The sequence below is a fragment of the Bradyrhizobium sp. KB893862 SZCCT0404 genome, from assembly GCF_018130885.1.
Lineage (GTDB): Bacteria > Pseudomonadota > Alphaproteobacteria > Rhizobiales > Xanthobacteraceae > Bradyrhizobium > Bradyrhizobium stylosanthis.
Genome location: NZ_JAFCLT010000011.1, coordinates 1 through 56363 on the forward strand (window position 1 = coordinate 1; position 56363 = coordinate 56363).

A 56363-nucleotide genomic window follows, 5' to 3' on the forward strand; every position below is an offset into this window, starting at 1 on the left:
TTGGCGTTGTTCGGCTCCTGCTCGAACTTCACCAGCTGATTGTCGACGGTGTCCAGGCTCTCGCTGGTCTCCGTCAAAAACTCCCGCAACAGATCATCCATGAAAACAGGCCTTCATACAGGGAGGGCGCGCACGAGACGTGATGCGCCATTTCGGAATGGGGCCAGCTTCACCGCAAAGCGTTTAATAATGGTTGAGTATGTGGAAAAGAACGGAACCAACAAATAGATAAGGCGCTCCGGACAAGCCGAAGCGCCTCGTAAAGATTGGATTAACTTCCGAGTGCGCGCGTCGCGCGTTTACGAAGCGGTAACGATGATGGCTTCGCCTTCGGGCTTGAGCGTCACCGTGAGTCCGCAGGCCTGTGCGAGCAGCCGCGTATAATAAGGCTGGATCGCATGCGCATCGGCGGCAGGTCCGCGTTCGCCGCTGAGGAGCTCGGAGATGTTCTGCGGCAGGCGCGCATTATGTCCGGTCGCGGTGATGCGGAAGCTCATGGTCTCGCCCTCGCCGATCGGATCGATCGTCAGCATGCCGCCGCGCGGGATCGTATGCTGGGCCACGACCAGCATGTTGAGCAGCAGCTTGACGCGATTCTTCGGCAGCAGGAGCCGCGGCAGATTCCACGTGATCGAGCACTTGCCGTCCTCGATATGGCCCTTCGCCATGGTCTGGGCGTCGCCGAGATCGATCTGCGCGCCGGAGGAGCCGGCCGCGCCGAAGGCAAGACGGCAGAACTGGAGGCGGGCGGATGCGGTCTTGGCGCTCTTGCGAATCAGGTCGAGCGCGAACTCGCGGTCTTCCGGCTTGGGATCGTCGTCGAGCACTTCGAGCCCGTTGACGATGGCGCCGACGGGGCTGATGAGATCGTGGCAGACCCGCGAGCACAGCAGCGCGGCGAGTTCGAGCATATCGGGTGCAGTAGCGGTCGCGGGCGACGAGGCGTCAGACATATAATGGGGTCCTGGAGGGTTCCTGGAATTGCACGGCACCGGGCGCCGCGAATCACGCATGCTTGACGGATGCTGCGGGTTCTAACATTCGCCAGCCTGTGGCAGCTAGCTTGCGATAGGCTCGAAGCGGCCATAAGAGCTGCGGGCGAATCAATCGAGAGGGGCGATATTTGCCGATGAATGAGGCATGCAGGTGAGGATCATCGAGGCCGAGGCCGCATCGGGATTGATGGAGCCGCTCACCGCGCTGGTGGTGAAGGCGGGCGAAGCGATCCTTGGCGTCAACCGCGCGGCGATGCGGGTCGACGGCAAGCAGGACGGCTCGCCGGTCACCGAGGCGGACCTTGCCGCCGACCGGATCATCGCGGAGGGTCTCGCGCAGCTCGCGAGCGACGTGCCGACCCTGTCGGAAGAGCGGACCCAGCTCGCCGCACCGCCGTTCCAGGGCAGCTTCTTCCTGATCGACCCGCTCGACGGCACCAAGGAATTCGTCGCCGGACGCGACGAGTTCACCGTCAATCTCGCCCTCATCACGGAGGGTGTCCCCCTGCTCGGCATCGTCAGCGCACCCGCGCTCGGGCTGCTCTGGCGCGGCATCGTCGGACACGGCGCCGAGCGCGTGCGGTTTAACGGCGCCGCCATCGGCGCGGCCGAATCGATCCGCACCCGCAAGCTGCCGGCACAGGGCGAGCCCTGGATCGCGGCGGTGAGCCGCTCGCACGGCGATCCCAGGAGCGAGGCGTTCATCGACAACAGGCCCAATGCGGTGAGAAAGACCTGCGGCTCCGCCGTGAAATTCGGCCGGATCGCGGAGGGCAGCGCCGACATCTATCCCCGGTTCGGGCCGACCTCGGAATGGGACGTCGGTGCCGGCTGCGCGGTCGTGACCGCGGCCGGCGGCCGGGTGACCGACGGCAAGGGGGGCGAGCTCCGCTTCGGCCAGCGGCGGGACACGGGTTTCATCATCCCGGACTTCATTGCCTGGGGCGACCCGCAGGCGGTAGGCCGCTACTGACTGAGCTGCTGCTGCAGCGCCGGCCAGCGCTTGCCGACCTCGTAGAGGAAGCGCTCGGGATCGGCGGCGAAGGCGTCGCGATTGGCTTCCCGGCTGAACAGATAGAGCCGCTGTGCCACGATCGCGAAGAAGCGCGGGTTGCCGGCGACGGTGACGCCGCGGGCGATGTCGGCGGGGTCATAGCCGCCGAACTGGGGGCCATAGACCTCGGGATGAGCCACGAAGGAGGCCCGGTTGCCCTCGTTCCGGAAGCGCCAGACCGCCCCCCAGAGGTTGGCCTCGAACTCGGCCGTGCCCTGCTCGGCGGTGCCGTCGACGAAATAGCCGACGGGGTCGAACCCCTCGATGGCGACGCCCGAGAAGCGGTTGACGACGATCCGCTCGGTGGTGGCGGCCTGGGCCGGCGGCACCGGACAGCCGATCCAAATAACCGCCAGCAGGCACGCCAGACGGCCGATCAAGGCAATTCCGGGGCGCAAAGGGCTATCTTCCTGCCGTTGTGCCGTCATAGTTGCTGCGGATAACATCCGAGTCGAGGGGACATCCGGCGCAACCTAGAGCCGTGCCTGTTGGCGTCAGGTTAAGGAAGCGACCGGTTTCGATACCAGGGGTTCTTTTATGACTTTCGCATCACGCCTTGCTGCGTTCGCGCTTGCCGCGATGGTCGGCTGGATCGTGCCGGCCTCGGCCCAGCAGCCGCCGCCGCCCAATCTGCCGCCGCCGCAGCGGACCCCGACGCCCAGCACCTATGGGCCGGACGAGCTCGTGACCGCCGGCCACCGCTTCTTCGGCAACGTCTCGCGCGGCCTCGCCTCGATCATCGAGAAGGCGGTCAGCCAATGGGGCCTGCCGAACGGCTACATCCTGGGCGAGGAAGGCTCCGGCGCCTTCGTCGCCGGCCTGCGCTACGGCGAAGGCACGCTCTACACCAAGAACGCCGGCGACCTGCGCGTCTACTGGCAGGGTCCCTCGCTCGGCTTCGACTGGGGCGGCGACGGCGCGCGCACCATGACGCTGGTCTACAACCTGCCCGCCACCAACGCGATCTACCAGCGCTTCGCCGGCCTCGACGGCTCGGCCTATATCATCGGCGGCTTCGGCATGACGGCGCTCACCGCCAACAACATCGTGCTGGTGCCGATCCGCTCCGGGCTCGGCCTGCGGCTGGGTGCCAATATCGGCTATCTCAAATATACGCCGCGCGCGACCTGGAACCCGTTCTAGGGCGCCTTCCCATCCTGTGACGGATCAAGGTTAACGACAGGCCGGGGCTGGCTTTTTGCCGGCCCCGCATGCATTGTCGTTGGTGAATTTTTCCTTAAGCTTCGGAGTTCTGGCCCATGGTCGAACCGATCATGTACCTGGCGATCGGTTTCCTGATTGCGATGCTGTGCGGGCTCGCGATCGTGCCGCTGGTGCACAATCGCGCGGTGCGCCTGACCACGCGCCGGCTCGAGGCCGCAACGCCGCTGTCGATGGCCGAGATCCAGGCCGACAAGGACCAGCTCCGCGCCGAATTCGCCATGTCGGCCCGCCGGCTCGAGATGAGCGTCGAGCAGCTCAAGAACAAGACCACGAGCCAGCTCGCCGAGCTCGGCAAGAAGAGCGACGCCATCAACCGCATGAAGATCGAGCTGGGCGAGAAGAACGCCACGATCTTCGCGCTGGAAGCACGCGAGAAGGCGGTGAAGGAACAGCTCCGCGCCACCGAGGAGGAGTTCGCCGCCAAGACCGAAAGCCTCCGCTCCGCCGAGAACGCGCTGACCGACAAGCAGCACGAGCTCGCCAAGATCAACTCCGAGCTGTCCGACCGCTCCTTGATGGCGGAGAGCCGCCAGGTCGAGCTGGTCGCGGTGCGCACGCAGATCGAGGAACTGAAGAACCGCGTCGGCGACGCCGAGAAGGAGTTCGCCGCCACGCAGGCGCGCCTCGCCCATGAGCGCACCGAATCCGAGACCGCCTCGCGCGAGCTCGGCGACGCGCGCGGCCGCGTCGAGAATTTGAGCCAGCGCGTCACCGAGCTCGATCGCCAGCTGCTCGTGCAGGTGAAAGAGGCCGAGATGCTGTCGGGCCGCGTCGCCGACCTCGAGGGGCGCCTAGCGACGCAGGGCAAGCTGCTCGCCGAGCGCGACTACGAGAACAACCAGCTCCGCCAGGCGAGCGAGACCTCCGAGCGCACCGTCAAGGAGCTGCGCGTCGAGATCGCCGCCCTCAGCGGCGGCAAATCGTCGGCTGCATTCGAAGCCATCCGTGCGGAAAAGACCGCGCTGGAGGATCAGCTCCGCACCGCCCGCGACGAGCGCGCCAAGCTGCAGCGCGACATCAACGCGATCCAGCAGCAGGCGGAAAGCTCCTGGGCGACCGAGCGCATGGAGAACGCGCTCTTGCGCGAGCGCATCAACGACATCGCCGCCGAAGTGGCAAAGCTCGCGATGCAGCTCGAAGGCCCGAACTCGCCGATCGAGGCGCTGCTCGCGGCCGAAGCCGGCCAGCCGCCGAAGCCGGCGCCCCGCCCGGCCAACGACGCCGCGAGCAACGGCGCGGCCGCGCCGGCCATGCCCGAGGGCGGTGGAACGCTGGCCGAGCGCATCCGCGCGCTCCAGGCCCACGCCTCCCGCGCCCGCCAGCAGGGCGCGTAAGCGGGCCGAAAAGGCGGCCTTCCCAGGCGAATTACAGGATCCGGCAAGGTTTTCCGGCCTCAAGGCGCCTGGAAACTTGACACCTCAAGCCCGCACTTCTAAATCGCGGGCTCCAATGCGTCGGCCGGCCGAAAGTCCGGCCGCCTGCATGATGGTCCCGGGCGCATAGCTCAGCGGGAGAGCGTTCCCTTCACACGGGAGAGGTCCAAGGTTCGATCCCTTGTGCGCCCACCACGCTTCGCCAAGAGGCTTCGCGTGGCGCCGCCACGCCCAATGTCCGGCGTAGCTCGAAGAGCGTAGACGGACTGGGGCATCCTGCTTCCGCTCCCTCAAAACGTCGAAAACAACCCCATGCACAGTAGCCGGTGTCAGCCGGATCAATGACTTACGACTTTTCCGAACTTTTCTTGCTCCGTCGGGCAAAACAGGGGCATGATGGCATGATCGGGAGAGCCTGCTTGCGGCTCTAATGAGCCATCAGGACCGGCAAATCCGCGTGGTCCATGATGTGGCTGGTCGCGCCGCCGAATATCATTTGCCGCAGCCGGGTGCGGGTGAAAGCGCCCTTGACCAGGAGATCGCAGCCGTCAGCCCTGGCGGCATCGAGGACCGCTTCGCCGGTGTCGCGATCGCCCAGCTCAACCCTGATCGCCTCGGCTGCAATGTCGTTGTAGCGCAGTTGCTGGATGATCCGCCCGGCAGACGGTCCCGGGACTTCCTGGCCGCCGATCACGGTGAGAACCGTTACCCTCTTCGCGAGGCGCAGCAGCGGCATCGCAAATGCGTTTGCCCGCGCCTGCTCGGTACTGCCGTTCCAGTGGATCATGATGTTCGTCGCGACGCTTCTCGGTGCGGTCAACGGCGCCAGCAGGACGGGCCTGCCGCTCTCGAACAGCGCGGATTCAATCGCACGACGGTGAGGGCCGGCAGCATCGACGTCGGACCGTGCCATCACCACCAGATCGAAAGCGCGCCCATAATTTCCGACAAACTCTTCGCCCTCGGGCGCGTTCTCCAGCCAGCCGAAGCACGGCCGACCTGAAGGCGCAGCAGCCCGAGGAATGTCGTGCTTCAGCATGTAGGCTTCGAAGAAGTTGCGCATGTCGTTCAATTCGGCCTCGCTCTTCGCCTCGTAGGAATCCATGAGGATGCCGGTGGCCAATTCCGAGGCCATATAGGGCGGGATCCCGAACCGAAGTGGAAAGCCTTCGATATAGGCGCCGGTGCGTCGCGCGAGATCCACGACGGCATCGAGCGTGGATGTCATCATCGGAATGTTCTGCAGCGGGACCAAGAGCGTCTTCATTTTCAATCTCCCGGTGTTTTCAGTGAACATTGGCGTCGGGTGCCCTGCGACGACTTCGCCTTGCGTCCCCGTTGCGGCCTGTCATCGACCACGAGAATGGCGTGGTCACACGGCCTGCTCAAGCCTCGTGTCTATCTCCTGGCGCAGTGCCGCGAAGTCGATCGGTTTGGTCATCAGGTCGGTCGCCCCGTTCGCCAGCGCCTTGCGCCGGGTCTCGGCGTCGCCATAGGCCGTGATCATGATGACAGGCACATCGGGGCGGACCGAGCGCACGATGGGCAGCATCTCCAGCCCGCTCATGCCGGGCATGTTGATGTCCGACAGGATCAGAATCAGGGTGGCATCCTCCATCGCGACTGCGCGCTCCAGGGCCGCGGGCGCGGACGATGCAAACTCCATGAGAAAGCGGCCGGCGCGCAGATCGCGCCGAAACTGCTGGCGGAACAGCGCCTCGACGTCCGGCTCGTCGTCGACGACCAAGATATAAACGCTCAACTCCTGCCTCCGGTCCGCAATGGTGCCGCCAGCGTACGCGGCAGCGTAATGATGAACTCGGTATAATCGCCAGGCTCGGTATCGACCTCGATGCTGCCGCCGTGCTGCTTCACGATGATGTCGTGACAGATCGAAAGGCCGAGGCCGGTGCCTTCGCCCGCCGGCTTGGTCGTGAAGAACGGATTGAAGATCTTCTCTCTCACGTCGGCGGGGATGCCGGCGCCATTGTCGCGAATCCGGATTTCGACGGAGCCGCCGAGATTCGTCGTCGTCGCGCGCAGCCTCGGCTCGAAGCCGCCGCCGGCGGCGTCCCTTTGCTTGCTCGCCGCGTAGAATCCATTGGACACGAGATTGAGGACGACGCGCGTGATCTCCTGCGGATAGAGCTCGAGCGCCCCCGCGGACGGATCCAGATTCCTCTCAAGCGTGATATCGAAGCCGGCTTTTTCGGCGCGCGCGCCGTGATAGGCCAGGTTGAGACTTTCCTCGACGATGGCGTTGATATCGGCCGAGCGGCGCTCGCCGGCCCCCTCGCGGGAGTGCAGAAGCATATTCTTGACGATGGAATCGGCGCGCGTTCCGTGCTGCACGATCTTGTCCAGATTGCCCTGCAACATGTGGATCAGCGCGTCGATGTCCTGCCTTGCCGCCTCGCCGAGCGCGGCCGAGCCCAGTCCGTCGCGAAGCTCGTCGATCAGCTCGGAGGACAGCGCAGCGAAATTATTGACGAAGTTGAGCGGGTTCTTGATTTCATGCGCAATGCCTGCGGTCAGCTGCCCGAGCGAGGCAAGCTTCTCGGTCTGGACCAGACGATCCTGCGCGTTTCGAAGCTCCTCGAGCGACTGCGACAATTCCATGGTGCGCTCGCGCAGTTCGTTGAGCAGGCGTGCATTCTCGATCGCGATCACGCCCTGGTGCGCGAAATTGGATACGAGCTCGATCTGCTTGTCCGTGAAGGGCTTAACTTCCTGCCGGAAGATCGTGATGGTGCCGATCAGTTCGTCTTCCCTCAGCATCGGCACGATGACGACGGTCCTCGCGCCGGCAAGGTCGGCAAGCGCGCGAACATTCGGGTTGCCGTCGGCGTAGGGCGGCTGGGTCCTGATGTCATCGATGTGGACCGTCTGATGGGTTTTCTCGACGGTGCCGAGCCCGCTCGACGGGTGCGGACGAATGCTCTGGTAGAGCCGGGTATCGACATAGGCTTGCGGCGCGTTATGCAGCGCAACCGTGCGAAAGCCGCCGTCCTCGTAGAGATTCATGGTGCCGAAGCCTGCGCCGCAAATGCGGGTCGCATTCTCCAGCATCTTGTGGAAGACGGGGGTCAAGGCGCCCGATGCGCTGATGATCTCCAGCACCTCCGACGTTGCCGTCTGCCGCTCCAGCGACTCGTTCAGTTGCTCGAACAGACGCACGTTGCCGATGGCGATGACGGCCTGATCCGCGAAGGTCTGAAGCAGGTTGATCTGCTTCTCGCCGAAGGGATGTACCTCGGTACGGCGCAGCACGATCGCACCCAGGCTCTCGCCTTCGCGCAACAGCGGCACGCTCAGAACGGTCCGAACGTTGGAGCGAATCGCATATTCACGCCCCGTCGGGAATTCCTCCCCTTCGGGCCCGAACAGGTCGTGCACGTGAATTGTGCGGCGATCGAGAATCGCCCGGCCGGTGGGCGATTCCGCAGTGATCGGACGCCTGCTCCGCACCACGGGGACCTGTCCATGGTGCGCCTTCGTAACGAGATCGTTGCCTTCCCTCAGAATGACCAAGGCATCATAGGCCTCGCAAAGCCCGCATGCGCTTTCCACGATGGCCTTGAGCACGGGACCGACCTCGGTCGGCGAGGATGCGATGACGCGCAGGATATCGGCGCTGCCGGTCTGGTACATCAGCGCCTCGGACAGATCCCGCGTCCTGGTCTGCAATTGCTCCAGGAGCCGTACATTCTCGATGGCGATCACGGCCTGGTCCGCAAACGTGGTGACGAGCTCGATCTGCTTGTCCGTGAACGGCTGCACACGTCTGCGAGCGATCACGATCGCGCCGATCGGCTCGTTCTCGCGCAGGAGGGGAACACCGAGCGCCGTGCGCTGACCGGCCATGGTCGTGGATTCGCGCAGGCCGTATTCGGGGTCGGCAGCAACATCGAGGATCTGCACTGGCCGGCGCTCCTGCACGGCCCGGCCGGTGACCGTGCTCCGTCCAGGGGTGATGGGATGAGCCCGCAGAAACGCGATGTATTCCTCGGAGAATCCTACCGCTGCTCCGGCCTGATATTCATTGCCCTCGCGGCGCATGATGAACGCCATCTCCGCTTCGCAGAGCCGCGCCGCCGAATCGACCAGCGTGTCGAGCACGGTTTGCAGGTCGAAGGTCGAGCGGCTGATCACCTTCAGCACGTCGGCCGTCGCGGTCTGCTGCTGCAGCGATTCGGCGAGATCGCGCGTCTTCGCCTGGACCTCATCGAACAGCCGGACATTCTCGATCGCGATCACGGCCTGATCGGCGAAAGTGGAGAGCAGGTCGATCTGCTTGTCCGTGAACGAGTTCACGGTCTTGCGGCCCAGGAACAGCACGCCGATCGATTCGCCGGACCGGAGCAAGGGCACGCCCAGGAGGGTGCGATAGCCGCCGGCCCTCTGCTGCTCGGGATAGGCGTATTCGGCATCGAGCACGACATCCTCGATCTGGACGGCCTTGCCGCACAGCAGGACGCGCCCGACGACGCTGCCGCGTCCGGCACTGAGCCGAATGCCCGCCGAGACCTCGGCCCACTCGGGCGAGAAATTGTATCGCGTCGCATGAGTGTAGGCGCCGTCGGCGTCCTGCCGGACGATGGCCGCCATGTCGGCACCGCACAGCCCCGCCGCCGATTCCGTCAGCGTGTCTAGCACCGCTTGCAGATCGAACGCGGAGCGGCTGATGACCTTCAACACATCGGCGGTCGCGGTCTGCTGCTGCAGCGATTCCCGCAAGTCGTCAGTACGGGCCTGCACCTCGTTGAACAGCCGCGTATTCTCGATGGCGATGACGGCCTGATCGGCGAAGGTCTGCAGGAGCTGCACATGATGCGGAGCGAAGGTCCCGGGCTCGGCACGCGTCACGCTGATCATGCCGATCACGACGCCGCCGGCGGTGAGCGGAACGAACAACATGCTGCGAAAGCCGCGGGCGCGAGCGACGAATTTGATTTCATTCGTCAGCGCTTCCGTGTCGGGGGTCGGTACCACCTTACCCGCCTGGACTTCCCCGAAGCTCTCAAACTGGGCAATCGGCCTCGGAAACATGTTCTTCAAGGTCGCGTCGGCGGCGGAATTCGTCGGCGTGAATGCCGCCAAATGGGCCGTGCCGTCGATGAAGCGGAATACGGTCGTCGAGAAGCCGCCGAGCAAGGCATTGGCCTGCCGCGCAATGGCATCGAAGACGGGCGTCACCTCCGATGGCGAACTGGCGATGATCTTGAGAATATCGGCAGTGGCGCTCTCGCGATCTTGTGCGGCGCGCAATTCGGCCTGGAGCCGCGCGTTCTCCTGCTGCAAATCCGCCACCACGTCCTGAGGAAGCGCGGCCATCATGAAATATCCGGGTCGCCGGGCCGGTTCGGGGCCGACGTCAAAATATGATCAAGAATGCGTAGGGAATTATTCCACTCCCGGGTCCGTCCGACCAGACCTATCGTGAGTTGATTTCCCGCCGACTGCCCGTTTCAACGCGGGCCGGAAACGCCTCAGGCCACCCGCTCCGGCCGAAGGGCCGCGTAGAGACCGACGAGGGTGCCGATGGCGACGAGGGCTGCCGCGAGCAGCACCTGCAATTGCCCGTCATCGGTAGGGCCGACGGACGACACCAGCCTGGTCACGATGACGAAGAGGATGCTCACCGCGGCCGCGGCCCCCACGCAGAGATAGGCGAGCTCCGCCGTCAATCTGCGGCCGAGCAGGCCGAGTGCGGTAAAATACATCGCGCAGGCGTTGGGATGAACGAACAGGGCAATGCGCGCGTATGGACCGTAGGCGTCGAACAGGGACTCGCATCGGCTCAGCGCCGCCTTTGAAGCGACCCGCTGCAGGAACGGCCTGAAGAAACGCGCCTGGCCGTAACTGAGAACGGCGCCGACGATGATGGCCAGCCACGCCATGATGAAAACCGAGACATCCGCGGATTTCGGCGTGAGCGCTACCGACATCAGGATCAGAGCGGTTCCGGGAAAGTAGCCGAAATACGGGAAGATCGACTCCAGCAGCACGCAGACGAACATGAAGGCCGGAAACCACGCCGAACCGGTCGCATCCTGGACGATGGTGTTCAGATCGAACAGGCTCGTCCTGTACAGGACGAGGTACATGCACATGGCAAGTGCCGCCAGCGCGTAGAACGGCAACGCTCCCGACAGAAAACGTTTCATGCGGCCATCGGGCTTCGTTTCGCTGACACGGCGAAGGCCATCTTACGCAATCGACACAATCTCGATCTCCTGCGCGCCCGAGCCGACGACGTCGCCGGCCGCCTTGCCCATCAGCGACCGCGCCACCGGCGCGACGAAGGAGATCGAGCCCGCCTTGGGGTCGGCTTCGTCCTCGCCGACGATGCGATAGGTCTGCACGCGGCCGTCGGCGCGGCTAAAGGTCACCGTGCTGCCGAAGGCGACCACATCGGTCGAGTCCGGCTTGGCAACGACCTGCGCCGTGCGCAGCCGTTCGGTCAGATAGCGGACGTCGCGCAAGGGGACCGCCGACTGCCGGCGCTTCTCGTTGACGTCGTCGATGGCCTGCGCGGCCTCATAGGCCTCGCGCGCCTGTTGCAGCTGCGTCTGCAGGGCCTGCAGGCCGGCTTCGGTCACGAGGTTCGGATGGGGCGAGATCGGGCGATCCGGCAGCAGCGTCTCGGACGCGGTCTCCGCACTGTCTTCCTTGGTAAAGGCGACGCTCAATTCAAGTATCCTGTCGAACGGTCCGGGGGCGCGCCGTGCGCCGCCGATGACCCCCACTATATCTCAAGTGCGACGAAACGACGGAGCTTGAAGACGAGATCCGGCATGGCCTGGCGGAACCGGGTCGCGTTCTGGAACGAGGTCGAGAACGGCGCGAAGGTGATCATCGCGTTCCAGTGCCGGTAGCCGTAGACCGTCACCGAGGCGCCGGTCGCGGGAAAATCCTCCATCTTGCGGAGCTCGCCGAGCACGAGATCGGCAATCGCCTCCGCGGGCAGCAATTGCCTGCCATCCGGCGTCGTGGCGATTCTCGCGGGCGGTTCGGCCGGCTTGGCGGGGGGCGGCGCGGTATCGGGCTCAGCCTCGTCCTTGACCGGGGCCGCAGCGGGCGGCGCCGCCTCGGCCGGCTCGGATCCGCTCGTCGGCACGGTCGGCGGAACCTCAGCGAGCGGCGGCGGAGCAACGATGTCTGCGCGCTTGTTGCCTCCGAGGATGCTGCTGATCATGGCCACGAGGCCAGCATCCTTCACGTCGTCGCTCATTCCGTCCCCCGGCACTCCCTTCGGCCCGAGCTTACCTTAGCACCGCTTCGGCAGACCGCCACAAGGGATGTGTCGCAGGCGCGGCGGTGCAGGTGGCGGCGGCGCGACGCCTCGTCGCGCCGCCAAGCGATCACTGCTTCTCGAACGGAATATATTGCTGGTACTGCTTCGGCACCGAGCTGCGGTAGCGCGCGGGCACGGTGCCGCTGTCGACCGAGTGATCGATCTCCTGCTGCCGCGTCATCTTCTTCTTCGCCGGCTTCTTCGACGCGCTCTTCTTGGAGTCGGACGACTGGCTGGTGTCAGTGGTTGCGGCGGGCGTCGTCGTCGCGGCCGGCGCAGTATTTGTCGCCGCAGGCGCCGCGGTCCCGCCGGCGGCCGGTGTGCTCTGCGCCAGCGCGAGCGATGAATGCGCAAGAAGCGCCAGCGCGGCTGTTGCAGCCAGCAAATATGATCTTTGCATCAGAACCTCCAAAAAATGACCTGACCCGAATGAGCAAAGCGTGGCCCGCGGGGACCAACGCGTCCAGATCCGCTCGTAAAACGTCCGCTCAACATAGGCCGGACGCCGGCGGCAAACTGTGGCCGAGATCACATTGCTCGCCGCAGCTTGCCGCATCATACGCCCATGTTGAACGCGCCGCCCACTGCGGACACCAAGACAAGCACGACAATGTGTCGGACACGTCCCGGAACACGCAGAATGAGCTGGTGTTCCTCATTTACAGTCCTCGAAGGAGATTGAAATGCGTCGCACCATCCTCGCCCTCGCCTCGTTCGCCGCGCTGCTCGCCGTAGCATCCCCGGCGGCCCAGGCGCATTCTGCAAACGATCGCTATTGCCTGCAGGGCCGCATCTGGGGCTATCCCGGCAACTGCCAGTTCGCGACCTATCAGCAATGTCAGGCTTCGGCCTCCGGCACGTCGGCCTATTGCGGCGTCAATCCGCGCTACGCCTTCTCACAGCAGCGCTTCTACTGATGTGGTTGCGGCGCGCGCGGCATCACGCGCGCGCCGCCACAATCTTCGCCTGACGACGATCGACCGCGCTGACGGACGGGCGCGTCGACACCGCATCAAGCCGCTCGCGCGCGTCGATGACGAGAATGTTATCCGTCACCATCGCGGGAAAAATTTGCAAAGCGCAGCCGCAGCTTGCTCGCCTCCTCCACGTCGGAACAGCACCACCATCGCGCACAGTGTGAAGCGACGGCTTGTCGCACGCCGGAATCCCTGATCTAGCTTTGCCTGCATATTCTGTTGCGAACAACTTTAGCTTTATTCGTTCCGTCGTGACTTTTTCAGGGAGGAATTTGAAATGAGCAGCCGCCACGCAATTGTTCCGCGCGGATTGAACGCCACCCGCTCCCCGCTTTCGCAAGGCCGCTTCGGCCGCATGTTCCGCAAGCTCTCTCCGGCGACATTCGGTGCAAACGACGCCGCCAACGTCGCCAACCTTTCGGCGCTGGCCGACAAGATGGTCGGCAAGTTCGACGCGCCGAAGGACGGTCCGGACGCGGAAGAGAGCGGCATTCCCTCGCTCTACACTTATTTCGGCCAGTTCATCGACCACGACATCACCTTCGATCCCGTGAGCTCGCTGACCCGGCAGCAGGATCCCGACGGGCTCGTCGACTTCCGCACGCCGTCGTTCGACATGGACAACGTCTACGGCCGTGGGCCGAACGACCAGCCCTACATGTACGACGGCAACAAGTTTCGCCTCGGCGACAAGGTGAGCGGCACCGGCGTTGCCGACACCAGCGACCTGCCGCGCTTCAAGGGCCGCGCGCTGATCGGCGATCCCCGCAACGACGAGAACAGCATCGTCTCGCAGTTCCAGGCCCTGATGCTGCGCTTCCACAACCGCATGGTCGACGACAATGACAGCCTGTCGTTCGAGGACGTGCAGCAGCGCGTCCGCTTCCATTATCAATACGTCGTGCTGAACGACTTCCTGCCGCGCATCGTTCACGCCAGCGTGCTGGACGAGCTGAAGACCGCGGGCCGCTACGACCGCAGCAAGCTCGCCCATTACCACTGGAAGACCTATCCGTTCATGCCGGTCGAGTTCTCGGTCGCCGCCTACCGGCTCGGGCACTCCATGATCCGCCCCGGCTACCGGCTGAACGACGCGGACAACATGCTGCTGCAGATCTTCCCCGATCCGAACAACCCCGACAAGAACGCGCTGACCGGCTTCCGCGCCATGGGCCCGGGGCGGGCCATCGACTGGGGCCGCTTCATCGATCTCGACACGCGCGCCTACGGCGTCGAGGACGACGACACCAATCCCGACAACAAGCGGCGGCTCCAGTTCGCCTATCGCATCGACACGTCGCTGGTCGATCCGCTGCGCAAGCTGCCGCCGGAGGTCGCTTCCAACCCGGCTTCGCTGGCGCTGCGCAATCTCGAGCGCGGCTGGCGGCTCGGCCTGCCCTCGGGCCAGGCCGTCGCGAGAGCAATGAACCTGACGCCGCTGACCGACGATCAGATCATCATCGGCAAGGCCGTCGACGAGCCCGGCCCTGACGATCCGCAGGCGCCGATCGCGACCATCGCGAACGGCGTGTTCGCCGGCAATTGCCCGCTATGGACCTACATCCTGGCCGAGGCGCGGCAATTCCAGACCGCCGTCGCCATCCCCGCCACCGGCGCGCCGGCGGGCGGCATCAACACGCCGCAGCTCGGCCCCGTCGGCGGCCGCATCGTCGCCGAAGTCTTCCTCGGCATGCTGTTCGGCGACAATTCCTCCGTGCTGTCGCAGGACCCGCAATGGACACCGGTGACGGGCCCCGGCTTCGCGCTGAAGGACCTCGTCGCCTACGCGCTCGGCCAGGGCGATCCGCTGCACTGAGGTTGCGAGGATCGATGAGAGGCCGCTCGCGTCACGCGGGCGGCCTTGCACTCACGAGCCGCGTCCGCTTTGCGCCTGGAAGGCGACATTGGAAACGACATGCATGATGTCGGCCTTGGGCCAGAAGCGGACTCTCCGCGACCATTTTTGCGTCCGCGCTTGCCTATTCAGCTAAACGTCTCCCCTAAATGACGGAAGACTGAAGACAAATGGCTGAAACATAAACTCGTCGCGTTCGACAATAAGAGGTCGTTCACCCCCCCAGTCGCTGGACCGATTTCGGACCTCGATGGCATTAACTAAATGCGTCCGGGAAATCCCGAGATAACGAAAGGAGGCTGGCCCGGAGGGCACGAGGGTACGTGGCAGCGACATGCAATATCCAAACCCTCTCGTCGCTCCATTCCGAAAGTCAATACTGGCACCAACGTTTGGGCCCTCGCGAAATAGGTCCTCAGATCTTTGGACGGGATCAGCAGGCCAGGGCAATGCTGACCAACTCGTCATGTCGGGATAGTAAGATGGAGCGACGACCCGATCGCCCTTGCCCCATTTGGCTGGATGACGTCGGGGGAGCCCTTTGTCAGGCACGTCGAACTCAAGATTATATAAAACGCGATTAGACGGCACTGTGACTGCATCTTCGTGATCAGTCTGCATGGGCCGACCGTAAAGCAATGGGTCTATTGCCTCCTGCTCTTCTGCGTTTACGGGTTTCCAAAATTGAGGTCGATCAGCTGGCCAGACCTCATGGACGCGCTCCTTCCTTGCTCCGACCAATCGAAAGCGAGCATAGCCATAACAACCGAGCCCCATCGGAACACGCGCGGGCGACAAACCTTTTTCATTAAGCGCGGCTACGCCGCTGGCCATATGGTAGGATGATCGAGAGACCAGATTATGTTGCTCTCTTCGAAACTGGTCAAAGGCAGCGCGGTCAGCGCGCTCAATTGTAGCTCCTCCAAATTGAAGAACCGACAAAGGGCTCTCATACGCGTCGTCGGACAGGTAAGCCGTCCCAAATGCAAGCGTCTCTGCATCATCGTAGACAACTACCACTGGGAGCAGGTCGGGAGGCACTCCGCCGTTTTCTGTAGTTTCATCCCGGCACGCTCGCGGCGGACGCACGACAAGTCCTCTGCCATCGTCCATTCGACGACCGAATACACTTGGTGTCAGACCGATTTCAACCGTTCGACCCCCGTCCATGTAATTGGTCTGGCGCACGTCGCAGCCGACAACAATGTCGAAATCCTGAGCTTCGCCCCGGTAGGAAAGCTTCACCTTGAGTCGATAATAAGTGCCTGTGTCGCGCGTGGCGGACTTAACGAAATCCCAGTTGCCGCGGAGTGCCTGGAAGACAGGCGAACGCTTCGCAGTGATCAGAGCCGCAACAAAAGCGACCACCGAGGCTAGTGAGATGAGAGCTACTTTGGTCTTCATGCACGATTTCAAATCAGAAGTTTATTGGCGCGACACCGCAGCGCGGTCTAGCTGTATTTCTTAGACACGCATTGAGATAGATAATAGAAACATGCGCAACCAAAGGTTAAAGCGAAGTTTGCTCAAACCGCAAAACCGGTCGAGTTCCGCTTCGGGTCATAAGCAGTCGATGCTAGCGGAGCGAGACGACTTCCGCTCTGTCCCTGAAATCCGACATTGACGAGCACACGCCCTATTGCGCTGCCCCGAGGCCGATCTCATCCAGCCGCTCCGCAAACCAGAGTGACTGCGCCTGATCGACGGCGCCGCTGACATAGATCTCCGACATCGTCACATGCTGCCGGTCCAGCACCAGCAGCACGCCGATCCAGTAGGGAAACCAGACATGCACGTCGGTGAGCGCCCGCAGCTTGTGCTGGTCGTGCTCCAGCGGCGTGTGGTTGCTCGCCTTGCGGATCTCCACGGTGAGCAGATTGTTCGGGATCTCGCGCTGGTGCACGGCGACGTCGGGATAGATCGACTTGCCGAGATGATCGTCGGTCGAGATGATGGTGCCATGCGGCAGGTGCAGCGTGCGCTCGCCGAGCCGGTCGTAATTGCAATCGACCGCCCAGCCGGAAAACTGCCGTTCCAGATAGACGGCGAAGCGATGCGTCACCGCGCGCTCGCCGATGTCCTTCTCGAACAGGAAATCCTCGTGGGCGTAGAAGTCCCGGAGCGCCGCGATCACCTTGTTCAGCTCGGTCTGCATCGTGCCCCCCGACCCCTCACGCGCACTTAGTTCGGTGTCGTCCCGGCCTAGTGCGCAATTGCGCACGGGGGGCCGGGACCCATACCGCGAGGTCTATCGAGTGTACACGGTGCACGTACCGGACTCCGAGTCTTCGCCAAACTTCTCCCTGGGGTTATGGGTCCCGGCTTTCGCCGGGACGACGGCTGGAGGGAGTTTGGCCAACCGGTTACATCTGGACTTCGATCAGCCGCGGCCCCGGCTCGGCGACGGCTTCGGCCAGCGCCTTGTTGAACTCGTCGGCGTTGGTGACGGCGCGGCCCGGCACGCCCATGCCCTTGGCCAGCGCGACGAAATCGAGCGTCGGACGGTCGAGGCGGAGCATGTCGTTGGCGCGCTGGCCGGGCTCGCCGGCGCCGACATTGTCGAACTCGCCGCGCAGGATCTGGTAGATGCGGTTGGCGAACACGATGGTGACGATGTTGAGGTTTTCGCGAGCCTGCGTCCACAACGACTGGATCGTGTACATCGCGCTGCCGTCACCGACCATGGTGATGACCTTGCGGTCCGGGCAGGCGATCGCGGCGCCGATCGAGAGCGGCGTGGAGAAGCCGATCGAGCCGCCCATGTTCTGCAGCCAGTCGTGCGGTGCCGCCGCCGCGGTCGGCGGGAAGAAGCCGCGGCCGGTGGTCAGGGACTCATCGACCATGATGGCGTTCTCGGGGATCGCGCAGGCGATCGCCTGTGCGATCGAGGCGAAGTTCAGGGCGCCGGTCGGCTTGACCAGCTCCTGCAAGGCCTGCGGCTTGACGTCCTTCGCACTGGCCTTGACCGCGCCGGCGAGCGCCTCGAGCGCCGCAATCGAATTCTCGCCCCAGGAGGTCATGCGGTGCACCTCGCAGCCCTCGGGCTTGAGCATGCTCGGCTTGTTCGGATAGGCGAAGAACGCCACGGGATCGTCGGACTCAACCAGCACGATGTGACGGAACTTGGCCAGCATCGGCAGCGCGTTCTCGATCACGTAATGGATGCGGTCGATCGAATAACGGCCGCGGCCGCGCGCCATCTTCGGGCGGAAGGTCGGCCCCATCACGGTGCAGCCGGTCTTGCCGGCGATGCGCTCGGCCAGGGCCAGGCCCTGCTCGCTCAGCGCGCTGCCGGTCATCAGCAGCAGCGTGCCCTCGCCGTCGCCGTGCAGGATCTTCGCGGCCTTGTCGACCGCCTGCGGCGAATAGCTGGCGCGCTGCTGCTCGGCCGGCACCTCGGCGATGCCGTCGGCCTCGTTCCAGGCGGTGTCGGCGGGCAGGATCAGGGTCGCGATCTGCGGCGGCGCGCTCTTGGCGGCGGCGATGGCCGCGGCGCCGTCGGCGGCGACCGATTTGGAGTTCGGCGAGGTCCGGACCCAGGACGACATCGGCCGGGCCAGGCCCTCGATGTCGGAGGTCAGCGGCGCGTTGTAGTCGATGTGGTAGACGGCATGCTGGCCGACGATGTTGACGATGCCGGAATTGGCCTTCTTGGCGTTGTGCAAATTGGCCAGGCCATTGGCGAGGCCGGGGCCGAGATGCAGCAGGGTCGAGGCCGGCGTGCCCTTCATGCGGAAATAGCCGTCCGCCGCGCCCGTCACCACGCCTTCGAACAGGCCGAGCACGCAGCGCATGCCGGGCACGCGGTCGAGCGCCGCGACAAAATGCATCTCGGAGGTGCCGGGGTTGGTGAAGCAGACGTCGACCCCACCCTTGACCATCGTCCGCACCAGGCTTTCCGCACCATTCATTCTTCTTGCTCCCGCAACCGGCGATTTTCAGTGACCCGTCCGGTCAATCATTGTTCGCAGGCCGCGTCAAAGCAATAGGGCGCATCGCGGCCCTGCCCCGCATGACGATACGCCGGCTTGGCTAATGCCCCGTTCCGATGACAACGGAACGGGGCATCAGATTCCTGTTTTGACGCGTTTTCTTGATGCGAACCGGTATCCACTTCGCTTGAAAACGCTCTGGCGCTTTCCGGCGAATCGGCTCCGTTGCCGATTTGGTAACGCCAATCGCCGGGCATGGCGGCCCTCACGGGGCCGTGGCTTGCGAAACCCCCGCAAATATGGCCTCTGGCATGTGTTGAAGAGATTTTTTTCCGGGGGAGACAATGATCCGGTTTTTTGCCGCGCCGATTGCCGCCATCGCACTCTTGACCGCCACGGCCGGCGGCGTCCTCGCCGAGGAGTTCGACTCCCGCGACATCATGGGCGGCGGACCGAACTTCTTCCGCGGCGGCTCCAGCCCGATCCCCCGCACCACCGTCATGTACAACGGTACCTACGCCCCCGGCACGATCGTGGTGAACACCAGCGAGCGCCGGCTGTATCTGGTGCTCCAGAACGGCCAGGCGCTGCGCTACGGCATCGGCGTCGGCCGCGACGGCTTCCGCTGGGGCGGGGTGCACAAGATCACCGCCAAGAAGGAATGGCCGGATTGGACCCCGCCGTCGCAGATGCTGGCGCGCCGGCCGGACCTGCCGCGCCACATGAAGGGCGGCATCGAGAATCCGCTCGGCGCCCGCGCCATGTATCTGGGCTCGACGCTCTACCGCATCCACGGCTCCAACGAGCCGGAGACGATCGGCCAGGCGGTCTCGTCCGGCTGCTTCCGCATGACCAATGACGACGTGAGCGACCTCTACAGCCGCGTCGGGGTCGGCACCACCGTGGTGGTGCTGAACAACTAGACCCGCGCGAAGTGCCGCAGGGTGGCAAAGCGAAGCGTGCCCACGGCTTAGAGATGGTGGGCACGGCGCTTCGCGCCTTTGCCCACCCTACGGCACCGTGATTGGGAACCGGCGAACCGCGTGAATTTGCGGTCTTGTGCGCGCGACGCGAATACGGCAGCGTCGGGTGACGATGAGCGCAATGACCTCGCCCTCGGCTGCCTTCCGTTTCGCCCTGCTGGCGCTCGCCGCGCTCACATCCGTCCCTGACACCGCTACCATGGCTGCCGCGAGCGAATTGCCCGCGGTTGCCTCGCGCCAGCGCGCCGAGCGGAAAAGCTTTTCCGACGGCGAGATCGTCGAAGGCTTTCTCAAGACCGCGTTCGGCGCCGAATACCACCTCGCCGGCCGCGTCGACCGCATCCGCAAGTTCGACGGGCCAGTGCGCGTGTTCGTCGAGAGCGATCGCGCCGACCGCAAGGCGCAGCTTGCAAAGGTCGTCGCCGACATCGGCAAGCGCGTGCAGCATCTCGACATCGCCATGACCGACAGCAGCGAGGCCGCGAATGTGCGGGTGAAGCTGGTGCGCGACCGCGACCTGTTCCGCACCCTCACCAGCTTCTACGGCGTGGAGAAGGCGCGCGAGATCCGCACCTCGCTCGATCCGCAATGCCTGTCCGGCTTCCGCAAGAACGACAATTTCGAGATCGAGCATTCCGACGTCATCCTCACCGTCGACAACGGCGATTTCACCTTCCTCGACTGCGCCTATGAGGAGCTGCTGCAGTCGCTCGGGCCGATCAACGACACCGCGAGCGTGCCGTGGACGATGTTCAACGACAACGTCTCGATGGGCTATTTCGACGTCTACGACCAGTACATCCTCAACCTGCTCTACGATCCCCGCATCAAGCCCGGCATGACCGTGCCGGAGGTTAAGGCGGTGCTGCCGCAGGTGCTCACGGATATCAGGGCGTGGGTGAAGCGGGTGAATGATCTGAAGGAGTGAGGGGCTTGCTTGCTGCCCCCTCTCCCCTTGCGGGCCTGTTGCGTTATCGGGCTTTGAGGCTGAGGAGGTCAGGAGAGAGGGCTGCGGTGACGACAATTGCAGCCAAGTCTGTAGTCGTCGTCGGCGGCGGGCGGCTCAGGCCGCGATCGTGGCCCACCGCCTCATGTTGAAGGCGATCGAGGCGAGCAGGACCTGTCCGCTTGCCTTCATCAGACCGACGTAGCGGATGCAGGTCAGCCGCATTCGGCGTTTGAGAGTGGCGAAGGTGGTTTCCACCGCCGCCCGTCATCGCGCGATGAGAAGATTGTAGCGTTTGAGCCGGGGTGGCAGCTTTGGATGATGCCTGTTGGGACGGAACGCGATGCGCGGCTTCTTGCCTTCCGCCTTCAGCCGAGCCCGCCGGGCATGGGTATCGTAAGCCGCATCAGCCCACACCACGGCCTCATCGCCGCGGATCAACTCATCGGCCGGTGTGGTGTCGTTGATGTTGGCGGGCGTGGTCAGCACCGTGCGGATCAGGCCTGAGCCTTCATCGACGCCGACATGGGCCTTGTAGCCGAAGGTCGAGCCGCCCTTGCCCTGCCGCTTGGTGAACCGGGCGTCAGGGTCGTTTGAGGGGCGATCCTCCTTCTGAGGGGCCGACACCGTTTGGATTAAGGTCGCATCCAGCATCGTGCCGCGCTTGAGAATCACGCCAGCGTTCTCAAGCTGACGATCCAGCTCGCTGAACAGCTTCTCCAGCAGACCTTGTTCGACGAGTTGGTTCCGAAAGCGGTTCAGAACCGTGTGGTCGGGCGTCGCATCTTCAAGGCTCAAACCGACGAAGCGCTTGAACGACAACCGGTCGCCCAGCGCTTCCTCGAGTTCGCGCTCCGAAAGACCATAGAGGGACTGCAGCAGCACAGCACGAAACAGCACCAGCACCGGATAGCCCGGACGACCGGGGCTCCCTTCATCCCGCAAATGGCCGATCAGCTTCTCGAACCGGTACCACTTGACCAGGCCAGCCAGCCGATCGAGCGCAGCATTGGCGCCAGCCCCCTTCGGCATCAGTGCTTCCACAAAGCTCGGCTGTCCTGTCCGCTTAACCGCCATCGCTACCCTCCAAGGTTCTGCCCTAGGGAATCACAGCTGACGGATTACGCAACAGGCCCCTTGCGGGAGAGGGTGGCTCGCCGCGCAGCGGCGAGACGGGTGAGGGGTTTCTCTCCGCGCGTTCAGCTCTCGTTGAGTCCGCGGAGAGATACCCCTCATCCGGCGCCATAGCCGAAGCTTTGCTTCGGCGTTCTCTTAAGAACGGCCGCAAGGCGGCCTATGCCACCTTCTCCCGCAAGAAGGGGAGAAGGAAGAAAGATGGGTTTCGCTGCGCTCTACCCATCCTACTGCACGAGATCGGCCACCGTGGTCGCGGCCTTCAGCCCGGTGCCCGTTAGCACCACCACCGTGGTCTCGTTCGCCTTGATCGATCCGGCCGCGGAGAGTTTCTCCAGGGCCGCGGCTGCACTCGCGCTGGTCGGCTCGGCGAACAGGCCTTGCCGCGCGAGACGGCGCAGGGCCGCGACGATCTCGTCCTCGGCGAGCGCGACGGTGCCACCGCCGCTCTCGCGCAGGGCGGCGATGATCTCGCGCAGCCGCAGCGGGTTCTTGATCGCGGTGCCCTCCGCGATGGTCTTGCTGACCTCGCGCGCGACGGGCGTGTCGACGCCGGCCTTGAAGCTCGCATCGATCGGCGAGCAATTGAGCGGCTGCGCCGCGAACAGGCGCGGCAGCTTCGAAATCTGCCCGGCCTTCAAAAGCTCGCGGAAGCCGAAGGCGCAGCCGAGCAGGCTGCTGCCGGCACCGACGGGAACGATCACGTTGTCGGGCGCGCGAAAACCGAGGTCCTCCCAGATCTCGTAGGCGAACGACTTGGTGCCCTCGAGGAAGAACGGCTGCCAATTGTGGCTGGCGTAAAAGGTCTGGCTCGACTGGCGGATGGCCTCCGCTTCCGACTCCTCGCGCGGCCCTTCGACGAGCTGCACCTCGGCGCCGTAAGCGCGCACCTGCGCGATCTTCGCCGGCGATGTCGAGGCCGGCGCCAAAATCTTCACGCGCATGCCGCCGGCGGCCCCCAGCCCCGCCATCGACGAGCCGCCATTGCCTGAGGAGTCTTCCAGGATGGCGCCGACGCCGATCTGCCTGAGGAAGGACAGCATCACCGCCGAGCCGCGGTCCTTGAAGCTGCCGGTCGGGTTGAACCATTCCAGCTTGAAGAACGGGCGCAAATCGCCCCAGTCTTGGTGCACAAGTGGCGTACAGCCCGTGCCGAGCGAAATCGGATCCTTGATCTCGACCGGCAGCGCTGCCCGGTAGCGCCACAGCGAGCGCGTCGCGCCGTCGATGTCGTCGCGCGAGATGCCCGCCCCCGGCGTCACCAGCAGCGGCGTGCGCTCGTCCGAGCACCAACGCGGCTGGTCGAGGGGATAGAGCTTGCCGTTGCGGGGATCGATGTAGCTGGCGGTGGGCATGCGGGTCTCCAAGGCAAATCCGATCCGCCCGATATGTCCGAATATGCAGGCTTTATCCAGCCGCCTGTTTGCAGGGCGCGGCCCCGCCCCTTCAAAAATTCAAACAATTACATAGATATAGGGGGCATTTAGCCGCTGTTCTTCGGTCCGGAACGGCCGCTGGCCGCTCTCGCACGATTAACTTGTCTGTCGCCGAGGGCCGCTACAATATGTTGGATTGAGCTTGCGCCGCCAGTGGTCTTGACCCGCAGCGCAAGTGAGCCAGGCCCGTCCGAGCGGCGGGCCGTTGGCTTTTTGGGAGCCTGGACATGAGCCGCGCGAACCGTACCGACCACATCCGCCTGACCTCCCATCCGGAGCCGGGCCGGAAGGCCGCCTTCCCGATCCATTGGGGCGCCGCTGACGCGCGCGCCCGAGGCCCGATCATCGGAACGGTGTCGCGAGCCGGGGATCGCAACGTCATCGGCAGCCATGGCGGCTCCTACGCGATGTACCGGGCGCTTGCGGTCTCCGCCGGCGCGCTCGATCCGATCCGCCGCCCCGACCTCACCAACACCTTCCCGGCCGCGACCATCGGGCCCTTCGAGCAATGGCGCGATCCCGCAAAGATCGTCGCGCTCGATCCCTGGGGCCATCTCGTCGCCGAGAATTTCGGCAAGGAGATCGCCGAGGGCGCCGACATCCGCCCGAGCATCGCGGTGACGCGGGCGCGGCTGGACCTGCCGGAGATCCGCGAGGCGCTGGCCGCCAAGCGGTTGCGCGCCGATGGCGAGGTCGTGCACGCCAACGGCAGCGTGTCGGTGGTGAAGATCGCGATCGATCCGGTATGGTACCTGCCCGGTCTCGCGGAGCGCTTCGGCACCAACGAAACCGAGCTGCGCCGCACGCTGTTCGAGCAGACCGCCGGCATGTTCCCCGAGCTCGTGACGCGCCCGGACATGAAAGTGTTCCTGCCGCCGATCGGCGGCACCACGGTCTACATGTTCGGCGACGTGACGAAGCTGCCGGACCATCGCACCAAGATCACCTGCCGCGTGCATGACGAGTGCAACGGCTCCGACGTGTTCGGCTCCGACATCTGCACCTGCCGGCCGTATCTCATCCACGGCATCGAGGAATCCGCGCGTGGCGCGCAGGAGGGCGGGCTCGGGCTCGTCGTCTACAACCGGAAAGAGGGCCGCGCGCTCGGCGAGGTCACCAAATTCCTAGTCTACAACGCGCGCAAGCGCCAGGAGGACGGCGACGCGGCTGCCGCCTATTTCGAGCGGACCGAATGCGTCGCCGGCGTGCAGGATGCGCGCTTCCAGCAGCTCATGCCCGATACCATCCACTGGCTCGGGCTGAAGCGCATCGACCGCTTCCTGTCGATGAGCGACATGAAGTACGACGCGCTGACCTCGCAGGGCATCGACATCGTCGAACGCGTGCCGATCCCGCCTGAGCTGATCCCCGCCGACGCCTATGTCGAGATCGCCGCCAAGAAGGCTGCCGGCTATTACTCGACCGACATCGCGCCCGAGAAGGACGTGGACGGCGTGGTCGGCCGCTCGCTGGAAAAATACTGATCGCGCGATGGCTGACGGTTTGGAAAGAGAGGCCCGCTCGCTGCTCAGCGCAGCAGCGGTCCGCGCGCGTGCCGGGCAGATGCTCGAGATCGGCCTTGGCGGCGGCTTGAGCCACTTCACTGTTGATCTCGACCGCATGGACGGCGTTGCGGACGCCGTGCTCGCGGTCACGCGAAAAGCCTATCCGACGCTGGACGTGCCCTTCCATGCGCGGTGGCGGCATTTTGTGCTTGGCAGGGCCGATCGCTGGGCGCGGCTTGCGGACGCCGCGACGTGGCCGGACCGCGCCGCGCGGGCGCGTGCCGAGTTCGACCTCGCCATCGTCAGCGTGCTGCTCGATGCCGGCGCGGGCGCTGCGTGGCGATACCGTGACGCCGTGACAGGCGAGAGAATCGGCCGGTCCGAAGGGCTCGCAATTGCCAGCCTCGACATGTTCGCGAGCGGCCTGTTCTCCGGCGATGTCCGCGCGCCGTTCAGGGCCGATGCAAATGTGCTTGCGCAACTGCCGCTCGCCGCCCTCACCTCTGCGTTTCAGGTCAGCGATGCCAACCCTCTGCTCGGTCTCGAAGGCCGCACCGACCTGCTACGGCGGCTGGGCAAGCTGGTCTCGGCGCGTGCGGACGTGTTCGGCGCGCACGACACGCCGCGGCCGGGCGGGCTGTTCGATCACATCGCGGCGCAAGCTGTCGGCAACGCTGTCGCGGCGCCTGCCATCCTGTCGGCGGTGCTGAATCAGCTCGGCCCGATCTGGCCCTCGCGGCTCGAGCTCGCGGGCGTCCCGCTCGGCGATTGCTGGCGCCATCCGGCAATCAATGCGGACGACGGAACGGCCGGCCTCGTGCCGCTGCACAAGCTGTCGCAATGGCTGAGCTATTCGCTGATCGAGCCGCTGCAACGCGCCGGATTTGCCGTCACCGACATCGACGGCCTGACCGGCCTTGCGGAGTACCGCAATGGCGGGCTGTTCGTCGATCACGAGGTGCTGCGCCTGCGCGATCCCGCCGATGCCGAGCGCGCCCATGCGGTGGATTCACTGCTCGTCGTGGAGTGGCGCGCGCTGACGGTTGCGCTGCTCGACCGGCTCGCCGAGCTGGTTCGCGCCAAGCTCGGCCGCACGCCCGAGACATTGCCGCTCGCCAGCATTCTGGAGGGCGGCACCTGGGCCGCCGGCCGCGCCATCGCGTTTGCGCGCCGCCCCGATGGTTCGCCGCCGCTCAAGGTGATCAGCGACGGTACGGTGTTTTAACCCCTCTCCCCTTGCAGGAGAGGGTGGTTTCGCGGCAGCGAAGCCGGGTGAGGGGTATGTCTCCGCGGGCACCTCTCTCATTTGAGTACGCGGAAACGACCCCTCATCCGGCGCTTCGCGCCACCTTCTCCCGCAAGGGGAGAAGGAAGAAGCGCCGGCTCGTTGCATTTCAACCAACGCGCATTTCGTTAGGAGCGTTACATGGAAGGCGTCACGGTCGTCGATCATCCGCTGGTGCAGCACAAGCTGACGCTGGTGCGGGACAAGTCGATTTCGACAAAGTCGTTTCGCGAGCTGATCAAGGAGATCGGCATGCTTCTGTGCTACGAGGTGACGCGCGATCTGCCGCTCACCGATACCGTCATCGAGACGCCGCTGGCGACGATGCACTCGGCCAAGATCGCCGGCAAGAAGCTGGTGTTCGTGCCGATGCTGCGGGCCGGCACCACCTTCGTCGACGGCATGATGGATTTGGTGCCGACCGCGCGCGTCGCGCATATCGGGCTCTACCGCGAGCCTCTCAGCTTTGCCGCGGTCGAGTATTTCTTCAAATCGCCGTCCGATCTCAGCGAGCGTCTCGCCATCGTGGTGACGCCTGTCGTCGCCACCGCCAACACGGCCGTCGCCGCGATCGACCGGCTGAAGGAGCGCGGGGCCAAGGACATCCGCCTCGCCTGCCTGATCGCGGCGCCGGAAGGGCTCGAGCGGCTGCGCGGATTGCATCCGGACGTGCCGGTCTGGACCGCGGCCGTGGACGAAGGCCTCGACGACAACGGCTTCATCGTACCGGGCCTCGGCGACGCCGGCGACCGCGCCTACGGGACGCGGTAGGCAGGAAGTTAGAGCCTGTTGAGTTGAGATCAAATCGCGCGCAGGCGACAACAGCGCTCTTTCCGTTCCCTCCCCCCTTGCGGGGGAGGGTCAGGGAGGGGGGTGCCACACGGGGACTCTTTCCGTCACGTACCCGCGCGCTGTGCATCGTCAACAACGGACACCTTTTCCTGGGCTACCCCCCTCCCTAGCCCTCCCCCGCAAGGGGGGAGGGAACGCACCTCCGTCGGCGCGCTCGGCGAGTCTCATCCCAACCGCTCTAGATCTTCCCGCTGCCGCAGATCAGCTTCAGCGACTGCCACTCCTTGTCCGTCAGTAGCGGCGGGCCGCTGGCGGGGCGATCTTCCCTGGTCATGCGGGCGAGGCGGTCCTCGGTCAGCGGGTGGCTGGCGAGGATAGTGGAGAGCGCGGAGCCGCCTTCCTTGCCGGTGATGCGGAACATCAGCTCGGCCGCGGGCTTCGGCGAACGGCCGAGCTTGTGCATGATCTCGATCGCGAAGGTGTCGGCGGCCGTCTCGGCCTCGCGCGAGTAGGAGGCTTCGACCACGCTGCGCGAGGCGAAGATCACGGCGGATGACCCCGTGACGTCGCCGAACAGCAGGCCGATCAGGAACGAGGTGCCGCCGTTGTAGATCAGGCCGCGCATGTTGTCGTAATGCTTGAGATGGCCGAGCTCGTGGGCGAGGATGCCGGCGATCTCGTCGGGGCTTTGCGCCTTGTCGAGCAGGCCCCGCAGCAAATAGACCTTGCCGCCCGGCAGCGCGAATGCGTTCGGCACCGCGGTCGGCAACACGCCTGCCGTCATGGAATCATCGTCGAGGCCGGCGGCATCGCGCAGGCTGTTGACGAGTTTTGTGAACGCGGCCTTGCCGGCGGGGTCTTCGCAGGCCTTGCCGCCGAAGATGGCTTTGACCTGGACTTCCGAGGCGTCACCGATGCGGCGCTCGATCGGCTTGGGCACCAGCGGCGCGAGCCGGTCGGCGGCGAGCGGCACGCCGAACAGCACGACGCAAACGATGGAGACGGCAGCCGCGACCGACCAGCCGACGATCTTCGCGATGCCGCGGCGCGAGGTCTGGTGCTCGTCGAGCCGCATGCAGTGGACCGTCACGTCCGCGGCCAGGGCGGCGTCGCGGATTTCGAGCCGCGCCAGCGGCGGCGCGGTCATGCAGGCAAGGCGCAGAACGCCGGCCGGACTGTCGGCGCGGCGGATATCGGCATAGTCCCAGCGGACGGGCGTTCCGCCCTCCTCCACGATCTCGAGCGCATCACCGAGCGCCAGCGTCACCTGGCGCTTGCGGCTCGACACGCCGTCGAAGAAGATCGTCGGCTTGGCGGACTGCGCCGGCGCCTCGGTGGTCAACTCACTCACAGCTCAGAATCCCGCGACATCGAGTCCATCGGCAAAGCCCTCGCCGAGCGCGCTGGCAAGCTCGCCGCTGCCGCGCACATCCGCGGCGGCCGCGATGTTGTGCACCTCGACGGTCTCCAGCACCTTGGCCCAGAGATCGCGCTGGAGATAGACGCGCATGACGATGTTGATCGCCAGTGCCGCGGCGAAATAGCCGATCACCGTCGCCACCACCATCGGGATGCCCTTGGCGCCGTTGCCCGGTTCGAACACCTGCTCGGCCGACAAGCCGCTGAGCTGGGAGACGAGCATGATGGCGCCGCCGATATAGGCGCCGAATATCATCGACAGCAGCATCCACCAGCCGATCACCTTCCAGTACAGGCCGTAGAAGGCGTTGTGCGGCAGTTCCGAGGACAGGCTGACGCCGCCGATGCGGATGCCGTCCAGCCACCAGCGCCATTCGCGCGCCTTGAACTCGGCATAGAAGAACGGGGCGAGCGGGAAGATGAGGACCGCGATCGGGCTGAGCAGCCACAGCCACCAGCCGCGCTTGAAGAAGGTCCAGCCATTACCTTCGAAATCGCCGCGCAGATCGCCGTAATGGGTGTGCCGCATCTTGTAGCGCTCCAGCGCGGCCGCGCGCCAGGGCAGCGCCAGGCCAAGCGTGAGGAACACCAGCAGGCCCCACGCCATGGCACGGAACGAATAGGCCCAGCCTGAGCCGTCCATCCAGAACCGCACGCCGCGCCAGACCGTGCGCGTCAGGCGGTAGCGCCGCGCGCGAAAGATCGCGAACTGGCCAAAGGCGTAGAAGCTGATGAACAGCGGCGTCGAAGCAAAGCCCTGCCAGCGCTCGAACTCGATGCCGACGAGGAAATAGGCGAGATAGATCGGCACCAGGATCGCGAGCGCGAACAGGAAGCCGATCAGGAGCTCCTTTGCCCGGCCGGTATATTCGGCGGCGTCGCCGTCAACCGCCGTGTGCGTCCACAGATGACGGCGGATGTCGGTGACAAGCCAGAACCGGTAGAAGCCGAAGGTGACCAGCTCCAGCATGGCACCCTTGGTGACCATTTTGCGGAACTCGGAACGGTCGCCGGTGAAGTCCACCCCCGTCGGCGGCAGCGGCGGCGGGACCGGTTCGGAGCCAATGGGGGTCCATTGCATGTCGTTCACGGCGGCAACCTCGGGGTGCGGACCTGTCGTGGTCAAACTTATAGATCAGAGGTTAGTCGAACCCCAAGATGGGCGGGTTCGATTTACCGCGATTCCGGTCGATTTCTGACAGGATTTCATGACAAACGGCGTGCGTGAGATCACGTTGGTGGACGGTCCCGTAGCCCGGATGGAGTGAAGCGAAATCCGGAAGGGTCGCCGTCGTGGCCCGAATCCCGGATTACGCTTGCGCTCCATCCGGGCTACGGACTTCCGCCGGGCCACGCCCAAGGGTTGGATGTGGCAAAACTCTCCCTTGCTCCGGCGCAGACAACCGGCTGTAATTGCAAATCAAATACCGCAGCGCAGAATTCATAAAAACAGCGCGCGGAGGGAATGCCAGGGAGAACGGTCATGCATGGGACCATCGAGAGCGCGTCCAATCTCGACGCACTTCGCGAGCGCGCATTGTCATTGCCGCTGGAGCAATTCGATCCGGGCGATCCGGAACTGTTCAGGACCGATACGTTCTGGCCGTACTTCGACCGCCTGCGCCGCGAAGATCCGGTGCACTACTGCAAGGACTCCATGTTCGGGCCGTACTGGTCGGTGACGCGCTACAACGACATCATGGAGATCGAGACGAACCACGCGGTGTTCTCCTCGGCGTCGTCGCTCGGCGGCATCACCATCCGCGACATCGATCCGGATCTGCGCCGCGAAAGCTTCATCTCCATGGACCCGCCGCGCCATGCCGCGCAGCGCAAGACCGTGGCCCCGATGTTCACGCCGACGCATCTGGACAATCTCGCCCTCAACATCCGCAAGCGCTCGGCCGAGTGCCTCGACAATCTGCCCCGTGGCGAGGTGTTCGACTGGGTCGACCGGGTCTCGATCGAGCTCACCACGCAGATGCTCGCGGTGCTGTTCGATTTCCCCTGGGAGGATCGCCGCAAGCTGACCCGCTGGTCCGACATCGCCACCACCATTCCCGGCCCCGACGGGCTCGTCGCGACCGAGGACGAGCGCCAGGCGGAGCTGACCGAATGCGCCGGCTATTTCGCCCGGCTCTGGAAGGAGCGTATCGAGCAGCCGCCGAAGAGCGACCTGCTCTCGATGATGGCGCATGGCGCCGCGACGCGCGACATGGATGCCAAGAACTTCCTCGGCAATCTCGTCCTGCTGATCGTCGGCGGCAACGACACCACGCGCAACACCATGTCGGGCTCGCTTCTCGCGTTGAGCCAGCATCCGGAACAGTATCGCAAGCTGCGCGAGAACCGCGCGCTGCTCGACAGCTTCGTGCCGGAGGTGATCCGCTGGCAGACACCGCTTGCGCATATGCGCCGTACCGCGCTCGCCGACTTCGAGTTCCGCGGCAAGCAGATCAAGAAAGGTGACAAGGTCGTGATGTGGTACGTCTCGGGCAACCGCGACGAGGAGGCGATCGAAAAGCCCTACGATTTCATCATCGACCGCGCCCGCCCGCGCACGCATCTCTCCTTCGGCTTCGGCATCCACCGCTGCGTCGGCTTGCGGCTTGCTGAACTCCAGCTCAAGATTATTTGGGAAGAGATTCTCGAGCGCTTCGACCATATTGATGTGGTCGGCGAGCCCAAGCGAGTCTATTCGAGCTTCGTGAAGGGACTGGAGACGTTGCCGGTGAAGATTTCGGCGTGAGTTTGAGGTACATCCACGAGGATACTGCGCCCCCTCTCCCGCCTGCGGGAGAGGGTTGGGGAGAGGGTATCTCCGCAACGGGATAATCCCCTGGAGGAGAAAGCCCTCACCCGGCGCTACGCGCCGACCTCTCCCGCAAGCGGGAGAGGTTGGAAACAAACACTGGAGGCCACCACCATGAACATCCAAGCGCCGGTTAAAGTGGACAAGGCCGAACGCATGCGCAGGGCCCGCGAGGAGGCCTATGCGACGCCGCTGGCGCAGTTCCACCCCGGCGCGCCACGGCTGTTCCAGGACGACACGCTATGGCCGTGGTTCGAGCGGCTGCGCAAGGAAGAGCCGGTGCATTACTGCACCAACGCGCCGATCGAGCCGTACTGGTCGGTGGTGAAATACAACGACATCATGCATGTCGACACCAACCACGGCATCTTCTCCTCGGATTCCACGCTCGGCGGCATCTCGATCCGCGACGTCCCCGAAGGCTACGACTGGCCGAGCTTCATCGCGATGGACCAGCCCCGGCACTCGTCGCAGCGCAAGACGGTGTCGCCGATGTTCACGCCGACCCATCTGGACGAACTCGCAAAACTGATCCGCCAGCGCTCGCAGACCGTGCTCGACAATCTGCCGCGCAACGAGACCTTCAATTTCGTCGAGCGCGTCTCGATCGAGCTGACGACGCAGATGCTGGCGACGCTGTTCGACTTCCCCTGGGAGGAGCGGCGCAAGCTGACGCGCTGGTCCGACGTCTCGACCGCGCTGCCCAAGAGCGGCATCGTGGCTTCCGCCGAAGAGCGGCGCCGCGAGATGGACGAGTGCTATGCCTACATGTCCAAGCTCTGGAACGAGCGCGTCAACTCGGCGCCGCGCAACGATTTGCTGTCGCTGATGGCGCACAACGACGCCACCCGCCACATGGACCCCGACAATCTCATGGGCAACATCATCCTGCTCATCGTCGGCGGCAACGACACCACGCGCAACACCATGACCGGCTCGGTGCTGGCGCTGAACGAGAATCCCGAGCAGTACGACAAGCTGCGCGCCAATCCGGAGCTGATCGATTCCATGGTGCCGGAGGTGATCCGCTGGCAGACCCCGCTCGCCCATATGCGGCGCACGGCTCTGCAGGACACCGAGGTCGGCGGCAAGCACATCAAGAAGGGCGACCGCGTCGTGATGTGGTATGTCTCCGGCAATCGCGACGACGAGATGTTCGAGAACCCGAACGACTTCATCATCGACCGCCCGCGCCCGCGCACGCATCTCTCCTTCGGCTTCGGCATCCACCGCTGCGTCGGCATGCGCCTCGCAGAGCTGCAGCTGCGGATCGTCTGGGAGGAGATGCTGAAGCGGTTCGACCGCATCGAGGTGGTCGGCGAGCCCAAGCGGATCTATTCCAGCTTCATCAAGGGGTACGAGACGTTGCCGGTCAGGATTCCGGGGTAGGCCCTATCCTCCGTCATTGCGAGGAGCTGACTCACGTTCGCGACACCGTCAGTCCGTCATCCTGAGGTGCGAGGCCTGCGGTGCAAAGCACCGCAGGGGGAGCCTCGAAGGATGAGCGGCCGAGATGTAGCGACAGCCGGGCCGCCGCCCTTCGAGGGCCGCTGAAGAAGCGGCCGCCTCAGGGTGACGGTGATGGATAGGCACGCGCGGCGTCATTACCAGCTATAAAATTTCGGCATGACAGCTCGCGCCAGATGCGAAGGCACGATGGCGCCCGACTGTTCTACCACACGGCATCTAACTCAATTTGATGTCCCAGACGCCTTCCTTGCGGCAGGCGGCGACTTCCTCGCGCAGGAGCGCGGTGATGGCGAGGGACGCGGTCGAGGCCGGGCGGTCGATTGGAGAAGCGAAAATGAGCTCGCGCGTCATCGGCCTGGACACGGCGGTGGTTTCCAGCCGCCCGTCCGCGACCTCGCCATGGACCGACGACGGCGGCAGCAGCGCGAAGCCGAGCCCCTCCTCGACGAGGCTGGTCAGCACGCGGAAGGAATCCGCCTCGAGCTGGACGTTGAGCTTGATCTTGCGCTGGGCCGCAGCGTGCTCGATCAGCGCGCGGAGGCCGTGGGAATGACTGGGCAGCACCAGGCGTTGCCGCAGCAGCCAGCCGATATCGACGCTCTTCTTGCGTGCGAGGCCGCAGCCGCGGGGGCCGACCGCGACGATGTTGTCGCGCCCGAGGCTCTGCACGTTGAGATGCAGATCGGCGGAGCGGCCGTAGAGGATGGCGAGATCCATCTCGCCGCGATGCAGCCATTCGACGAGATGGCCGCTGTAGCTCTCGACGATGCGCAGCGAGATGCCGGGAAATTTTTCGACGCAGCGCCGGGCGAAGCGCGCGGACAGCACGCAGCTCACGGTCGGAACCAGGCCGAGCACGACCTGCCCCGACGGCGGCCCCTTGGCCGACTGGATGTCGTCGCGGATCTGGTCAAGTTGCCGCACGATGCCGGAGGTGCGCGCCAGCAACAAATGCCCGGCCTCGGTCAGCACCATGCCGCGGCCGTTGCGGGTGAACAATTCGGTGCGCAGCTCGTGTTCCAGCAGCTTGATCTGCCGGGAGAGCGCCGGCTGCGCCACGCGCAAGGTGTCGGAGGCCTTGGACAGGCTGCCGAGCTCCGCCACGCAACTGAAGGTCCTGAGCTGCCGGAAATCCATGCTTGCCAATCCTGGAAGGCTACTCCATACGCTATAGCAAATGAGCATAGGGGGCTGGCGATGTTTTCACAACGCCAGAGGGTTGGCCGGCGTTATCTTGACTGCCGCTACGAACAGGAAACGCCATGAGCGAAGAACACCACACCGAAGATCACGCCGACATCCGCGAAGCCGTCGCAAAGCTCTGCGCGCAGTTTCCCGGCGAATACTGGCGCAAGCTCGATCGCGAGATGGCTTATCCCAAGGCCTTCGTCGACGCGCTGACCGAGGCGGGCTATCTCTCGGTGCTGATCCCGGAAGAGTATGGCGGTGCGGGCCTCAAGCTTTCGGCGGCGGCCGCGATCCTCGAGGAGATCCAGCGCGCGGGCTGCAATGGCGGCGGCTGCCACGCCCAGATGTACACGATGGGCACGGTGCTGCGGCACGGCAATGCCGAGCAGAAGGCGAAGTACCTGCCGAAGATCGCGAGCGGCGAATTGCGCCTGCAGGCGTTCGGCGTCACCGAGCCGACCAGCGGCACCGACACCTCCTCGCTGAAGACCTTCGCGCGCAAGGAAGGCAACGACAGTTACATCGTCAACGGCCAGAAGATCTGGACCAGCCGCGCCGAGCATTCCGATCTGATGGTGCTGCTGGCGCGCACCACGCCGAAGGATCAGGTCAAGAAGCGCACGGATGGTTTGTCGGTGTTCATCGTCGACATGCGCGAGGCCAAGAACAACGGCCTCGAGATCCGCCCGATCCGCACCATGATGAACCACGCCACCACCGAGGTGTTCTTCACCGACATGAAGGTGCCGGCGGAGAATTTGATCGGCGAGGAGGGCAAGGGTTTTCGCTACATCCTCTCCGGCATGAATGCCGAGCGCATCCTGATCGCGGCCGAATGCGTCGGCGACGCCAAGTGGTTCATTGCGAAGGCCACCAACTACGCCAAGGAGCGCGCCGTGTTCGGCCGGCCGATCGGCCAGAATCAAGGCATCCAGTTTCCGATCGCCAAGGCCTACGCCTCGATGCGCGCGGCCGAGCTCATGGTGAAGGAAGCCACGCGCAAATACGAGGCCGGCCTCGACTGCGGCGCGGAAGCCAACATGGCCAAGATGCTGGCGGCGGATGCGTCGTGGGAAGCGGCGAACGCCTGCATCCAGACCCACGGCGGCTTCGGCTTTGCCGAGGAATATGACGTCGAGCGCAAGTTCCGCGAGACACGGCTTTATCAAGTCGCGCCGATCTCGACCAACCTCGTGCTGTCCTTCGTCGCCGAGCACGTGCTCGGCATGCCGCGCTCGTACTGAGGACGCACCATGGGAGCACTTGATGGGATCAGGGTGATTGCGGTCGAGCAGGCCGTGGCGGCGCCGTTCTGCTCCTCGCGCCTGGCGGATGCCGGCGCGGAGGTGATCAAGATCGAGCGGCCCGAGGGCGATTTCGCCCGCGGCTATGACGTGGCCGCCAAGGGCCAGAGCAGCTACTTCGTGTGGCTCAACCGCGGCAAGCAGTCGGCGGTGGTGGATCTCGCCACCAAGGAAGGCTGCGCCGAACTGGAGAAGCTGATCGCGAGCGCGGATGTGCTCATTCAAAACCTCAAGCCGGGCTCGATGGACAAGCTCGGCTTCTCGCGCGAGCGGCTGCTCAAGGACTATCCGAAGCTGATCTCGTGCACGATCACAGGCTATGGCGACGAAGGCCCCTATGCGCACCGCAAGGCCTACGATCTGCTGATCCAGGCCGAGAGCGGGCTTGCTTCCATCACCGGCAACCCTGATGGAGCCTCGCGCGTCGGCATGTCGATCGTGGACGTCGCAACCGGCGCCACCGCGCATGCGGCTATTCTGGAAGCGCTGATCGGGCGCGGGCGCACCGGCAAGGGTGCCGACATCCGCATCTCCATGTTCGACGTGATGGCGGACTGGTGCACCGTGCCGCTGCTTAACTCCGAAGCCGGCAATCCGCCCAAGCGCATGGGCCTGCGCCATCCCTCGATCGCGCCCTATGGCGTGTTCACCTCGAAGGACGGCAAGGACATCCTGATCTCGATCCAGAGCGAGCGCGAGTGGAAGACGCTGTGCGCGAGGGTGCTCGGCCAGCCTGATCTTCCCGCCGATCCCCGCGTCGCCAACATGGTCGAGCGCGTGCGCAACCGTGACTTCACCGACAAGACGGTCGCCGACATCTTCGGCAGGATGACGCGCGACGAGCTCCTGAAGCGGCTGTCGGACGCCGACATCGCCTTTGCTGAGGTCAACACCATGGCCGACCTCACCAGCCATCCGCATCTCAGACGGATCGAGGTCGACACGCCGAACGGCCGCGTCAGCTATCCCGCACCGGCGCCGATCATCGTCGGCGAGACGCGGAGCTACGGCGCGGTGCCGGCCATCGGCGAAAAGCCCCAAGCCAAGAAGTAACAGAGCGAGGCGTCATGACCGAGAAGCTCGACATCGATCACTTGCGGCAATGGATCGGCCGCAGCACCGAGGCCACCGACATCGTCACCGCGCAGCTCGTGAAGGGCCTGCGCGCGACGCTGTTCCAGGAGGTCGGCGAGCCCCAAAAGGGCGATGCCGCGCCGTTCACGGTGCATTGGTGCCTGGCGCAGCCGGTGTTTCCGATGTCGATGCTCGGGCCCGATGGCCATCCCACCCGCGGCGGTTTCCTGCCGCCGGTGCCGCTGCCGCGCCGGATGTGGGCGGGCGGCGAGATCGAGTTCCTGCAGCCGCTGCAGGTCGGCGATGAATCGACGCGAACCTCGCGCATCGCCGACGTGCAGATCAAGACCGGCTCGACCGGCACGCTGTGCTTCGTCTCGGTCGAGCACAGCATCTCCTCGCCGCGCGGCACCGCGATCCGCGAGCGGCAGGACATCGTCTATCGCGAGATGACGAGCAGCGCGCCGGCGACCGCCAAGGCCCCGCCTCCGCCGCCGAAGGCACAGCATCGCGAGAGCCATGTCTCCGATCCCGTGCTGCTGTTTCGTTACTCCGCGCTGACCTTCAACGGCCACCGCATCCATTACGACCGCGACTACGTCACCAAGGTCGAGGGCTATCCGGGCCTGATCTTCCACGGCCCGCTGCAGGCCGCCTTCATCATCGAGATGGCCGCGAAGCTGCATGGCGGCACGGCGCCGAAGAAGTTCACCTATCGCGGCGTGCAGCCGCTGTTCGAGGGGACGGAGTTTTCCATCAACGCCAACGAGACCGAGGCGGGGATGGAGCTGTGGACCGCGAATGCGGAGGGGCAGCCGACGATGAAGGGCACGGCGGTGTGGTAGGGCTCTCTCCTCGTCATTGCGAGGAGCGAAGCGACGAAGCAATCCAGACTGCCTCCGCGGAAAGATTTTGGGTTGCTTCGCTTCGCTCGCAATGACGGGTGGGGCTGGTAGCGCGCCAATAAACAGGGGACGGAAACCAATGGCCAAGAACGGCAAGACCGGCAGCAAGTCCGTCACCGTGAAGCAGGCGACGCTCGACCTGCTGCGATCGTTCGGCATCAAGAAAGTGTTCGGCAATCCCGGCTCGACCGAGCTGCCGTTCCTCTCCGACTGGCCCGACGATATCGACTACGTGCTGGCGCTGCAGGAGGCCTCCGCGGTCGGCATGGCCGATGGCTATGCGCAGGCGACGCGCAGTGCCGGCTTCGTCAATCTGCATTCGGCGGCCGGTGTCGGCAACGCGCTCGGCAACATCTACACCGCGCACCGCAACCAGACCCCGCTGGTGATCACCGCGGGCCAGCAGGCGCGCTCGATCCTTCCCTTGCAGGCGTTCCTCTATGCCGAGCGCGCCTCGGAGTTTCCGCGGCCCTACGTCAAGTACAGCGTCGAGCCGGCGCGGGCCGAGGACGTCCCGGCCGCGATCGCGCGCGCCTATTACACCGCGATGCAGCCGCCATGCGGGCCGACCTTCGTCTCGATCCCGATCGACGACTGGGCCCATGCCTGCGCGCCGATCGAGGCGCGCAAGGTCAGCCGCGAGATCGGACCGGAGCCGGAGGCGATGAAGGCGCTGGTGGCCGCGCTCGGTTCGGCCAAGCACCCGGCCCTCGTCGTCGGCCCCGGCGTCGACCGCGCCGGCGCGGTCGATCTGATGGTGCGAGTGGCCGAGAAGGCGAAGGCCAGCGTCTGGGTCAGCCCGTTCTCGGCGCGCTGCTCGTTCCCCGAGCGGCACCCGCAATTCGCAGGCTTCCTGCATGCCTCGCCGGCGCAGCTCTCCGATGCGCTACGCGAGCATGACCTCGTCGTCGTCATCGGCGCACCGGTATTCACCTTCCATGTCGAGGGCCATGCCGCGATCTTCGACGGCGGCGCGACGATCTTCCAGATCACCGACGATCCCGATGCCGCGGCGGTGACGCCGGTCGGCACCAGCATCGTCGCCACCATGAAGCCGGCGCTCAGCCTGCTGCTCGACATGTTGCCCGAGAGCAAGCGCGCCACGCCCAAGGGCCGCACGCTGCCGCCGGCGCCGCAAGCCGCCGATCCGCTGCCGGTCGAATTCCTGTTGCACTCGCTGTCGCAGGCGATGCCGGATGGCGCCTCGCTGGTCGAGGAAGTGCCCTCGCACCGGCCGGCGATGCAAAAATTCCTGCCGATGCGCGGCCAGGATTCCTTCTACACCATGGCGAGCGGCGGCCTCGGCTACTCCCTGCCCGCCGCCGTCGGCATGGCGCTGGGCAGACCGAAGCAGCGCACCGTGTGCCTGATCGGCGACGGCTCGGCGATGTATTCGATCCAGGCGCTGTGGACCGCCGCGCAGCGCAAGCTGCCGCTGACAATCGTCGTCATCAACAATTCCGGCTACGGCGCGATGCGCTCGTTCAGCCAGGTGATGCAGGTGAGGAACGTGCCGGGGCTGGAGCTGCCGGGGATCGACTTCGTGAAGATCGCCGAAGGCATGGGGTGCCATGCTGTGCGGGTGAGCAAGGCGGCGGAGCTCGGCGAGGCGCTGAAGCAAGGGATGGCGTTCGGTGGCACGAGCCTCGTCGAGGTCGTGGTGGATTCGGCGGTGCCGGTGCTGTACGGGCAGAAGCATTGAGACGCGCGTAGCCCGGATGGAGCGCAGCGCAATCCGGGGCCAGTCCAGCTTGTGGCAAGAACCCCGGATTGCGCTGCGCTCCATCCGGGCTACGAAGCTACGACGCCAGGAATCCCCCGTCCGCCGCCAGCACGTGCCCGACCACATACGATGACGCGTCCGACGACAGCCACACCACGGCTTCCGCCACCTCTTCCGGGCTGCCCATCCGCCGCAGCGGCAGGCCGGCGCTCACGGTCGCGATGTCGCCGACGCCGGCGCGCAGCATCATGTCGGTGACGACGCGGCCCGGCGCGACGGCATTGATGCGGATGCCGCGCGGGGCGTTCTCCATCGCGGCCGACCGGGTCAGCGAGATCGCAGCGGCTTTCGAGGCCGAATAGAGCGAGAAGCCGGGATTGGGATTGCGCATGCCGCTGACGGAAGCGTTGACGACGATGCTGCCGCTGCCTTTCGCGATCATGACAGGCAATTGATGCCGCAGGCACAGGAACAGCGCGCGGACATTGGTGTCGAACACGCTGTCGTAGATGTCGGTGCCCTGCTCTTCCAGCGGCGCACGGCGCTCCTGGAAGCCGGCATTGTTGAAGGCGACGTCGAGCCGGCCGCAGCGCTCGACGGCGGTGCCGACGAGCCGTGCGACCTCGTCCTCGCGCGTGATGTCGGTCTTGAGCGCGATCGCGGCCGCACCTAGCTCGCGGCAAGCCGCAGCGGTCGCCTCGATTTCGGCTTCGCGCCGGCCCGCGACGATGACCGCCTCGGCGCCCTCCGACGCCATCCGCAACGCCGTGGCGCGACCGATGCCGCTGCCGCCGCCCGTGACGAGGCAGACCTTGCCTCCCATTCGCTCGCCGGTCGGCAGAATTCCGTTCATGACCTGCTCCAAAACGCTTGCGCGCGCCGTTGCACGCATATAGTTGTATGATACAACTATACGCCGGGAGTCAAGATGGCCGAGCTTTCGCTGATCGACGACATCCGCGCCGCCTCGCGGCTGATGGTGCGCGAGCTCGGCTTCATGGATGCGACGGTGGCAGCCTCGGACTATCCGCCCTCGGCCGTGCACACCATTCTGGAGATCGGCATCCGCGGCCCCATGACATCGGGCGACATCAGCGATTTCCTGCGCCTGGAGAAATCCAGCGTCAGCCGCCTGGTGCGCAAGCTGATCGACTGCGGAGAGCTCAGGGAGACGCCGGACGAGCAGGATGCGCGCAGCAAGCTGTTGTCACTGACGGCGAAGGGCCGGCGCACGCTGGAGGCGCTGCATGCGTTCGGCCGGCAGCAGGTGCGCGGCGCGCTCGCGGCGCTGACGGAGGCCGAGCAGCGCAAGGTGCGCGAGGGGATGATGCTCTATGCGCGGGCGCTGCGGGCGAGCCGGGTGGAGGATGGGGCGGCGGCGTGATGTCGCCGCCGAGATCGCAGTCATCGTAGGATGGGTAGAGCGAAGCGAAACCCATCACCTTAAGCCCGTGCAAGCAGCGATGGGTTTCGCTTCGCTCTACCCATCCTACGGACTTCTCGCTGTGGTTATGGGTCCCGGCCCCCGTGCGCAATTGCGCACTAGGCCGGGACGACACCGAATATTTGGCGCGAGCGTGCCCCGGGATGACCTGACGGTCACTTCCCGAACTCCTCCCGCATCTTGGCCTGGATCTTGGCCATACCGCCGATCCAGCGGTCGTAGTTCTCGGTCTTCTTGCGCATGTAGCCGAGCACCTGCGGGTGCGGCAGGATCAGGAAGGTTTCCTGATCGAGGCCGGCGAGCACGTCTTTCGCGACCTGCTCGGGCGTGAGGTCGCCGTCGCCGGATTGCGGGCCCTTGGGGATCGAGCGCAGCATGTTGGTGTCGACGCCCTGCGGGCAGAGGATCGAGACCTTGATATTGTCAGCCTTGTGCGAGATCGCGAGGTTCTCGGCAAAGCCGACCGCGGCGTGCTTGGTCGTCGAATAGGCCGGGCTGCCGACCTGCGACAACAGGCCGGCGGCCGAGATGGTGTTGAGGAAATAGCCGCCGCCACGCGTCTTCATGCGGGGGATCAGGTGCCGTGCCGCGTAGACATGGGCCATGACGTGGATCGCCCAGCTGCGCTGCCAGGGCTCGTCGGAAGCGCCGCCGGCATTGACCGACATCGGATCGAAGCCGCCGCCGATGCCGGCATTGGAGCAGAACAAGGCGATCGGCCCGAACTGCCGCTCGGTCTCCTCGATGACGTGCGAGATGTCCTTTTCCTGCGCCACGTCGCATTTGAACGCTGCGCCATCGACGGTGGCAGCAACCGCCCGCGCGTTGGCGGCATCCATGTCCGCGACGACGACCTTGGCGGCACCCGCCTTGTGAAAGGCTTCGCACAGCGCCTTGCCGATGCCGTTTGCGCCGCCCGTGACGACCACGACCTTGCCGGTCACCTGCATGCGACGTCTCCTCTTGTCTTATACCGCTGTTGTACCGCGCCGCTTGTTCCGCGTCGCGGGTCCTCTCAGCTCAACACGAGGTCGAGCACCGCGGTATAATGGCACGCCGCACCGGCCAAGACAAAGCCATGCCAGATCGCATTCTGGAAGCGCAGCCGCCGCCAGGCGTGGAAGATCACGCCAAAGCTGTAGAGCAGGCCGCCCGCAAGAATGAAGCCCAACACCAGCGCCGGCAGCGCCCTGACCACGGGGCCATAGAGCATCACTCCGCTCCAGCCCATCGCCAGATAGATGCCGACCGAAACGCGGTCGAACCGGCCGGGATAGAACAGCTTCAGCACGATACCCGATATGGCGACGCACCAGACGCCGGCGAGCAGCACCAGCGCGAACGCACTGTCCTTCACCTCCAGGATGAACGGGGTGTAGGTCGCGGCGATCAACAGATAGATCGCCGAGTGATCGAACCGCCGCAGCAGCCATTTGGCCGGCGAGACCGGCCAGAGATTATAGGTCGCCGACAGCACCAGCATCGACAGCAGCCCGGCGACGTAGATCGAGACGCCGACGATGTCGGTGGCGTCGGCATGGACCGCGGTCAGCACCACCAGCACGGTGGCGGCAATGATGCCCGAGAGCACACCGACCGCGTGGATGACGCCGTCGGCGATCAGCTCGGCACGGTCGTAATCCCAGCCGATCACGTCGGCGGCGGCGTGGACGGAGGACGATGCGAACTGTTTCAACTGGAACACGGTCATGGCAATCCAACACGGGCTGAGGCAATGGCCTCTTGTATGGGTGTTTCGGGACCGGCGCGTCGTTCAAACGGCTGATTTGCCGACAAAGGCGGTGGAAGTATGAAAGCTTGATTTTCTTCAGGCAGTTGCCACTTTTGTGACTAGTCCGTTTTGCGTACCCCTCGCCCGAGCCCCCTCACGTTCATATGGCATTCAGTTTCCAGGACATGGTCGAGGAGGCCCGGTTGTCGGCCCGGGCGCTGATCGATTATGGCGAGCACTTCTTCAATCCGACGGTGCGCCTTGGCGTCACCGGACTGTCGCGCGCCGGTAAGACCGTGTTCATCACCGCGCTGATCCATGGGCTGACGCGCGGCGGCCGGTTTCCGGTGTTCGAGGCCTATGCCTCGGGCCGGATCGCGCGGGCGCATCTGGCGCCGCAGCCGGACGATGCCGTGCCGCGTTTTGCCTATGAGAACCATCTGCGCGCACTGGTCGAGGAACGGCGCTGGCCGAACTCGACCGTCGATATCAGCGAGCTGCGCCTCGTCATCGACTACCAGCGCCAGAACGGCGCCGACCGCACCCTGACGCTCGACATCGTCGACTATCCCGGCGAATGGCTGCTCGACCTGCCGCTGCTGCACAAGAGCTACGAGCAATGGTCGGCCGAAAGCCTGGCGCTGTCGCGCGAGGCGCCGCGCGCGCATCTGGCGGGCGAATGGCACGCGCATCTTGCAACCCTCAAGCCCGACGCGCGCGAGGACGAGCAGGCGACGCTCACCGCCGCAAAGCTCTTCACCAGTTATTTGCGGGCCTGCCGCGACGAGCGGTTCGCGATGAGCCTGCTGCCGCCCGGGCGCTTCCTGATGCCGGGCAATCTCGCCGATACGCCGGCGCTGACCTTCGCGCCGCTCGACGTGCCCGCAGGGGCGCAGGCGCCGGAGGGATCGCTGTGGGCGATGATGGTGCGGCGCTTCGAGGCCTACAAGGACGTCGTGGTGCGGCCGTTCTTCCGCGATCATTTTGCGCGGCTCGATCGGCAGATCGTGCTGGCCGACGCGCTCGCCGCGTTCAACTCCGGCCCCGAGGCGCTGCACGATCTCGAAGCCGCGCTCGCCGGCATTCTCGACTGTTTCAACATCGGCCGCAGCACGATCCTCTCCAACCTGTTCCGGCCGCGCATCGACCGCATCCTGTTCGCGGCGACCAAGGCGGACCATCTTCACCACTCCAGTCACGACCGGCTCGAGGCCGTGCTGCGCCGCGCGGTGACGAGAGCCGTGGCGCGCGCGGAAGACACCGGCGCGCAGATCGACGTCGTCGCACTCGCCGCCGTGCGCGCGACACGCGAGGCACAAGTCGCGCATGGCCGCGACAAACTGCCGTCGATCCTGGGAACACCGGCCGCCGGCGAAAGCGCCAATGGCGAGTTCTTCGACGGCAATACGGAAGTGGCAACCTTTCCGGGCGATCTGCCTGTTGATCCCGAGCCGCTGTTCAAGGGCACGGATGCATTCCGCGGATTGTCGACGCAAGCCGCCGAGAAGAGCGATTTCCGCTTCCTGCGCTTCCGTCCGCCCAGGCTCGAACACGAGGGTGACGGCGAACCGGCACTGCCACATATCCGCCTCGACCGTGCCTTGCAGTTCCTGATCGGAGACAAGCTCGCATGAACGACCGATCCCAGCCGCGGCGGCCGGCGACGTTCCGGCTCGATGACCCCGGCGTCGTCGTCACCGAGGCCGACGAGACCAGCCGGCTCGCCCGCGCGACCATCCAGATCACGCCGGAGCACGATCCTCAGGCGCTGCCGGTGCCGATCGAGGCCGCGCTACCGGCGCGGCGCGGTTTTCCCTGGGGCACGCTGTTCTGGTCCGGCCTTGCCGGGTTGACGCTGCTCGGCACCGGGCTTGGTGTCGTGCATCTGATCGAGGATCTGTTCGCGCGCAGCGAAACGCTCGGCTTCGTCGGCTCCGCCTTCGCCTTCGTCACCGCGCTGGCGCTTGCGGTCGTGATCGGGCGCGAGGCGTTCGGGCTGGCGCGCCTTGCGACCATCGAGAAGCTGCATGCGCGGGCAGCCGCCGTGCTTGCCAGCGACGACCGCAAGGAGAGCCGCGTCATCGTGCAGGATCTCCTGAAGATCGCGCACCAGAATCCGCAACTTGCGCGCGCCCGCGCCACGCTGGAAAGCCATGCCGGCGAGATCATCGACGGCGCCGACATGATCCGCCTCGCCGAGCGCGAGCTGATGTCGCCGCTGGATGCGGAGGCGCGGCGGCTGGTGTCGTCGGCTGCGCAGAAAGTCTCGATCGTGACGGCGGTCTCACCGCGCGCGGCGATCGACGTGCTGTTCGTGTTCGTGGCTGCGCTGCGGCTGATCCGCCAGCTCGCCTACCTCTATGACGGGCGTCCCGGCGCGCTCGGCATGATCCGCCTGCTGCGTCATGTCATCGCCCATCTCGCCATCACCGGCGGCATGGCCGCGAGCGACAGCCTGGTGCAGCAGATGCTCGGCCACGGCATCGCGGCAAAACTGTCGCAGCGGCTGGGCGAAGGCGTGCTGAACGGGCTGCTGACGGCGCGGCTCGGATTGGCCGCGATCGACGTCACGCGGCCGCTGCCGTTCGCCGCCCTGCCGCCGCCGAAACTGTCGGACCTTGCGACGGATCTGCTGCGGAAGAAGGACGACGAGGAGTAATCCTTCGCGCCGCACGCTCGCTGCACCCTCTCCCCTTGCGGGAGAGGGTGGCTCGCCGCAAAGCGGCGAGACGGGTGAGGGGTATGTCTCCGCGTATATTGCTTTAGCCGTGTGGATGGAGACCCCTCATCCGGCGCTTCGCGCCACCTTCTCCCGCAAGGGGAGAAGGGAAGAGGAGCCTGCCGCCCTATCCGAGCTCTCGCTTTTCAAACTCCCCCGCCAGCACGCGCCACTGGAACAGCGGCGAGTCCTTCGGCGGCGATAGCTCGGGGGTCCAGCCCGTGAGCTTCTCGATCGCATAAGTATCCGTCAGGACGCCGCGCCAGCGGCGTTCGACCTGACCGAGCTGCTCGCGCGTGGCGGGGATCGACGCCCACACCGGCGCGCGGTTGTCCGGCTCGCGGCCGACATAGATGCCGGCGTGGCCCTTGATCTTGTCCATGCCGGGATCGGCGAAATCCTGGAAGCGGCCGCGCTCGTTGATCTCGACGACGGGTACGCGGCCCCGGAACAGCCAGCGCATCATGGCGTAGGTGCGGTAGTCCGTGGTGGCGATCCAGGTTGCACCGGTCTCGTCGAGCGCCGCCTGCACGCGCGCTGCGACCTGCTCGTAGCCGGCCTCGGCGCCGATCGGATCGATCTTGCCGAGCAGATTAAAGGGCGCCGCGACGTAATAGAGGAACACGATCACGACGAAAGCAATGCCCGAGGCGATCGCCGTCTTGATCCAGAACAGGCTCGACCGGATCAATCGCGCCGAGCGGCCGTCACGCGAGAGCACGACGAAGTTCACGGCCGTCGCCGCAAAGCCCACCGGCCACATGAACATCGGCCAGGTGTCACCGACCCGGAGCGTCAGCGACTTCACGAGGAAATAGAGGAACGGCACCAGCACCGCGGTGGACAGCAGGATCGCAACCGGCTCGCGCGTGCGATAGCCGCGCCATGCGGTCATCGCGAGGCCCGACAGAACCACCGGCAGCATGACGAAGCCGACGAGGCCGAATTGCAGGCCGATATAGTCGCCGACCGTCCGCAGCGAGATGCCGTAATTGGTGGTGGCGCGCACGCCCTGGAAGCGAATTGAAGCCCAGTCGTGCTGCACGTTCCAGATCAGCACCGGCGAGAACACCGCGAGCGCAACCAACACGGCGAGATAGGGGTAAGGGCTGCGCAGCCAGCGCATGCGCCAGTCCGGCACCAGCAGAAAAGCGGCGAGCGCCGGTGCGAACAGGATCACGGTGAACTTCGACAGCATCGCGAGCCCGCCGAACAGGCCGGCGGCGAGCCACCAGCGGCCATCGCCGCCCTGCGCGAGCTGCACCAGCGACCATATCATCGCCACCGCGAACGGGATCATGGCGACGTCGGGCGCGACCTTGGCCATCAGCAGGCCGTAATAGAGCGCGGCCTCGGGCATCAGCACGGCGAACACGATCGCGCGTACGTCGTGCGTGAGGCGGCGGACGATGTCGGCGAGCAGCAGCTGCGTCACCAGCATCGCGACGATGCCGCCGAAGCGCACGCCGAGCGTGGTGTCGCCGAAGATCGCGGTTCCGAAACGGATCAGCCAGGCGATGCCGGGAGGATGATCGAGGAAGCTCAGCGCTCCCTCCTTCGACCAGGTCCAGTAATAGGCCTCGTCGGTGCGCAGCTCGAGCGCGGACGCATAGACGATGCGAAGCAGCGTCATCGCGGCGATGACGACAACGGCCATCAGGATGAGCCGGCGTCCGGCGCCGTCTGGCTTCGCGGAGATGTCGGGAGCGATCGTCACGGCCGCGCTTTTCCCCGACTTGGGAGGGGGAGTCAATGTAGGGGTATTGCGCCATGTTTCCGTGTCGTCCCGGGGCGCGACGCAGTCGCGAGCCCAGGACCCATAGGCCCAGGAAGGAGTTTGGCGATGACTCGTTGTGACCAGCCTGCCCCAAACATCTCCCTGGGGTTATGGGTCCCGGATCTGCGCTCCGCTTGTCCGGGACGACGGCGGAGAGAGTTGGTGGGCATGGCGCGCTAGTGCGCACCTTTGCCCACCCTACGATTTGGTAACCTTGCCGCGCATGTGATCGGGCAAACTGTCCGTGGGGGGAATTAAGCGCTAGGCTGGCTGTTCTTGTTGATGAACTGATACAACCGAATCATGGCCACCGCTCCCGTCCATATGCCCGAACTCGTCCGTGCCACCAGCGCGCGGCAGGTGCGGCTCATCTGCGGCGTCATCCTGTTTTCCTATGTGGTCAGCCATTTCCTGAACCATGCGCTCGGCAACATCTCGGTCGATGCCATGGAGGCCGGCGTCTACTACCATATGCTGTTCTGGCAGTTCCTGCCCGTGGCGATCGTGTTCTACACGGCCGCGCTCACGCATATGGGGCTCGGCATCTACGCGCTGTATCAGCGCCGGCAGTTCCGCTGGAAGACCATCGAACCGCTGCAGCTCGTGCTGGGGCTGAGCATTCCGGCCCTCGTCATGGCGCATGTGATCGGCGTGCGGCTGGGCCAGACGCTGTACGGACATCAGAAGCTCTATCCGCAGGAGCTCTACCTGTTCTTCATCGGCTCGCCCGGACGGATCTGGACGATGACGACCCTGCTCCTGATCGCCTGGGTGCACGGCTGCATCGGCATCTATTTCTGGCTTCGCCTGAAGCCGTTCTTCAAGCGCGCGGCGCCCTATCTGCTCGCGGCCGCGGTGCTGATCCCGACGCTGTCGCTGCTCGGCGTGTACCAGGGCGGCCGCAGCATCGAGATCGAGGCCGACGACGGCGAATGGCGCACGCACAACCTCACGCGCCGCCAGCTCGGCTCGGTCGCCGAGGCCAATAGTCTCGACCGCATCAGCAGCGCCCTCACCATCGGCTATTTCGGACTGCTTGGCCTCGCGCTCGCCGCACGCGGCGTGCGCGCCTTGCGCGAGCGGCGCGGCGGCATGATCGCGCTGTCCTACGGCAACGGCAAGACGGTGCGCGTGCCCAAGGGCCTCTCCGTGCTGGAGGCGAGCCTGCGCCACAACGTGCCGCATGCCAGCGTCTGCGGCGGCCGGGCGCGCTGCTCGACCTGCCGCATCCGCATCATCGGCGACCATGGCACCCTGCCCGAGCCGTCGCAGCGCGAGGCTTTCGTGCTGGCCCGCGTCGGCACCGCCGATCCCTCGATCCGGCTCGCCTGCCAGCTGCGGCCGGACACCGACCTCTCCTTCTTCCAGCTGTTCACGCCCCACACGCATGCGGCGGACGGGCAGGCCTCGACGCCGGCGCGCATCGGCCAGGAGCGCTATCTCGTCAGCCTGTTCGTGGACATGCGCGGCTCGACGCAGCTCGCCGAGAAGCGGCTGCCGTTCGACACCGTGTTCATCGTCAACCGCTTCCTCGGCGCGGTCTCGCAGGCCGTGATCGAGCACGGCGGCCAGCCCAACCAGTTCGTCGGCGACGGCATGCTGGCACTGTTCGGCCTGTCGGCCGATCCGCGGGAGGCCTGCCGGCAGGCGCTGCGGGCTGCCGGCAAGCTCGCCGCGAACATCGACGAGTTGAACGAGCTGCTCAGCCACGATCTGCGCCAGCCGATCCGCTTCGGCATCGGCATCCACGGTGGCGAGGTCATCATCGGCGACATCGGCTACCGCGATCACATCGTCTTCACGGCCCTGGGCGATGCCGTCAACGTCGCCGCCCGCCTGCAGGACATGACCAAGACGCTCGCCTGCGAGGCGATCGTCTCGGAGGAGGTGCGCCGCACGGCCGGCATCGCCGACGAGGCCTTGCCGCAGCAGGAGGTCGCGATCCGCGGCCGCGACGAGCCGATGGCAGTGCGGGTGGTCGCCGACGCCAGGGAGCTGGCGGCGCTGGTCGATCGCGGCGAGCGCGTTGCGGCGTAGACGGTGTGCTCCCTCTCCCGCTTGCGGGAGAGGGTCGGGGAGAGGGTGTCTCCGCAACGGGGCAGTCCCCTAGAGGAGAAAGCCCTCACCCGGCGCTGCGCGCCGACCTCTCCCGCAAGCGGGAGAGGTGCACCGCAGCTGCGGCTATATCTCGGCTCAAACTCGTTACAAGCGTAACACCGGCTTGCTGCGACGCAGCGGCATGGACCTGCTGCGAAAGCACGAATTGACTTCAACCAGATGGTTGAGACAGATGGACGCAGGATCGCGGTGATGACCGCAGGTCCAACGAAAAGCTCCGGGAGGAGACCAGAATGTTCGATCGACGCGACCTGCTCAAAGGAGCGGGACTTGCCGCCATGGCGGCTGCACTGAATTCCACCAAGGCGCTGGCGCTCGACACCGTCACCCTGCCCTTCGCCAATGGCGAACGGCCGCTGGTGAAATATCCACAGAAGCGGCCGATGATCGGGCTCACCAGCCGGCCGCCGCAGCTCGAGACGCCGTTCGCGGTGTTCAACGACGGGCCGATCACGCCGAACAACGCCTTCTTCGTGCGCTATCACCTGTCCGACCTGCCCTACAATCTCGACCCGGACAAGTTCACGCTGGAGGTCAAGGGCAAGGTCGACAAGCCGCTGAAACTGTCGCTGAAGGACATCAGGAAGATGAAGGCGACGGAGATCGTCGCCGTCAACCAGTGCTCCGGCAACAGCCGCGGCTTTTCCGAGCCGCGTGTCGCCGGGGGCCAGCTCGCCAACGGCGCGATGGGCTGCGCACGCTGGCGCGGCGTGCCGCTCAAGGCCGTGCTCGAAATGGCGGGCGTGCAGGCCGGTGCCAAGCAGGTCACGTTCGGCGGCATGGACGGTCCGGTCAGCGACAAGACGCCCGACTTCGTCAAGGCGCTGGATATCGATCACGCCACCGACGGCGAGGTGATGCTGGCCTATGGCATGAACGGCGAGGATCTGCCGTTCCTCAACGGCTTTCCGCTGCGCCTGGTCGTGCCCGGCTATTACGGCACCTACTGGCTCAAGCACCTCAACGAGATCACCGTCATCGACAGCGTCTATGACGGCTTCTGGATGAAGTCGGCCTATCGCATCCCCGATACCCCGAACAATGCGGTCGAGCCCGGCACCGCGCCGAAGGCGACCATCCCGATCAACCGCTTCACCATCCGCTCATTCATCACCAGCGTGCCTGACGGCGCCAAGCTGAAGGCGGGATCGACGACGCTGCGCGGCATCGCTTTCGACGGCGGCAAGGGCATCAAGGAGGTCCAGGTCTCCACCGACGGCGGCAAGACCTGGACGAACGCGAAGCTCGGCAAGGATCTCGGCAAATACGCCTTCCGCGAATGGAAGCTGCCGGTGAAGCTCGCGGCCGGCTCGTGGGAGCTCAAGGTCCGTGCGACAGGCAATGGCGGCGAGACCCAGCCGGACACGCCGCGCTGGAACCCCGCGGGTTATTTGCGCAACGTCGTCGAAACCGTCCGCGTCAGCGTGGCCTGAGGGAGAATGATCATGCAGCGCACCGTTCCCCTCGCCGTCACGTTCGTCCTCGCCGCATTGGCGGGTTCGGCACTTGCAGCACCGGTCAACTACAAGACCCCGGACGAGGTCACCGCCTTCAAGCCCGGCCCCAATCTCGAGGTTGTGCAGGGCAATTGCAGCGCCTGCCACTCGTCCGACTACGTCGCCACGCAGCCGCCGATGAAGGACAAGAAGGGTTTCTGGCAGGCCGAGGTCACCAAGATGATCAAGGTCTATGGCGCACCGATCGACGATGCCGATGTCGGCAAGATCGTCGATTACCTGACCGCGACCTATTGACTGACGACGCGCGGCGCTTGGGCGGTTTGACCGGGAAACGGGCAAATCCGGCAAAAACGCCGCGAAGTTGAGCGGAATTCGGCGAAAGGCGGATGTGGTTTGAGCTACCAAGCCCGCCACATTCCGCGTATCCTGTTAGGACCGAACCGGCCGGTTGGCGGGGACTGGCGGTTCGAGATCTTGGAGGAAGACCCGCGGAGAAGTCGTGATGGCTAAAGGTACGGTCAAGTGGTTCAACCCGACGAAGGGTTATGGATTTATCCAGCCTGCGTCGGGCGGCAAGGATGTGTTCGTGCATATCTCGGCGGTGCAGAAGGCCGGTCTGTCGACCCTCAACGAGGGACAGACGGTTGAGTACGAAGAGATCGCAAACCGGGGCAAGACCTCCGCAGAAAACCTCAAAGTATAAGCCCGTCAGCGTTTCGCTGCCTCCCGGATCAGTTCCGGGAGCGAGGCCAAGAAAATTTAGAAGACGGCCAGTGCATTCGACGACAGGCGTTGCGATTGCGCAAGGATAGCTATTTTTCCCGCGAAGGCCGCTGATTCAACGCCTCCAGCAACGACAATCGCGACGGCACTTCCCTAGCCTACCGGCAACGGTGCGTCGCGCTTGATCTCCTCCATCACCGCATAGGTCCGCGTCTCGCGCACACCCGGCATCGACAGCAGGGTCTCGCCGAGGAAGCGCCGATACGCGGTCATGTCCGCCAGCCGCGCCTTCACCAGATAGTCGAAACCGCCTGCAACCATGTGACACTCGAGCACCTCGGGTGCGAGTTTCACCGCGCGCGCAAAGCGCTCGAAATTGTCGGGCGTGGTCTTGTCGAGCAGCACCTCGACGAACACGAGCAAGCCGAGGCCGAGCCGGTGCGGATTGAGCCTGGCGCCGTAGCCCTCGACGAAGCCCTCCCGCTGCAGACGCTTCAGCCGCTCGCCGATCGAGGTCGGCGACAGGCCGATGCGTTCGGCGAGCTCGACATTGGCGATTCTGCCATCTTCCTGCAAAATCGAGAGGATTTTCCGGTCAGTTCGGTCAAGTTCCATATTTTGCACGGTCATTTTGCTATTCTTCTTCGTTTTCTAAGGCAAAATAGCTATCTTGTCTATCGAACTACGGTCACGCGGGTCTTATCCTGAGTTTCAGCAACAGGACACGCCATGCCAGACATCCCGCCGCCCTTCACCGCTCCCTACGCGCCTGACGATGCCGAGATCGCCGCGCGGCTGCTGCCGGCCTCGCATCTGGCCCCGCCGCAGGAGGCGCGGATCGACCGCACCGCGACGCGGCTGATCGAGGCGATCCGCAAGCGCGACGACCGGCTCGGCGGGGTCGAGGACATGCTGCGCGAGTTCGCGCTCTCGACCAAGGAAGGCCTCGCGCTGATGGTGCTGGCCGAGGCGCTGCTGCGCGTGCCTGATGCCCGCACCGCCGACCAGTTCATCGAGGACAAGCTCGGCGAGGGCGACTTCATCCACCACGAGACCAAGTCCACGGCGTTCCTGGTCAACGCCTCGGCCTGGGCGCTCGGCCTCTCCGCGCGGGTCATCCAGCCCGGCGAGACGCCCGACGGCACCATCGGCCGCCTGGTGAAGCGGCTCGGCGCGCCCGCGGTGCGCACCGCGACGCGCCAGGCGATGCGGCTGATGGGCAATCATTTCGTGCTGGGCGAGACCATCGAGCAGGCGCTGGAGCGGGGCCGGCCGCGCTCCGGCCAGAAGCCGCGCTATTCCTTCGACATGCTCGGCGAAGGCGCGCGCACGGCAGCGGACGCCAGGCGCTATTTCGACGCCTATGCCAGCGCGATCGAGACGATCGGCAAAGCGGCCGGCGATCGCCCCCTGCCCGACCGGCCCGGCATTTCCGTAAAGCTCTCGGCGCTGCATCCGCGCTTCGAAGCGGTCAGCCGCGACCGCGTGATGGCCGAGCTGGTGCCGCTGCTGCTGGACCTCGCGCAACGCGCCAAGGCCCACGACCTCAACTTCACCGTCGACGCCGAGGAGGCCGACCGGCTGGAGCTGTCGCTCGACGTGATCGCCGCGACGCTAGCCGATCCCTCGCTCAAAGGCTGGGACGGGTTTGGCCTTGCGATCCAGGCCTATCAGAAGCGCGCCAGCGCGGTGATCGATTACGTCGATGCGCTCGCGCGCGCGCATGACCGCAAGCTGATGGTGCGCCTCGTCAAGGGCGCCTATTGGGACACCGAGATCAAGCGCGCGCAGGAGCGCGGGCTCGACGGCTATCCCGTGTTCACGCGCAAGGCGATGACGGATCTGAACTACGTCGCCTGCGCGGCGAAGCTCCTGGCCTTGCGGCCGCGCATCTTCCCGCAATTCGCCACCCACAACGCGCTGACGGTCGCGACCGTGCTGGAGCTTGCGGCTGGCAGCGGCGGCTTCGAATTCCAGCGCCTGCACGGTATGGGCGAAGCGCTCTACGAGCAGCTCGCCAAGGACCACCCTGACATCGCCTACCGCACCTATGCGCCTGTCGGCAGCCATCGCGATTTGCTGGCCTATCTGGTGCGGAGGTTGCTGGAGAACGGCGCCAACTCGTCTTTCGTAGCGCAGGCCGCAGACTATCGCGTGCCGGTCCCGGCACTGTTGCAGCGTCCGGCGGATGCCATCGTCCGGCCGCAGGCAGCGGCGCATCCAAAAATCCCTTTGCCCGGCGATTTGTTCGCGCCGGAGCGGCGCAATTCGCGCGGCGTGGAGTTCGGCGCACGTGCCGCGCTCGACCAATTGCTGACGGACGTCAAGGCCGAGGCGATCGACCTCAAGCCGATCGCTGATGCCACGCCGGAGCAGGCCAATGCGGCGGTGGCAGCAGGCCGCGCCGGCTTTGCCGCCTGGAGCCGGACGCAAGCCGGCACGCGCGCGGCGGCGCTGGAGCAGGCCGCGCATCTCCTGGAGAGCCGCGGCGCGCATTTCATCGCGCTGCTGCAAGCCGAGGGCGGCAAGACACTCGACGATGCGCTCTCGGAGCTGCGCGAGGCCGCCGATTTCTGCCGCTACTATGCCGCGCAGGGCCGAAAGCTGTTCGGCACCGAGCTCGCCATGCCGGGACCGACCGGGGAGAGCAACGCGCTTGCGATGCGCGGACGCGGCGTCTTCGTCGCGATCTCGCCGTGGAATTTTCCGCTGGCGATCTTCCTCGGCCAGGTCACGGCGGCGCTGATGGCGGGCAACAGCGTGGTGGCGAAACCGGCCGAGCAGACGCCGCGCATCGCGCGCGAGGCGGTCGCCCTGCTGCACGAGGCCGGCATCCCCAAAAGCGCGCTGCACCTCGTCACCGGCGATGGCCGCATCGGTGCGGTGCTGACCGCGCACCGGGATATCGCTGGCGTCGTGTTCACCGGCTCGACCGAGGTCGCCCGAAGCATCAACCGGACACTGGCCGCCAAGGACGGGCCGATCGTGCCGCTGATCGCGGAGACCGGCGGCATCAACGCCATGATCGCGGATGCGACCGCGCTGCCCGAGCAGGTCGCCGACGATGTCGTGACCTCGGCGTTCCGCTCCGCCGGCCAGCGCTGCTCGGCGCTGCGGCTGTTGTTCGTGCAGGAGGACGTCGCCGACCGCATGATCGAGATGATCGCGGGCGCGGCGCGTGAATTGAAGATCGGCGATCCCGCAGACGTCGCAACCCATGTCGGGCCGGTGATCGATGTCGAGGCCAAGCAACGCCTCGATGCGCATGTCGCGCGGATGAAGCGCGAGGCGCGGCTGCACTTTGACGGCGCCGCGCCGGAAGGCTGTTTCGTCGCCCCGCACATCTTCGAGCTCAGGGACGCCAACCAGCTCACCGAGGAGGTGTTCGGCCCGATCCTGCACGTGGTGCGCTATCGCGCCGAGACTCTCGAGCGCGTGCTGCAGGCGATCGAGCGCACCGGCTACGGACTGACGCTCGGCGTTCATTCCCGCATCGACGACACCATCGAGGCCATCATCGACCGCGTCCAGGTCGGGAACATCTATGTCAACCGCAACATGATCGGCGCCGTGGTCGGGGTGCAGCCGTTCGGCGGCAACGGCCTGTCGGGAACCGGTCCCAAGGCCGGCGGCCCGCACTACCTCGCGCGGTTTGCCACCGAGCAGACCGTGACGATCAACACGGCGGCGGCCGGGGGGAATGCCGCGCTGCTGGCGGGGGAGGAGTGAGCGGCCGACATCGCTCTCCGTACCGTCACCCTGAGGTGGCCGCGAAGCGGCCCTCGAAGGGCGACGGCCGAGATGCAGCCGGGCCGCGCATCCTTCGAGGCTCTGCATGGGCCGCGTTGCGCCCCATGCCTCGCACCTCAGGATGACGGATTACCGCCCTGCGCCGGGCGCCGTTGCATCCCGGCAAAACATCGGTCTAATGCTCCCCACGATGTTCCGCGCAGAACATTCCAGCGCGCGGGAAACAACAAGAGCGAGGGAGCAACGCCGCGATGGACAAGGGCATTTTTGCGGGGCTGAAGGTTCTGGACTGCGCGAGCTTCATCGCAGCGCCCGCGGCCGCGACCGTGCTGTCGGATTTCGGCGCCGACGTCATCAAGATCGAGCCGCCCGGTGCCGGCGACCCCTACCGCAATCTGCCCAACATTCCAGGCTATCCGAGCAGTGAGCACAATTACGCGTGGCTGCTGGAAGCCCGCAACAAGAAGAGCATCGCGCTCGACCTCGCCAGGCCCGAGGCGCAGGCCGTGCTGTACAAGCTGGTGGAAGAGGCCGACGTCTTCATCACCAACATGCCGCCGCCGGTGCGCACCAAGCTCGGCATCACCTATGACCACCTCGCCCATCTCAACGACCGGCTGATCTACGCCTCGTTCACCGGCTATGGCGAAAAGGGCGAGGAGGCCAACAAGCCCGGCTTCGACAGCAACGCCTATTGGGCCCGATCCGGCCTGATGGACCTCGTCCGCGCCGACACCCACACCACGCCGGCCCGCTCGGTCGCCGGCATGGGCGACCATCCCTGCGCCATGGCGTTCTACGGCGCCATCGTCACCGCGCTCTATCAGCGCGAGAAGACCGGCAAGGGATCGCACGTCGCTTCCAATCTGATGGCGAACGGCATATGGGCGGCGAGTGTGCTGGCGCAGGCCAAGCTCTGCGGCGCCAAATTCGCCGAGCGGCGCCCCCGCGAGCGCGCGCTGAACGCGGTCGCCAATCACTACCAGTGCAAGGACGGCCGCTGGCTGATCCTGTCGTTGCTCAGCGAGGAGAAACAGTTTCCGACGCTCGCCAAGTGCCTCGGACGCGAAGACCTGATCAACGATCCCCGCTTCGCCACCAAGGCCGATCGCCACGCCCGTTCGGTCGAGCTGATCAAGATCTTCGACGAGACCTTCGCGACCAGGGATCTCGCCGAATGGCGCAAGATCCTCGACGGCAACGGCCTGGTGTTCGGCATCGTCGGCATTATGGACGACATCCCGAACGACAAGCAGATGCTCGACAACGAGGTGCTGGTGCCGTTCGAGAACGACACCATGCTCACCATCTCCAGCCCGATCTGGATCGACGGCGCCAAAAAGGTCCAGCCGCGCAAGCCGCCCGCAATCGGCGAGCACAGTGACGAAATTTTGCGCGGGGCGGGATACGACGAGAAGGCGATCAGGGAGCTGCGGTCGAAGGGGGCGGTGGGGTAAGGGCCGGCGCTGGCCCTCAATCTCCGCCGTCGTCCCGGACAAGCGAAGCGCAGATCCGGGATCCATAACCACAGGGAGTGGTTTGGCGACGACTCGCGGTGACCATCATCCGCAACGACGACTGCCTGTGGTTATGGGTCCCGGGCTCGCGCTATGCGCGCCCCGGGACGACGTTGGAGAGACAGCTCGCCCGCTTCCGCGGATGCATTGCTGGATTGCTTCGCTGCGCTCGCAATGACGATGCGGGACGATGTAGTTTCCGCAACAACATCGTCCGTCGCCGCGAGGTCCCATGCCCAGCTACCGCCTGCACTACTTCCCCGAATCCGGCAACAGCTACAAGCTGGCGCTGATGCTCACGCTTTGCGGCGAGACGTTCGAGCCGGTGTGGACCGACTTCGGCGGCGGCGTCACGCGCACCGCGGAATGGCGCGCGGCCGTCAACGAGATGGGCGAGATTCCGGTGCTCGAGGTCGACGGCGTGAAGATGACGCAGACCG

49 protein-coding genes, 1 tRNA gene and 1 pseudogene (1 of these 51 running past the window's edge) are annotated in these 56363 nt (G+C 65.4%); 27 read left to right on the forward strand and 24 right to left on the reverse strand.

The genetic code is table 11. The features are described 5' to 3' along the window. Positions 1 to 299: 299 nt before the first annotated feature. The gene (gene chpT / locus JQ617_RS33085; protein WP_063692487.1) at positions 300 to 953 is read right to left on the reverse strand and encodes a histidine phosphotransferase ChpT; all 654 of its coding nucleotides are present in this window, start codon (positions 951 to 953) and stop codon (positions 300 to 302) included. Positions 954 to 1140: 187 nt separating this feature from the next. On the opposite strand from chpT, the gene JQ617_RS33090 reads away from it, so the two are divergent. Next, positions 1141 to 1968 carry a 3'(2'),5'-bisphosphate nucleotidase CysQ family protein gene (locus tag JQ617_RS33090; RefSeq protein ID WP_212030041.1) on the forward strand — a complete coding sequence of 276 codons (828 nt, stop codon included), beginning with the start codon at positions 1141 to 1143 and terminating at the stop codon, positions 1966 to 1968. On the opposite strand, the gene JQ617_RS33095 is transcribed toward JQ617_RS33090, so the two are convergent. Then, positions 1962 to 2447: a YHS domain-containing (seleno)protein gene (locus JQ617_RS33095; RefSeq protein ID WP_212030042.1), complete on the reverse strand. Its 486-nt coding sequence runs from the start codon at positions 2445 to 2447 to the stop codon at positions 1962 to 1964. The two genes, JQ617_RS33090 and JQ617_RS33095, sit on opposite strands and share 7 nt — an antisense overlap. Positions 2448 to 2586: 139 nt before the next feature. On the opposite strand from JQ617_RS33095, the gene JQ617_RS33100 reads away from it, so the two are divergent. The 3 genes from JQ617_RS33100 (at position 2587) to JQ617_RS33110 (ending at position 4841) form a co-directional block, all read left to right on the forward strand. Then, positions 2587 to 3192 (forward strand): DUF1134 domain-containing protein, encoded by a 606-nt coding sequence (locus JQ617_RS33100; RefSeq protein ID WP_063692492.1) that lies wholly within the window; start codon positions 2587 to 2589, stop codon positions 3190 to 3192. A 116-nt stretch (positions 3193 to 3308) separates the two neighbouring features. After that, positions 3309 to 4607: a coiled-coil domain-containing protein gene (locus JQ617_RS33105; protein WP_063692494.1), complete on the forward strand. Its 1299-nt coding sequence runs from the start codon at positions 3309 to 3311 to the stop codon at positions 4605 to 4607. 159 nt (positions 4608 to 4766) lie between these two features. Continuing rightward, a tRNA-Val gene (locus JQ617_RS33110) sits at positions 4767 to 4841 on the forward strand. Positions 4842 to 5073: 232 nt separating this feature from the next. Here JQ617_RS33110 and JQ617_RS33115 read toward each other — a convergent pair. The 7 genes from JQ617_RS33115 to JQ617_RS33145 form a co-directional block, all read right to left on the reverse strand. Further along, a complete protein-coding gene (locus JQ617_RS33115) occupies positions 5074 to 5913 on the reverse strand; it encodes a universal stress protein (protein WP_212030043.1) in 840 nt (279 codons plus the stop codon). A gap of 105 nt (positions 5914 to 6018) precedes the next feature. Then, on the reverse strand, positions 6019 to 6408 hold the full coding sequence (locus tag JQ617_RS33120) for a response regulator (RefSeq protein WP_145669144.1): 390 nt from the start codon (positions 6406 to 6408) through the stop codon (positions 6019 to 6021). After that, positions 6405 to 9980, reverse strand: a complete 3576-nt coding sequence (locus JQ617_RS33125; RefSeq protein WP_502754910.1) for a GAF domain-containing protein — start codon at positions 9978 to 9980, stop codon at positions 6405 to 6407. Before JQ617_RS33125 ends, JQ617_RS33120 begins: the two co-directional genes overlap by 4 nt. A 155-nt stretch (positions 9981 to 10135) precedes the next feature. Beyond that, the gene (locus JQ617_RS33130; protein ID WP_212030045.1) at positions 10136 to 10813 is read right to left on the reverse strand and encodes a hypothetical protein; all 678 of its coding nucleotides are present in this window, start codon (positions 10811 to 10813) and stop codon (positions 10136 to 10138) included. Positions 10814 to 10855: 42 nt separating this feature from the next. Next, the gene (greA, locus tag JQ617_RS33135; RefSeq protein WP_212030046.1) at positions 10856 to 11338 is read right to left on the reverse strand and encodes a transcription elongation factor GreA; all 483 of its coding nucleotides are present in this window, start codon (positions 11336 to 11338) and stop codon (positions 10856 to 10858) included. A 56-nt stretch (positions 11339 to 11394) separates the two neighbouring features. Then, positions 11395 to 11880: a hypothetical protein gene (locus JQ617_RS33140; protein WP_212030047.1), complete on the reverse strand. Its 486-nt coding sequence runs from the start codon at positions 11878 to 11880 to the stop codon at positions 11395 to 11397. Between the two features lie 130 nt (positions 11881 to 12010). Next, complete coding sequence (locus tag JQ617_RS33145; protein ID WP_212030048.1) at positions 12011 to 12343, reverse strand: hypothetical protein; 333 nt, start codon at positions 12341 to 12343, stop codon at positions 12011 to 12013. Positions 12344 to 12626: 283 nt separating this feature from the next. Between JQ617_RS33145 and JQ617_RS33150 the strand changes: the two genes are divergently transcribed. After that, positions 12627 to 12860 carry a DUF3551 domain-containing protein gene (locus tag JQ617_RS33150; RefSeq protein ID WP_063692508.1) on the forward strand — a complete coding sequence of 78 codons (234 nt, stop codon included), beginning with the start codon at positions 12627 to 12629 and terminating at the stop codon, positions 12858 to 12860. Positions 12861 to 12882: 22 nt separating this feature from the next. Here JQ617_RS33150 and JQ617_RS33155 read toward each other — a convergent pair whose 3' ends face one another. Continuing rightward, a complete protein-coding gene (locus JQ617_RS33155; RefSeq protein WP_212030049.1) occupies positions 12883 to 13212 on the reverse strand; it encodes a hypothetical protein in 330 nt (109 codons plus the stop codon). On the opposite strand from JQ617_RS33155, the gene JQ617_RS33160 reads away from it, so the two are divergent. Continuing rightward, positions 13198 to 14736, forward strand: a complete 1539-nt coding sequence (locus JQ617_RS33160; RefSeq protein ID WP_212030050.1) for a peroxidase family protein — start codon at positions 13198 to 13200, stop codon at positions 14734 to 14736. The genes JQ617_RS33155 and JQ617_RS33160 overlap by 15 nt on opposite strands. A gap of 171 nt (positions 14737 to 14907) precedes the next feature. On the opposite strand, the gene JQ617_RS33165 is transcribed toward JQ617_RS33160, so the two are convergent. The 4 genes from JQ617_RS33165 to JQ617_RS33180 form a co-directional block, all read right to left on the reverse strand. Next, positions 14908 to 16179, reverse strand: a complete 1272-nt coding sequence (locus tag JQ617_RS33165) for a hypothetical protein (RefSeq protein WP_212030051.1) — start codon at positions 16177 to 16179, stop codon at positions 14908 to 14910. A 232-nt stretch (positions 16180 to 16411) separates the two neighbouring features. After that, positions 16412 to 16930, reverse strand: coding sequence for a hypothetical protein (locus JQ617_RS33170; RefSeq protein WP_212030052.1), 519 nt, complete (start codon positions 16928 to 16930; stop codon positions 16412 to 16414). Between the two features lie 208 nt (positions 16931 to 17138). Continuing rightward, positions 17139 to 18686 carry an acetolactate synthase large subunit gene (locus JQ617_RS33175; protein ID WP_063692514.1) on the reverse strand — a complete coding sequence of 516 codons (1548 nt, stop codon included), beginning with the start codon at positions 18684 to 18686 and terminating at the stop codon, positions 17139 to 17141. A gap of 47 nt (positions 18687 to 18733) precedes the next feature. Further along, positions 18734 to 18964: a hypothetical protein gene (locus tag JQ617_RS33180; RefSeq protein WP_212030187.1), complete on the reverse strand. Its 231-nt coding sequence runs from the start codon at positions 18962 to 18964 to the stop codon at positions 18734 to 18736. A gap of 87 nt (positions 18965 to 19051) precedes the next feature. On the opposite strand from JQ617_RS33180, the gene JQ617_RS33185 reads away from it, so the two are divergent. Together JQ617_RS33185 and JQ617_RS33190 are read left to right on the forward strand one after the other, a co-directional pair. Then, on the forward strand, positions 19052 to 19630 hold the full coding sequence (locus JQ617_RS33185; protein ID WP_212030053.1) for a L,D-transpeptidase: 579 nt from the start codon (positions 19052 to 19054) through the stop codon (positions 19628 to 19630). Positions 19631 to 19811: 181 nt separating this feature from the next. Next, positions 19812 to 20618: a DUF2927 domain-containing protein gene (locus JQ617_RS33190; protein WP_502754907.1), complete on the forward strand. Its 807-nt coding sequence runs from the start codon at positions 19812 to 19814 to the stop codon at positions 20616 to 20618. A 135-nt stretch (positions 20619 to 20753) separates the two neighbouring features. Here JQ617_RS33190 and JQ617_RS33195 read toward each other — a convergent pair. Both JQ617_RS33195 and JQ617_RS33200 read right to left on the reverse strand, forming a co-directional pair. After that, positions 20754 to 21713: pseudogene (locus JQ617_RS33195) on the reverse strand (IS5 family transposase). Positions 21714 to 21997: 284 nt separating this feature from the next. Then, complete coding sequence (locus JQ617_RS33200; RefSeq protein WP_212030055.1) at positions 21998 to 23125, reverse strand: threonine synthase; 1128 nt, start codon at positions 23123 to 23125, stop codon at positions 21998 to 22000. A 308-nt stretch (positions 23126 to 23433) separates the two neighbouring features. Between JQ617_RS33200 and JQ617_RS33205 the strand changes: the two genes are divergently transcribed. From JQ617_RS33205 to upp, 3 genes are all read left to right on the forward strand, one after another. Further along, the gene (locus tag JQ617_RS33205; RefSeq protein WP_212030056.1) at positions 23434 to 24690 is read left to right on the forward strand and encodes a GTP cyclohydrolase II; all 1257 of its coding nucleotides are present in this window, start codon (positions 23434 to 23436) and stop codon (positions 24688 to 24690) included. Between the two features lie 7 nt (positions 24691 to 24697). Then, positions 24698 to 25936, forward strand: a complete 1239-nt coding sequence (locus JQ617_RS33210) for a URC4/urg3 family protein (protein ID WP_212030057.1) — start codon at positions 24698 to 24700, stop codon at positions 25934 to 25936. 201 nt (positions 25937 to 26137) lie between these two features. After that, a complete protein-coding gene (gene upp / locus JQ617_RS33215; RefSeq protein ID WP_212030058.1) occupies positions 26138 to 26767 on the forward strand; it encodes a uracil phosphoribosyltransferase in 630 nt (209 codons plus the stop codon). A gap of 259 nt (positions 26768 to 27026) precedes the next feature. Here upp and JQ617_RS33220 read toward each other — a convergent pair whose 3' ends face one another. Together JQ617_RS33220 and JQ617_RS33225 are read right to left on the reverse strand one after the other, a co-directional pair. Beyond that, positions 27027 to 28139: a M48 family metallopeptidase gene (locus JQ617_RS33220; RefSeq protein WP_212030059.1), complete on the reverse strand. Its 1113-nt coding sequence runs from the start codon at positions 28137 to 28139 to the stop codon at positions 27027 to 27029. A gap of 3 nt (positions 28140 to 28142) precedes the next feature. Continuing rightward, positions 28143 to 29288, reverse strand: coding sequence for a YjgN family protein (locus JQ617_RS33225; protein ID WP_249157752.1), 1146 nt, complete (start codon positions 29286 to 29288; stop codon positions 28143 to 28145). Positions 29289 to 29690: 402 nt separating this feature from the next. Between JQ617_RS33225 and JQ617_RS33230 the strand changes: the two genes are divergently transcribed. Both JQ617_RS33230 and JQ617_RS33235 read left to right on the forward strand, forming a co-directional pair. Then, positions 29691 to 30956: a cytochrome P450 gene (locus JQ617_RS33230; RefSeq protein ID WP_212030060.1), complete on the forward strand. Its 1266-nt coding sequence runs from the start codon at positions 29691 to 29693 to the stop codon at positions 30954 to 30956. A gap of 177 nt (positions 30957 to 31133) precedes the next feature. Further along, positions 31134 to 32408, forward strand: coding sequence for a cytochrome P450 (locus JQ617_RS33235; RefSeq protein WP_212030061.1), 1275 nt, complete (start codon positions 31134 to 31136; stop codon positions 32406 to 32408). A 297-nt stretch (positions 32409 to 32705) separates the two neighbouring features. Here the strand turns inward: JQ617_RS33235 and JQ617_RS33240 are convergent, their stop codons facing one another. Further along, complete coding sequence (locus tag JQ617_RS33240) at positions 32706 to 33626, reverse strand: LysR substrate-binding domain-containing protein (protein ID WP_145669678.1); 921 nt, start codon at positions 33624 to 33626, stop codon at positions 32706 to 32708. Positions 33627 to 33751: 125 nt separating this feature from the next. On the opposite strand from JQ617_RS33240, the gene JQ617_RS33245 reads away from it, so the two are divergent. The 4 genes from JQ617_RS33245 (at position 33752) to mdlC (ending at position 38662) form a co-directional block, all read left to right on the forward strand. Continuing rightward, positions 33752 to 34921 (forward strand): acyl-CoA dehydrogenase family protein, encoded by a 1170-nt coding sequence (locus JQ617_RS33245; protein ID WP_145669681.1) that lies wholly within the window; start codon positions 33752 to 33754, stop codon positions 34919 to 34921. A gap of 9 nt (positions 34922 to 34930) precedes the next feature. Then, positions 34931 to 36034 carry a CaiB/BaiF CoA transferase family protein gene (locus JQ617_RS33250; RefSeq protein WP_212030062.1) on the forward strand — a complete coding sequence of 368 codons (1104 nt, stop codon included), beginning with the start codon at positions 34931 to 34933 and terminating at the stop codon, positions 36032 to 36034. 14 nt (positions 36035 to 36048) lie between these two features. Next, entirely contained in the window at positions 36049 to 36900 is an 852-nt protein-coding gene (locus tag JQ617_RS33255) for an HTD2 family dehydratase (protein ID WP_212030063.1), read from the forward strand. A 139-nt stretch (positions 36901 to 37039) separates the two neighbouring features. Further along, positions 37040 to 38662 (forward strand): benzoylformate decarboxylase, encoded by a 1623-nt coding sequence (mdlC, locus tag JQ617_RS33260; protein WP_212030064.1) that lies wholly within the window; start codon positions 37040 to 37042, stop codon positions 38660 to 38662. A 97-nt stretch (positions 38663 to 38759) separates the two neighbouring features. Here mdlC and JQ617_RS33265 read toward each other — a convergent pair whose 3' ends face one another. After that, entirely contained in the window at positions 38760 to 39536 is a 777-nt protein-coding gene (locus JQ617_RS33265; protein ID WP_212030065.1) for an SDR family NAD(P)-dependent oxidoreductase, read from the reverse strand. A gap of 75 nt (positions 39537 to 39611) precedes the next feature. On the opposite strand from JQ617_RS33265, the gene JQ617_RS33270 reads away from it, so the two are divergent. Continuing rightward, positions 39612 to 40067, forward strand: a complete 456-nt coding sequence (locus JQ617_RS33270) for a MarR family winged helix-turn-helix transcriptional regulator (protein WP_212030066.1) — start codon at positions 39612 to 39614, stop codon at positions 40065 to 40067. A gap of 215 nt (positions 40068 to 40282) precedes the next feature. On the opposite strand, the gene JQ617_RS33275 is transcribed toward JQ617_RS33270, so the two are convergent. Next, positions 40283 to 41077, reverse strand: coding sequence for an SDR family oxidoreductase (locus tag JQ617_RS33275; RefSeq protein WP_212030067.1), 795 nt, complete (start codon positions 41075 to 41077; stop codon positions 40283 to 40285). A gap of 65 nt (positions 41078 to 41142) precedes the next feature. Continuing rightward, entirely contained in the window at positions 41143 to 41838 is a 696-nt protein-coding gene (trhA, locus tag JQ617_RS33280) for a PAQR family membrane homeostasis protein TrhA (RefSeq protein WP_212030068.1), read from the reverse strand. 185 nt (positions 41839 to 42023) lie between these two features. On the opposite strand from trhA, the gene JQ617_RS33285 reads away from it, so the two are divergent. Together JQ617_RS33285 and JQ617_RS33290 are read left to right on the forward strand one after the other, a co-directional pair. Beyond that, entirely contained in the window at positions 42024 to 43493 is a 1470-nt protein-coding gene (locus JQ617_RS33285) for a YcjX family GTP-binding protein (RefSeq protein WP_212030069.1), read from the forward strand. Next, positions 43490 to 44518 carry a YcjF family protein gene (locus JQ617_RS33290; RefSeq protein ID WP_212030070.1) on the forward strand — a complete coding sequence of 343 codons (1029 nt, stop codon included), beginning with the start codon at positions 43490 to 43492 and terminating at the stop codon, positions 44516 to 44518. Before JQ617_RS33285 ends, JQ617_RS33290 begins: the two co-directional genes overlap by 4 nt. Positions 44519 to 44705: 187 nt before the next feature. Here JQ617_RS33290 and JQ617_RS33295 read toward each other — a convergent pair whose 3' ends face one another. Beyond that, a complete protein-coding gene (locus JQ617_RS33295; RefSeq protein ID WP_212030180.1) occupies positions 44706 to 46235 on the reverse strand; it encodes a glycosyltransferase family 39 protein in 1530 nt (509 codons plus the stop codon). A 423-nt stretch (positions 46236 to 46658) separates the two neighbouring features. On the opposite strand from JQ617_RS33295, the gene JQ617_RS33300 reads away from it, so the two are divergent. The 4 genes from JQ617_RS33300 (at position 46659) to JQ617_RS33315 (ending at position 50636) form a co-directional block, all read left to right on the forward strand. Further along, the gene (locus JQ617_RS33300; RefSeq protein WP_156528375.1) at positions 46659 to 48392 is read left to right on the forward strand and encodes an adenylate/guanylate cyclase domain-containing protein; all 1734 of its coding nucleotides are present in this window, start codon (positions 46659 to 46661) and stop codon (positions 48390 to 48392) included. Between the two features lie 314 nt (positions 48393 to 48706). After that, a complete protein-coding gene (sorA, locus tag JQ617_RS33305; RefSeq protein WP_212030071.1) occupies positions 48707 to 49906 on the forward strand; it encodes a SorA family sulfite dehydrogenase catalytic subunit in 1200 nt (399 codons plus the stop codon). 12 nt (positions 49907 to 49918) lie between these two features. Beyond that, a complete protein-coding gene (sorB, locus tag JQ617_RS33310; RefSeq protein ID WP_249157748.1) occupies positions 49919 to 50227 on the forward strand; it encodes a SorB family sulfite dehydrogenase c-type cytochrome subunit in 309 nt (102 codons plus the stop codon). 208 nt (positions 50228 to 50435) lie between these two features. After that, positions 50436 to 50636 (forward strand): cold-shock protein, encoded by a 201-nt coding sequence (locus JQ617_RS33315; protein ID WP_008563500.1) that lies wholly within the window; start codon positions 50436 to 50438, stop codon positions 50634 to 50636. A 173-nt stretch (positions 50637 to 50809) separates the two neighbouring features. On the opposite strand, the gene JQ617_RS33320 is transcribed toward JQ617_RS33315, so the two are convergent. After that, positions 50810 to 51271, reverse strand: a complete 462-nt coding sequence (locus tag JQ617_RS33320) for an Lrp/AsnC ligand binding domain-containing protein (RefSeq protein ID WP_025032087.1) — start codon at positions 51269 to 51271, stop codon at positions 50810 to 50812. A gap of 114 nt (positions 51272 to 51385) precedes the next feature. Between JQ617_RS33320 and putA the strand changes: the two genes are divergently transcribed. The 3 genes from putA to JQ617_RS33335 all read left to right on the forward strand — a co-directional run. Next, positions 51386 to 54385, forward strand: coding sequence for a bifunctional proline dehydrogenase/L-glutamate gamma-semialdehyde dehydrogenase PutA (putA, locus tag JQ617_RS33325; RefSeq protein WP_212030073.1), 3000 nt, complete (start codon positions 51386 to 51388; stop codon positions 54383 to 54385). 272 nt (positions 54386 to 54657) lie between these two features. Next, positions 54658 to 55863: a CaiB/BaiF CoA transferase family protein gene (locus tag JQ617_RS33330; protein ID WP_145669719.1), complete on the forward strand. Its 1206-nt coding sequence runs from the start codon at positions 54658 to 54660 to the stop codon at positions 55861 to 55863. A 292-nt stretch (positions 55864 to 56155) separates the two neighbouring features. After that, positions 56156 to 56363: the start of a glutathione S-transferase family protein gene (locus tag JQ617_RS33335; RefSeq protein WP_212030074.1), read on the forward strand. Its footprint extends 440 nt past the window's final position; the window shows 208 of its 648 coding nt (coding positions 1–208); it begins with the start codon at positions 56156 to 56158; its stop codon lies off the right edge, out of view.

What these genes read in the sequence shown, in the direction of transcription:
- chpT (WP_063692487.1), bottom strand. Translation starts at nt 953, where the DNA reads ATGTCTGACGCCTCGTCGCCCGCGACCGCTACTGCACCCGATATGCTC.
- JQ617_RS33090 (WP_212030041.1), top strand. Translation starts at nt 1,141, where the DNA reads ATGCAGGTGAGGATCATCGAGGCCGAGGCCGCATCGGGATTGATGGAG.
- JQ617_RS33100 (WP_063692492.1), top strand. Translation starts at nt 2,587, where the DNA reads ATGACTTTCGCATCACGCCTTGCTGCGTTCGCGCTTGCCGCGATGGTC.
- JQ617_RS33105 (WP_063692494.1), top strand. Translation starts at nt 3,309, where the DNA reads ATGGTCGAACCGATCATGTACCTGGCGATCGGTTTCCTGATTGCGATG.
- JQ617_RS33115 (WP_212030043.1), bottom strand. Translation starts at nt 5,913, where the DNA reads ATGAAGACGCTCTTGGTCCCGCTGCAGAACATTCCGATGATGACATCC.
- JQ617_RS33125 (WP_502754910.1), bottom strand. Translation starts at nt 9,980, where the DNA reads ATGGCCGCGCTTCCTCAGGACGTGGTGGCGGATTTGCAGCAGGAGAAC.
- JQ617_RS33130 (WP_212030045.1), bottom strand. Translation starts at nt 10,813, where the DNA reads ATGAAACGTTTTCTGTCGGGAGCGTTGCCGTTCTACGCGCTGGCGGCA.
- JQ617_RS33140 (WP_212030047.1), bottom strand. Translation starts at nt 11,880, where the DNA reads ATGAGCGACGACGTGAAGGATGCTGGCCTCGTGGCCATGATCAGCAGC.
- JQ617_RS33145 (WP_212030048.1), bottom strand. Translation starts at nt 12,343, where the DNA reads ATGCAAAGATCATATTTGCTGGCTGCAACAGCCGCGCTGGCGCTTCTT.
- JQ617_RS33150 (WP_063692508.1), top strand. Translation starts at nt 12,627, where the DNA reads ATGCGTCGCACCATCCTCGCCCTCGCCTCGTTCGCCGCGCTGCTCGCC.
- JQ617_RS33160 (WP_212030050.1), top strand. Translation starts at nt 13,198, where the DNA reads ATGAGCAGCCGCCACGCAATTGTTCCGCGCGGATTGAACGCCACCCGC.
- JQ617_RS33165 (WP_212030051.1), bottom strand. Translation starts at nt 16,179, where the DNA reads ATGAAGACCAAAGTAGCTCTCATCTCACTAGCCTCGGTGGTCGCTTTT.
- JQ617_RS33170 (WP_212030052.1), bottom strand. Translation starts at nt 16,930, where the DNA reads ATGCAGACCGAGCTGAACAAGGTGATCGCGGCGCTCCGGGACTTCTAC.
- JQ617_RS33175 (WP_063692514.1), bottom strand. Translation starts at nt 18,686, where the DNA reads ATGAATGGTGCGGAAAGCCTGGTGCGGACGATGGTCAAGGGTGGGGTC.
- JQ617_RS33180 (WP_212030187.1), bottom strand. Translation starts at nt 18,964, where the DNA reads ATGCCCGGCGATTGGCGTTACCAAATCGGCAACGGAGCCGATTCGCCG.
- JQ617_RS33185 (WP_212030053.1), top strand. Translation starts at nt 19,052, where the DNA reads ATGATCCGGTTTTTTGCCGCGCCGATTGCCGCCATCGCACTCTTGACC.
- JQ617_RS33190 (WP_502754907.1), top strand. Translation starts at nt 19,812, where the DNA reads ATGACCTCGCCCTCGGCTGCCTTCCGTTTCGCCCTGCTGGCGCTCGCC.
- JQ617_RS33200 (WP_212030055.1), bottom strand. Translation starts at nt 23,125, where the DNA reads ATGCCCACCGCCAGCTACATCGATCCCCGCAACGGCAAGCTCTATCCC.
- JQ617_RS33205 (WP_212030056.1), top strand. Translation starts at nt 23,434, where the DNA reads ATGAGCCGCGCGAACCGTACCGACCACATCCGCCTGACCTCCCATCCG.
- JQ617_RS33210 (WP_212030057.1), top strand. Translation starts at nt 24,698, where the DNA reads ATGGCTGACGGTTTGGAAAGAGAGGCCCGCTCGCTGCTCAGCGCAGCA.
- upp (WP_212030058.1), top strand. Translation starts at nt 26,138, where the DNA reads ATGGAAGGCGTCACGGTCGTCGATCATCCGCTGGTGCAGCACAAGCTG.
- JQ617_RS33225 (WP_249157752.1), bottom strand. Translation starts at nt 29,288, where the DNA reads ATGCAATGGACCCCCATTGGCTCCGAACCGGTCCCGCCGCCGCTGCCG.
- JQ617_RS33230 (WP_212030060.1), top strand. Translation starts at nt 29,691, where the DNA reads ATGCATGGGACCATCGAGAGCGCGTCCAATCTCGACGCACTTCGCGAG.
- JQ617_RS33235 (WP_212030061.1), top strand. Translation starts at nt 31,134, where the DNA reads ATGAACATCCAAGCGCCGGTTAAAGTGGACAAGGCCGAACGCATGCGC.
- JQ617_RS33240 (WP_145669678.1), bottom strand. Translation starts at nt 33,626, where the DNA reads ATGGATTTCCGGCAGCTCAGGACCTTCAGTTGCGTGGCGGAGCTCGGC.
- JQ617_RS33245 (WP_145669681.1), top strand. Translation starts at nt 33,752, where the DNA reads ATGAGCGAAGAACACCACACCGAAGATCACGCCGACATCCGCGAAGCC.
- JQ617_RS33250 (WP_212030062.1), top strand. Translation starts at nt 34,931, where the DNA reads ATGGGAGCACTTGATGGGATCAGGGTGATTGCGGTCGAGCAGGCCGTG.
- JQ617_RS33255 (WP_212030063.1), top strand. Translation starts at nt 36,049, where the DNA reads ATGACCGAGAAGCTCGACATCGATCACTTGCGGCAATGGATCGGCCGC.
- mdlC (WP_212030064.1), top strand. Translation starts at nt 37,040, where the DNA reads ATGGCCAAGAACGGCAAGACCGGCAGCAAGTCCGTCACCGTGAAGCAG.
- JQ617_RS33265 (WP_212030065.1), bottom strand. Translation starts at nt 39,536, where the DNA reads ATGAACGGAATTCTGCCGACCGGCGAGCGAATGGGAGGCAAGGTCTGC.
- JQ617_RS33270 (WP_212030066.1), top strand. Translation starts at nt 39,612, where the DNA reads ATGGCCGAGCTTTCGCTGATCGACGACATCCGCGCCGCCTCGCGGCTG.
- JQ617_RS33275 (WP_212030067.1), bottom strand. Translation starts at nt 41,077, where the DNA reads ATGCAGGTGACCGGCAAGGTCGTGGTCGTCACGGGCGGCGCAAACGGC.
- trhA (WP_212030068.1), bottom strand. Translation starts at nt 41,838, where the DNA reads ATGACCGTGTTCCAGTTGAAACAGTTCGCATCGTCCTCCGTCCACGCC.
- JQ617_RS33285 (WP_212030069.1), top strand. Translation starts at nt 42,024, where the DNA reads ATGGCATTCAGTTTCCAGGACATGGTCGAGGAGGCCCGGTTGTCGGCC.
- JQ617_RS33290 (WP_212030070.1), top strand. Translation starts at nt 43,490, where the DNA reads ATGAACGACCGATCCCAGCCGCGGCGGCCGGCGACGTTCCGGCTCGAT.
- JQ617_RS33295 (WP_212030180.1), bottom strand. Translation starts at nt 46,235, where the DNA reads ATGGCCGTTGTCGTCATCGCCGCGATGACGCTGCTTCGCATCGTCTAT.
- JQ617_RS33300 (WP_156528375.1), top strand. Translation starts at nt 46,659, where the DNA reads ATGGCCACCGCTCCCGTCCATATGCCCGAACTCGTCCGTGCCACCAGC.
- sorA (WP_212030071.1), top strand. Translation starts at nt 48,707, where the DNA reads ATGTTCGATCGACGCGACCTGCTCAAAGGAGCGGGACTTGCCGCCATG.
- sorB (WP_249157748.1), top strand. Translation starts at nt 49,919, where the DNA reads ATGCAGCGCACCGTTCCCCTCGCCGTCACGTTCGTCCTCGCCGCATTG.
- JQ617_RS33315 (WP_008563500.1), top strand. Translation starts at nt 50,436, where the DNA reads ATGGCTAAAGGTACGGTCAAGTGGTTCAACCCGACGAAGGGTTATGGA.
- JQ617_RS33320 (WP_025032087.1), bottom strand. Translation starts at nt 51,271, where the DNA reads ATGGAACTTGACCGAACTGACCGGAAAATCCTCTCGATTTTGCAGGAA.
- putA (WP_212030073.1), top strand. Translation starts at nt 51,386, where the DNA reads ATGCCAGACATCCCGCCGCCCTTCACCGCTCCCTACGCGCCTGACGAT.
- JQ617_RS33330 (WP_145669719.1), top strand. Translation starts at nt 54,658, where the DNA reads ATGGACAAGGGCATTTTTGCGGGGCTGAAGGTTCTGGACTGCGCGAGC.